Annotated in this window: 51 protein-coding genes and 3 pseudogenes (1 of these 54 running past the window's edge); 24 read left to right on the top strand and 30 right to left on the bottom strand. The window is 66.6% G+C overall.

The genetic code is table 11. The features are described 5' to 3' along the window. The 4 genes from BSE24067_RS22135 to BSE24067_RS22120 form a co-directional block, all read left to right on the top strand. Positions 1-370: the 3' end of a YeiH family protein gene (locus BSE24067_RS22135; protein ID WP_151064819.1), read on the top strand. Its footprint begins 707 nt before the window's first position; the window shows 370 of its 1077 coding nt (coding positions 708-1077); the start codon falls outside the window, past its left edge; it ends in the stop codon at positions 368-370. Between the two features lie 115 nt (positions 371-485). After that, positions 486-2219, top strand: coding sequence for a ClcB-like voltage-gated chloride channel protein (locus BSE24067_RS22130; protein WP_208455049.1), 1734 nt, complete (start codon positions 486-488; stop codon positions 2217-2219). 383 nt (positions 2220-2602) lie between these two features. Then, the gene (locus BSE24067_RS22125; protein WP_151064814.1) at positions 2603-3589 is read left to right on the top strand and encodes an ACP S-malonyltransferase; all 987 of its coding nucleotides are present in this window, start codon (positions 2603-2605) and stop codon (positions 3587-3589) included. Continuing rightward, positions 3586-5505 (top strand): acyl-CoA dehydrogenase family protein, encoded by a 1920-nt coding sequence (locus BSE24067_RS22120; RefSeq protein WP_151064812.1) that lies wholly within the window; start codon positions 3586-3588, stop codon positions 5503-5505. The genes BSE24067_RS22125 and BSE24067_RS22120 overlap by 4 nt, the downstream gene beginning before the upstream one ends. 48 nt (positions 5506-5553) lie before the next feature. Here BSE24067_RS22120 and BSE24067_RS22115 read toward each other — a convergent pair whose 3' ends face one another. Then, on the bottom strand, positions 5554-6174 hold the full coding sequence (locus BSE24067_RS22115; RefSeq protein ID WP_151064810.1) for a TetR/AcrR family transcriptional regulator: 621 nt from the start codon (positions 6172-6174) through the stop codon (positions 5554-5556). A gap of 187 nt (positions 6175-6361) precedes the next feature. Between BSE24067_RS22115 and BSE24067_RS22110 the strand changes: the two genes are divergently transcribed. The 4 genes from BSE24067_RS22110 to BSE24067_RS22095 all read left to right on the top strand — a co-directional run bounded on the left by BSE24067_RS22110 (position 6362) and on the right by BSE24067_RS22095 (position 13375). Further along, positions 6362-7471, top strand: coding sequence for an efflux RND transporter periplasmic adaptor subunit (locus BSE24067_RS22110; RefSeq protein WP_151064809.1), 1110 nt, complete (start codon positions 6362-6364; stop codon positions 7469-7471). Continuing rightward, positions 7468-10617 (top strand): efflux RND transporter permease subunit, encoded by a 3150-nt coding sequence (locus BSE24067_RS22105; RefSeq protein ID WP_151064807.1) that lies wholly within the window; start codon positions 7468-7470, stop codon positions 10615-10617. The genes BSE24067_RS22110 and BSE24067_RS22105 overlap by 4 nt, the downstream gene beginning before the upstream one ends. Positions 10618-10619: 2 nt before the next feature. Further along, the gene (locus tag BSE24067_RS22100) at positions 10620-12218 is read left to right on the top strand and encodes an efflux transporter outer membrane subunit (RefSeq protein WP_151064805.1); all 1599 of its coding nucleotides are present in this window, start codon (positions 10620-10622) and stop codon (positions 12216-12218) included. A 128-nt stretch (positions 12219-12346) separates the two neighbouring features. Beyond that, positions 12347-13375 (top strand): MerR family transcriptional regulator, encoded by a 1029-nt coding sequence (locus BSE24067_RS22095; protein WP_151064804.1) that lies wholly within the window; start codon positions 12347-12349, stop codon positions 13373-13375. Positions 13376-13492: 117 nt separating this feature from the next. On the opposite strand, the gene BSE24067_RS22090 is transcribed toward BSE24067_RS22095, so the two are convergent. Beyond that, positions 13493-14890: a sigma-54 interaction domain-containing protein gene (locus BSE24067_RS22090; protein ID WP_151064802.1), complete on the bottom strand. Its 1398-nt coding sequence runs from the start codon at positions 14888-14890 to the stop codon at positions 13493-13495. A gap of 248 nt (positions 14891-15138) precedes the next feature. On the opposite strand from BSE24067_RS22090, the gene BSE24067_RS22085 reads away from it, so the two are divergent. From BSE24067_RS22085 to BSE24067_RS22075, 3 genes and pseudogenes are all read left to right on the top strand, one after another. Then, positions 15139-16023 carry an MBL fold metallo-hydrolase gene (locus BSE24067_RS22085; RefSeq protein ID WP_151064801.1) on the top strand — a complete coding sequence of 295 codons (885 nt, stop codon included), beginning with the start codon at positions 15139-15141 and terminating at the stop codon, positions 16021-16023. A 90-nt stretch (positions 16024-16113) separates the two neighbouring features. Beyond that, positions 16114-17340, top strand: a pseudogene (locus tag BSE24067_RS22080) (NAD(P)/FAD-dependent oxidoreductase); the annotation flags it as partial. An 18-nt stretch (positions 17341-17358) separates the two neighbouring features. After that, complete coding sequence (locus BSE24067_RS22075; RefSeq protein ID WP_151064799.1) at positions 17359-18165, top strand: sulfite exporter TauE/SafE family protein; 807 nt, start codon at positions 17359-17361, stop codon at positions 18163-18165. Positions 18166-18274: 109 nt separating this feature from the next. Here BSE24067_RS22075 and BSE24067_RS22070 read toward each other — a convergent pair whose 3' ends face one another. The 4 genes from BSE24067_RS22070 to BSE24067_RS22055 form a co-directional block, all read right to left on the bottom strand. Beyond that, entirely contained in the window at positions 18275-19096 is an 822-nt protein-coding gene (locus BSE24067_RS22070) for an ABC transporter permease subunit (protein WP_151064797.1), read from the bottom strand. Beyond that, complete coding sequence (locus BSE24067_RS22065; protein WP_151064795.1) at positions 19093-20022, bottom strand: ABC transporter permease subunit; 930 nt, start codon at positions 20020-20022, stop codon at positions 19093-19095. Before BSE24067_RS22065 ends, BSE24067_RS22070 begins: the two co-directional genes overlap by 4 nt. Continuing rightward, a complete protein-coding gene (locus BSE24067_RS22060) occupies positions 20019-21179 on the bottom strand; it encodes an ABC transporter ATP-binding protein (protein ID WP_151064794.1) in 1161 nt (386 codons plus the stop codon). The genes BSE24067_RS22065 and BSE24067_RS22060 overlap by 4 nt, the downstream gene beginning before the upstream one ends. A gap of 86 nt (positions 21180-21265) precedes the next feature. Beyond that, positions 21266-22360: a polyamine ABC transporter substrate-binding protein gene (locus tag BSE24067_RS22055; protein ID WP_151064792.1), complete on the bottom strand. Its 1095-nt coding sequence runs from the start codon at positions 22358-22360 to the stop codon at positions 21266-21268. 339 nt (positions 22361-22699) lie between these two features. On the opposite strand from BSE24067_RS22055, the gene BSE24067_RS22050 reads away from it, so the two are divergent. From BSE24067_RS22050 to BSE24067_RS22035, 4 genes are all read left to right on the top strand, one after another. Then, positions 22700-22903, top strand: coding sequence for a DUF1289 domain-containing protein (locus BSE24067_RS22050; RefSeq protein ID WP_006493160.1), 204 nt, complete (start codon positions 22700-22702; stop codon positions 22901-22903). 639 nt (positions 22904-23542) lie between these two features. Further along, on the top strand, positions 23543-24184 hold the full coding sequence (locus tag BSE24067_RS22045) for a DUF1120 domain-containing protein (RefSeq protein ID WP_244122276.1): 642 nt from the start codon (positions 23543-23545) through the stop codon (positions 24182-24184). Between the two features lie 114 nt (positions 24185-24298). After that, positions 24299-25066: a fimbria/pilus chaperone family protein gene (locus BSE24067_RS22040; protein ID WP_151064789.1), complete on the top strand. Its 768-nt coding sequence runs from the start codon at positions 24299-24301 to the stop codon at positions 25064-25066. Between the two features lie 29 nt (positions 25067-25095). Then, on the top strand, positions 25096-27564 hold the full coding sequence (locus tag BSE24067_RS22035; protein ID WP_151064787.1) for a fimbria/pilus outer membrane usher protein: 2469 nt from the start codon (positions 25096-25098) through the stop codon (positions 27562-27564). Positions 27565-27634: 70 nt separating this feature from the next. Here BSE24067_RS22035 and BSE24067_RS22030 read toward each other — a convergent pair whose 3' ends face one another. The 3 genes from BSE24067_RS22030 to BSE24067_RS22020 form a co-directional block, all read right to left on the bottom strand. Beyond that, positions 27635-28276 (bottom strand): OmpW/AlkL family protein, encoded by a 642-nt coding sequence (locus tag BSE24067_RS22030; RefSeq protein ID WP_151064785.1) that lies wholly within the window; start codon positions 28274-28276, stop codon positions 27635-27637. A gap of 65 nt (positions 28277-28341) precedes the next feature. Continuing rightward, positions 28342-29532 carry an NAD(P)H-dependent flavin oxidoreductase gene (locus BSE24067_RS22025; protein ID WP_151064784.1) on the bottom strand — a complete coding sequence of 397 codons (1191 nt, stop codon included), beginning with the start codon at positions 29530-29532 and terminating at the stop codon, positions 28342-28344. 131 nt (positions 29533-29663) lie between these two features. Beyond that, positions 29664-31100, bottom strand: coding sequence for an aldehyde dehydrogenase family protein (locus BSE24067_RS22020; RefSeq protein ID WP_151064782.1), 1437 nt, complete (start codon positions 31098-31100; stop codon positions 29664-29666). Positions 31101-31358: 258 nt separating this feature from the next. Between BSE24067_RS22020 and BSE24067_RS22015 the strand changes: the two genes are divergently transcribed. Continuing rightward, positions 31359-31724, top strand: coding sequence for a hypothetical protein (locus tag BSE24067_RS22015; protein ID WP_151064781.1), 366 nt, complete (start codon positions 31359-31361; stop codon positions 31722-31724). A 28-nt stretch (positions 31725-31752) separates the two neighbouring features. Here the strand turns inward: BSE24067_RS22015 and BSE24067_RS22010 are convergent, their stop codons facing one another. Continuing rightward, positions 31753-32217: an Lrp/AsnC family transcriptional regulator gene (locus BSE24067_RS22010; protein ID WP_151064780.1), complete on the bottom strand. Its 465-nt coding sequence runs from the start codon at positions 32215-32217 to the stop codon at positions 31753-31755. Positions 32218-32350: 133 nt separating this feature from the next. On the opposite strand from BSE24067_RS22010, the gene BSE24067_RS22005 reads away from it, so the two are divergent. After that, on the top strand, positions 32351-33397 hold the full coding sequence (locus BSE24067_RS22005) for a zinc-dependent alcohol dehydrogenase family protein (RefSeq protein WP_151064778.1): 1047 nt from the start codon (positions 32351-32353) through the stop codon (positions 33395-33397). 211 nt (positions 33398-33608) lie between these two features. Here BSE24067_RS22005 and BSE24067_RS22000 read toward each other — a convergent pair. The 8 genes and pseudogenes from BSE24067_RS22000 to BSE24067_RS21965 form a co-directional block, all read right to left on the bottom strand. After that, a pseudogene (locus BSE24067_RS22000) lies at positions 33609-33734 on the bottom strand (hypothetical protein); the annotation flags it as partial. A 214-nt stretch (positions 33735-33948) separates the two neighbouring features. Further along, positions 33949-34320, bottom strand: a complete 372-nt coding sequence (locus BSE24067_RS32995; RefSeq protein WP_367647163.1) for a hypothetical protein — start codon at positions 34318-34320, stop codon at positions 33949-33951. Between the two features lie 347 nt (positions 34321-34667). Beyond that, positions 34668-35153: a UbiA family prenyltransferase gene (locus BSE24067_RS32630; protein ID WP_244130479.1), complete on the bottom strand. Its 486-nt coding sequence runs from the start codon at positions 35151-35153 to the stop codon at positions 34668-34670. A gap of 68 nt (positions 35154-35221) precedes the next feature. Continuing rightward, positions 35222-35521, bottom strand: a pseudogene (locus BSE24067_RS32625) (UbiA family prenyltransferase); the annotation flags it as partial. A gap of 127 nt (positions 35522-35648) precedes the next feature. Beyond that, positions 35649-36035, bottom strand: a complete 387-nt coding sequence (locus BSE24067_RS21985) for a hypothetical protein (RefSeq protein WP_151064775.1) — start codon at positions 36033-36035, stop codon at positions 35649-35651. Positions 36036-36040: 5 nt separating this feature from the next. Then, positions 36041-36436, bottom strand: a complete 396-nt coding sequence (locus BSE24067_RS21980) for an Imm41 family immunity protein (RefSeq protein WP_170297470.1) — start codon at positions 36434-36436, stop codon at positions 36041-36043. Between the two features lie 22 nt (positions 36437-36458). Further along, a complete protein-coding gene (locus BSE24067_RS32620) occupies positions 36459-37415 on the bottom strand; it encodes a VENN motif pre-toxin domain-containing protein (RefSeq protein ID WP_244122280.1) in 957 nt (318 codons plus the stop codon). 35 nt (positions 37416-37450) lie between these two features. Next, complete coding sequence (locus tag BSE24067_RS21965) at positions 37451-37675, bottom strand: hypothetical protein (protein WP_151064773.1); 225 nt, start codon at positions 37673-37675, stop codon at positions 37451-37453. A gap of 157 nt (positions 37676-37832) precedes the next feature. Between BSE24067_RS21965 and BSE24067_RS21960 the strand changes: the two genes are divergently transcribed. Then, complete coding sequence (locus tag BSE24067_RS21960) at positions 37833-38420, top strand: hypothetical protein (protein ID WP_151064771.1); 588 nt, start codon at positions 37833-37835, stop codon at positions 38418-38420. Between the two features lie 326 nt (positions 38421-38746). On the opposite strand, the gene BSE24067_RS21955 is transcribed toward BSE24067_RS21960, so the two are convergent. Then, positions 38747-40339: an ABC-F family ATPase gene (locus tag BSE24067_RS21955; RefSeq protein ID WP_151064770.1), complete on the bottom strand. Its 1593-nt coding sequence runs from the start codon at positions 40337-40339 to the stop codon at positions 38747-38749. A gap of 172 nt (positions 40340-40511) precedes the next feature. Between BSE24067_RS21955 and BSE24067_RS21950 the strand changes: the two genes are divergently transcribed. After that, the gene (locus BSE24067_RS21950; protein ID WP_151064842.1) at positions 40512-40964 is read left to right on the top strand and encodes a lipocalin-like domain-containing protein; all 453 of its coding nucleotides are present in this window, start codon (positions 40512-40514) and stop codon (positions 40962-40964) included. 138 nt (positions 40965-41102) lie between these two features. Here the strand turns inward: BSE24067_RS21950 and BSE24067_RS21945 are convergent, their stop codons facing one another. Then, on the bottom strand, positions 41103-43391 hold the full coding sequence (locus tag BSE24067_RS21945; protein WP_174904856.1) for an AsmA family protein: 2289 nt from the start codon (positions 43389-43391) through the stop codon (positions 41103-41105). A gap of 152 nt (positions 43392-43543) precedes the next feature. Between BSE24067_RS21945 and BSE24067_RS21940 the strand changes: the two genes are divergently transcribed. Both BSE24067_RS21940 and BSE24067_RS21935 read left to right on the top strand, forming a co-directional pair. Then, a complete protein-coding gene (locus tag BSE24067_RS21940) occupies positions 43544-44245 on the top strand; it encodes an ABC transporter ATP-binding protein (RefSeq protein ID WP_151068556.1) in 702 nt (233 codons plus the stop codon). Then, positions 44242-45045: an ABC transporter permease gene (locus tag BSE24067_RS21935; RefSeq protein ID WP_151068555.1), complete on the top strand. Its 804-nt coding sequence runs from the start codon at positions 44242-44244 to the stop codon at positions 45043-45045. Before BSE24067_RS21940 ends, BSE24067_RS21935 begins: the two co-directional genes overlap by 4 nt. A 42-nt stretch (positions 45046-45087) precedes the next feature. Here BSE24067_RS21935 and BSE24067_RS21930 read toward each other — a convergent pair whose 3' ends face one another. From BSE24067_RS21930 to BSE24067_RS21920, 3 genes are all read right to left on the bottom strand, one after another. Beyond that, positions 45088-45552 carry a PliI family lysozyme inhibitor of I-type lysozyme gene (locus tag BSE24067_RS21930; RefSeq protein ID WP_151068554.1) on the bottom strand — a complete coding sequence of 155 codons (465 nt, stop codon included), beginning with the start codon at positions 45550-45552 and terminating at the stop codon, positions 45088-45090. A gap of 214 nt (positions 45553-45766) precedes the next feature. Beyond that, a complete protein-coding gene (locus BSE24067_RS21925; RefSeq protein ID WP_151068553.1) occupies positions 45767-46318 on the bottom strand; it encodes a DUF6013 family protein in 552 nt (183 codons plus the stop codon). Between the two features lie 160 nt (positions 46319-46478). Continuing rightward, positions 46479-47495 (bottom strand): zinc-binding alcohol dehydrogenase family protein, encoded by a 1017-nt coding sequence (locus tag BSE24067_RS21920; RefSeq protein ID WP_151068552.1) that lies wholly within the window; start codon positions 47493-47495, stop codon positions 46479-46481. Between the two features lie 129 nt (positions 47496-47624). Between BSE24067_RS21920 and BSE24067_RS21915 the strand changes: the two genes are divergently transcribed. Together BSE24067_RS21915 and serB are read left to right on the top strand one after the other, a co-directional pair. After that, positions 47625-48557, top strand: a complete 933-nt coding sequence (locus BSE24067_RS21915; RefSeq protein ID WP_151068551.1) for a LysR family transcriptional regulator — start codon at positions 47625-47627, stop codon at positions 48555-48557. A gap of 173 nt (positions 48558-48730) precedes the next feature. After that, positions 48731-49576: a phosphoserine phosphatase SerB gene (serB, locus tag BSE24067_RS21910; RefSeq protein WP_151068550.1), complete on the top strand. Its 846-nt coding sequence runs from the start codon at positions 48731-48733 to the stop codon at positions 49574-49576. Positions 49577-49651: 75 nt separating this feature from the next. On the opposite strand, the gene BSE24067_RS21905 is transcribed toward serB, so the two are convergent. The 4 genes from BSE24067_RS21905 to rimO form a co-directional block, all read right to left on the bottom strand. Then, a complete protein-coding gene (locus tag BSE24067_RS21905) occupies positions 49652-50836 on the bottom strand; it encodes a cystathionine beta-lyase (RefSeq protein WP_151068549.1) in 1185 nt (394 codons plus the stop codon). Between the two features lie 112 nt (positions 50837-50948). Continuing rightward, on the bottom strand, positions 50949-51491 hold the full coding sequence (locus BSE24067_RS21900) for a hypothetical protein (protein WP_174904855.1): 543 nt from the start codon (positions 51489-51491) through the stop codon (positions 50949-50951). A 19-nt stretch (positions 51492-51510) separates the two neighbouring features. Continuing rightward, on the bottom strand, positions 51511-52446 hold the full coding sequence (locus tag BSE24067_RS21895; protein WP_151068697.1) for a sugar kinase: 936 nt from the start codon (positions 52444-52446) through the stop codon (positions 51511-51513). Positions 52447-52449: 3 nt separating this feature from the next. After that, positions 52450-53811: a 30S ribosomal protein S12 methylthiotransferase RimO gene (rimO, locus tag BSE24067_RS21890; RefSeq protein WP_151068698.1), complete on the bottom strand. Its 1362-nt coding sequence runs from the start codon at positions 53809-53811 to the stop codon at positions 52450-52452. Between the two features lie 267 nt (positions 53812-54078). Between rimO and BSE24067_RS21885 the strand changes: the two genes are divergently transcribed. Then, positions 54079-54333 (top strand): hypothetical protein, encoded by a 255-nt coding sequence (locus BSE24067_RS21885; protein WP_151068699.1) that lies wholly within the window; start codon positions 54079-54081, stop codon positions 54331-54333. 404 nt (positions 54334-54737) lie between these two features. On the opposite strand, the gene phaR is transcribed toward BSE24067_RS21885, so the two are convergent. The 3 genes from phaR to BSE24067_RS21870 all read right to left on the bottom strand — a co-directional run. Further along, positions 54738-55304 carry a polyhydroxyalkanoate synthesis repressor PhaR gene (gene phaR, locus BSE24067_RS21880; protein ID WP_011549704.1) on the bottom strand — a complete coding sequence of 189 codons (567 nt, stop codon included), beginning with the start codon at positions 55302-55304 and terminating at the stop codon, positions 54738-54740. 118 nt (positions 55305-55422) lie between these two features. After that, positions 55423-56163 carry a 3-ketoacyl-ACP reductase gene (locus BSE24067_RS21875; RefSeq protein ID WP_151068700.1) on the bottom strand — a complete coding sequence of 247 codons (741 nt, stop codon included), beginning with the start codon at positions 56161-56163 and terminating at the stop codon, positions 55423-55425. A gap of 116 nt (positions 56164-56279) precedes the next feature. Further along, the coding region (locus BSE24067_RS21870; RefSeq protein WP_477021219.1) for an acetyl-CoA C-acetyltransferase at positions 56280-56735 on the bottom strand (456 nt) is incomplete at its 5' end.

Here is a 56735-nt window from a genome sequence, read left to right as displayed (position 1 = left end):
CGTGATGCTGCTGGTGCCGGTGCTGCTGACGCTCGGCTGGTGGCTCGCCCGCTCGGCCCGCGCCGGCGCTGATGGTGCGGACGGCGCGCACGCCCGGCGCAAGGTCGCCGTGCCGTGGTTCGCACTCGGCTTCCTCGGCTTCGTGATCGTGAATTCGCTGAACGTGCTGCCCGCCGACGTCACGCATACGTTGAACGGGCTCGACACTTTCGCGCTGACGATGGCGATGACCGCGCTCGGCATCGAGACGCGCGTCGCGCAGATCCGCGAGGCCGGCCCGCGCGCACTGATCACCGGCCTGATCCTGTACGTATGGCTGATCGCCGGCGGTTACGCGATCACCTGGGCCGTGCAGCACTGGCTTGGCTGAGCCGCGCGTCCGCGCCGCGACACGCGCCGCGCCCGACGGGAAGGTCCCGCGGGCGCGGCGCAGTGCTATGCTTCGCGTCGTTTTCCTTCGTCCCCTTCACCATCCACTTTCAGCCGTGCTCTCGTTCCTGCTGAAGCTGCGCACTCGCGCCCAGACGCTGTTCCGCCTGTCGGATGCCCATACGATGCTGATCTGGTCGGCGATCGTCGGCGTCGGCGGCGCGTTCGCCACCATGACGTTCCGCGAAGGCATCGACCTGATGCAGCGGCTGATCTCGGGGCACAGCGGCAGCTTCGTGCAGATGGCGAGAAGCCTGCCGTGGTACGTGCGCTTCTGGATGCCGGCCGCGGGCGGCTTCCTCGCCGGCTGCGTGCTGCTGCTCGCGACGCGCGGCGACCGTAAATCCGGCAACATCGACTACATGGAGGCCGTCGCGCTCGGCGACGGCGTCGTGCCGGTCCGGCAAAGCCTGTGGCGCAGCGTGTCGTCGCTACTGACGATCGGCAGCGGCGGCTCGATCGGCCGCGAAGGCCCGATGGTGCAGCTCGCGGCGCTCACCGCGTCGCTGGTCGGCCGCTTCGTGCACTTCGACCCGCCGCGGCTGCGCCTGCTCGTCGCGTGCGGCGCGGCCGCCGGTATCACGTCTGCGTACAACGCGCCGATCGCCGGCGCGTTCTTCGTGTCCGAAATCGTGCTCGGCACGATCGCGATGGAGAGCTTCGGGCCGATGGTCGTCGCGTCCGTCGTCGCAAACATCGTGATGCGCGAATTCGCCGGCTACCGGCCGCCGTACGAAATGCCGGTGTTTCCGGCCGTGACGGGCGCCGAGGTGCTGCTGTTCGTCGTGCTGGGCGCGCTGTGCGGCGTGCTCGCGCCGCAGTTCCTGCACCTGCTCGATGCGTCGAAGAACCACTTCAAGCGGCTGCCCGTGCCGCTGCCGGCGCGGCTCGCGCTCGGCGGCCTCGTGGTCGGCGTGATCTCCGTGTGGATTCCGGACGTGTGGGGCAACGGGTACAGCGTCGTGAACGGGATCCTGCATGCGCCGTGGACCTGGCAGGCGCTCGTCGCGGTCCTGGTGTTCAAGGTCGTCGCGACCGCCGCGACGGCCGGCTCGGGCGCGGTCGGCGGCGTGTTCACGCCGACGCTGTTCGTCGGCGCGGTGTTCGGCTCGCTGTTCGGGCTTGCGATGAACGCGCTGTGGCCGGGCCACACGTCCGCGTACTTCGCGTATGCGATGGTCGGCATGGGCGCGTTCATGGCCGGCGCCACGCAGGCGCCGCTGATGGCGATCCTGATGATCTTCGAGATGACCCTCAGCTATCAGGTCGTGCTGCCGCTGCTGGTGTCGTGCGTGTTCGCGTATTTCACCGCGCGCGCGACCGGCACGACGTCGATGTACGAAATCACGCTGCGCCATCTGCAGGACGCGCAGGAGCGGCTGCGGCTGCGCACCACGCAGATGCGCGAGCTGATCCAGCCCGCGCAGACGGTCGTGCCGCTCACCGCGAGCGTCGCCGACATGACGCGCGTGTTCCTCGAATATCCGGTGAAGTATCTGTACGTGACCGACGACGCGGGGCGCTTCCGCGGCGCGGTGGCGTTGAAGGACATTACGTCCGATCTGCTCGACAAGCGCGACACGGCCGACAAGACGGCCGCGCACTACGCGCATACGCCGTTTCCGCTGCTCACGCCCGACATGCCGCTCGCGACCGCGCTCGAACGCTTCATGGCGTTCCAGGGCGAACGGCTGCCGGTGATCGAAAGCGAAGCGGAGCCGACGCTCGCGGGCGTCGTCTACAAGACGTCGCTGCTGGACGCGTACCGGCGGATGACCGGCGAGCGCTGACCGGCGGCCGCGCGGCCGGCCGCCGCTCCGCTCTCTTTCCGTTTCGCCCCTCCGCCACCGTCGTCAGCCGGCGCCGCATCGTTGCGGCGGCCGGCTGCGGATCCCTCTTCCGCGCGGATACGCACATCCACCAGCAGCACTCGCTTCCCGATATTCGAAGATTCATTTTTCCGCGTGCGTTCCGGCGGATGAAAAAACCTCGCCAGAAAAATCAAAACTCCACACTTTCATTTCATTAAAATCAATAGAGACGACTGCCTAGAAAATCAAAAATAAATCACCTATCGTTCACCTTCGCAGCTTTTAAAAAAATAAATTTGTGGACCGAAAATACAGTCCACATCAAAAAAAACGATCAAATCGAAACCGCTACGAGGGAAAAAATGGAAACCTGTTCCAGCCGTTCGACCCGGCTCGCGATCTATGTGATCCCGGGCCAGGGGGATAGTCCGTCCGGTGCGTTGAAATCGCTCCATGCGCGAAGTCGCGCGGCGCGCGAATGCATCGACGGGACGCTCGACGCGATCGAGGCGACATTGTGCGACGAGCCGTACGATTTCGATCCTCGACTGCTGCGCAACGTGCTGCTCGGCGACGCATCGGCTGCCGTCCCCGTCGGCATTCCGCAATTGGCGGCGTTCGCGACGGCGATCTGCGTGCACCGGTTTCTCGAGAGACAGAACGTGCGGCTCGCCGCGATCATCGGCCAGAGCCTCGGCGAAATCGCGTCGCTCGTGTGCGCGGGCGTATGGTCGGTATCCGACGGCGTGCGGGCCGTCCTCGCACTGAATGCAGCGTTCCAGCCCTTTGCCGGCCGCGGCGGCATGACGGTCGTCGCCGCGTCGCAAGCCGAAACGCTGGCGCTGCTGGACGAGGCCGCGCACGAGCAGCTCGTGCTCGCGTGCGTGAATGCCCCGCGGCAGACAGTCGTCAGCGGCCCGCACACCGCGCTCGACACCCTGGCCGCGTTCGCGAGCCGCCGTGGCCTCAAGTTGCACGCGCTGCCGATTCCGTATCCGGCCCATCATCCGGCGCTGTGGACGGCCGCGGACCGATTCCACGACGAGATCGCGCAACTGCCGCGCAGTCGTTTCCAGGTGCCGGTCTATTCGGCCGTCGCGTGCCGTCGCTATGCCGATACCGACGACCTGCCCCGAGCGTTGGCGGACTGTTTCACCAAGCCGTATCACATGCCGGCCGTACTCGAGCACAGCCGGCCCGCCCAGGATTCGATTTATATCGACCTGAGCATGACGGGCATCATGACGCGCAGTATTAAAGCCGCGCTGCCGGACGCGCTTACATATTCGCCGACTCGTGAAACCGATTCCTGGCCATTTGATTCGAATCACGCGGAGACTCTGCAATGAATGCATATCAAATCGAAAATGGCGGAATCTCGGGCGCATCAGTTTCCCGCCCCATTATCGCGCCCGAAATCGACGAAATACGCGATGCGCTTTCCGGCCTCACGAAACCGGACCATCGGCGGCTGCTGATCCAGCTGCTGTCGAGCGCCGATTTCGACAAACCGCTCGACCGGCACTCGGTCGACCTGCATCGCTCGACCTACGATCGCCTCGCCGCGCTGGCCCGCCGGTTGCCGGCCGCGGCCGGCGACCTGTCCGATCCATCGCTGATGTCCGCGATCGCCGAATGGACGGCCGTCAACGATCCGTCGTTGTGCATTGCCGCGCTGATCCACTACGGGCTCTGCATCGGCTCGCTCGTCGAACTGGGCAAAGGCAACGACCGCGCACAGGCATATGCGCGCGAGCTTGCAGCTGGCCGCAAGGTCGGCGCGTTCATGATCACCGAAATCGGCGGTGGCAACAGCCAGCTCGCAACCCGCACCGAAGCGCGCTTCGATGCGGCCACCCGGACCTTCGTCCTGCATACGCCGGATGACGGCGCACTGAAGTTCACCAACGTCGGCGTCAACGATCTCGACAAGCTCGGCATCGTCTGCGCGCGCGTGATCGTCGACGCGCGCGACTGCGGCGTTTTCGCATTCGCGCTCGACCTGTCGACTCGCGACGGCCCGCTGCCGGGCGTGCGGCTGTCGGCGCCCGCCGAAATCCCGCTGGTGCCGTTCGATTACGGCCTCGCTGGCTTCGATCGCGTGCGCGTTCCGTTCGACGCGTGGCTGTCCGACGGCGCGTCGATCGACGCCGACGGGCGATTCCACGATCCGCTCGGCGATCCCAACGGCCGGCTCGTGCGTACGCTGACTGCGCCGGAAAACGTCTGGGCCATGGGTGCGATCGGGCTGGCTGCCGTATCGCGCACCTGCGTCGCCCAGGCGTTGCGCTACTCGACACATCGCTCGAGCATGGCGCGCATCGCGCCCGAAACGTCGCTGATCCGCTACAGCACGCAGCAGCGCGCGTTGTTGCGCGCGCTCGCGACATCATACGTGATGACCTGTTTCGCCAACGAAGCATCGCGCGAATGGGCGCACGCGCTGCATCGCCGCGCGCAGCCGGACCGCACGGCCGGGACGTTCATGATGTGGGCCCCGTGGAGCTCGACCAACCGCAAGCTTGCGCTCGTCAAGGCGCTGACGGCCTGGGCCGCCGAGGAAGTGGCGGCCGAATGCCGGCTGCGTTGCGGGGTGGCCGGCGATCTTCTCGTGAACCGGTATCTCGACTATCAGGGGCTCGGCCATGTCTTCAACGACGCAGGCGGCAACAACTTCCTGATTTTGCTCGACACCGCCCGCACGCTGGTCGCGGCGCCGGCTGCATCTGCTGTGGCCGATGACGTGGGAAGCGGCTGGCCGGAGGCGGCGCGCGATGCCATCGCGGCACTGCGCGCGTACGAACGGCGGCTGATCCGCTCGCTCGCCGACCATGTCGACGCGCGCACGGCCAGCGGCGTCGATCCGCTCGATGTCTGGAACCCGCTGTTGCCGGACGCGCGCGATGCGGCGCAAGCGTACGGGCTGAATCTTGCGCTGAATGCCGCGCTGGCCGCGGCCGATGCGGTCGACGGCGAGCCGGCGCGCACGCTGCTGCGCGATCTCGTCGCGCTGTTCGCCATCGATCGTGCGCAGCGGCACGGCGGCTGGCTGATCAGCGAAGGCGTGTTGGAGGCGTCGCGTTATCGGCAGCTCGACGCCGCAACCGATGCGCTATGCGCGCGCCTCGTCCCGCACGTCGACACGTTCGTCGAAGCGTTCGGACATCCGCATCCGGTCGTCCGGTCGCCGATCTCGGATCCGGCACGCGACTATGCCACGTCGCTGGCCCGGACACTGCGCGTGCCGCCTGCGCACGCGCACTGAACGCCGGATGCCGCGCGCAGCGGCCCTGGCAACGCGCGCGCTGGCGGCTCACTCCGGCGCGCGCCCCAGCACGACTCGCGCGAAGAAACCCGCGAGCACCGCATCGGCCGCGTCGGCCGACACGTGCTGCGGATCGGCCGTGTAGTACGACTGCACGCCGTCGCACAGACACATCAGCCCGAACGCGAGCGTGTCGGCCGGCAGCAGCAGCGGCGTGCCTGCGCGCTCGGCAAAGCGCTGGATGAATTCGGCCATCTGCAGCCGCTTCGCGTGCAGGAACTGGTTGAAGCGCACACGGAACTTCGCGTCGCGTGCCGCCTGCAGCTTCGCCTCGCCCCACAGCAGCGAGTATTCGTCGTCGCGAAACAGCGTCCGGTAGTACGCGAGCGCCATCGACTCCATCTGCTCGCGCGGGCCGCCTTCCTCGAAGATCGCCTCGAAATCGGCGCGCACCGAATCATGGTCGCGCTCGAGCAGTTCGAGCAGCAGTTCCGACTTGCTGCGGAAATTCGAGTAGAACGCGCCACGCGTATAGCCGGCCGCCGCCGCGATGTCCTCGACGCTCGCCGCGACATAGCCTTTCTTCAGAAAAATCCGGTGCGCGGCATTCAGCAGACGTTCGCGCGTCTGGTCCCTGCTCTGCTCGCGAGTTAAGCGCTGTGGTTTCATGGCGCGCAGTCTAGCACCAACTTCCTTTCAGATTCATCTTTGCATTCAGATACAGGTGTGTATTAGAATCCAGCCCAGTTTCCGAATGACCTCGTTCGGCTGACCGTGCGCGCCCCGCGGGCGCCACTCGTGGCAAGCGCGCCGCGCTTGCCGGCTTCGTTCTGCTCTCACCTGCTCTGGGGGTTTCGTGAATCGCTCCGGTTCCCGCGCCGTGCTGCTGGTCGGCACCGCGCTCGTCCTCGCCGCCTGTCATCCGAAGGAAGCCGCGCCGCCCGCGCCGCGCCCGGTCGTCGCGCTGCCCGCGCACGCCGACGGTGCCGCTGCCGCGACCACGCTGCCCGGCGAGATCCAGCCGCGCTATGCAACGCCGCTGTCGTTCCGTATCGCGGGCAAGATCGTCGAGCGCAAGGTGCGGCTCGGCGATACGGTCAAGGCCGGCCAGGTCGTCGCGCTGCTCGATCCGTCCGACGCCGAGAAGAACGCCGCCAGCGCGCAGGCGCAGTTCGATGCCGCGTCGCACAGCCTCGCGTTCGCGAAGCAGCAGCTCGACCGCGATCGCGCGCAGGCGCGCGAAAACCTGATCGCGGCCGCGCAGCTCGAACAGACCGAAAACAGCTACACGTCGGCGCTCGCGCAGCGCAACCAGGCGCAGCAGCAGCTCGCGCTCGCGAAGAACCAGCTCCGCTACGCGACGCTCGTCGCCGATCACGCGGGCACCATCACCGCCGAACAGGCCGACACCGGCCAGAACGTGTCGGCCGGCCAGCCCGTCTATCAGCTCGCATGGTCCGGCGACGTCGACGTCGTCAGCGACGTGCCCGAAGCCGCGCTCGCGTCGCTCAAGCCCGGCCACGCGGCGAGCGTCACGCTGCCGTCGCTGCCGGGCCGCCAGTTCGCGGCGAAGGTGCGCGAGATCGCGCCGGCTGCCGATCCGCAGAGCCGCACCTGGCGCGTGCGGCTCACGCTCGCCGCGCCCGACCCGGCCGTGCGGCTCGGGATGACCGCGAACGTCGCGTTCGACGGCGCGCCGGCGGCTGGCGACGCGCCGGGCATCACGCTGCCCGCGACCGCGCTGTTCCACGACGGCCCGCATCCGGCCGTGTGGGTCGTGCGTACGAAGGACGACACGCTGGAACTGCGCCGCGTCGACGTCGCGCGCTTCAGCGAGCGCACCGTCATCGTGTCGCGCGGGCTGCAGCCCGGCGAGCGCGTCGTGCTGCAAGGCGTGCATACGGTCAGCGCGGGCGAGAAGGTGCGCGTGGTTGCACCGCTGCATCCGGAGGATTTCGCGTCATGACCGGCCCCCGCGAAGAAGGCCGGTTCAATCTGTCGGCATGGGCGCTGCGCCATCAGGCGCTGGTCGTCTACCTGATCGCGCTCGCGACGCTTGCGGGCATCCTCGCGTACACGCGGCTTGCGCAATCCGAAGACCCGCCGTTCACGTTCCGCGTGATGGTGATCCGCACGTTCTGGCCCGGCGCGACCGCGCGGCAGGTGCAGGAACAGGTGACGGACCGGATCGGCCGCAAGCTGCAGGAAACGCCGGCCATCGACTTCCTGCGCAGCTATTCACGCCCCGGCGAATCGCTGATCTTCTTCACGATGAAGGATTCGGCGCCCGTGAAGGACGTGCCGGAAACCTGGTACCAGATCCGCAAGAAGGTGGGCGACATCGGCTATACGCTGCCGCCCGGCGTGCAGGGCCCGTTCTTCAACGACGAATTCGGCGACGTCTACACCAACATCTGGACGCTCGAAGGCGACGGCTTCACACCCGCGCAGCTGCACGACTACGCGGACCAGCTGCGCACGGTGCTGCTGCGCGTGCCGGGCGTCGGCAAGGTCGACTATTTCGGCGACCCCGACCAGCGGATCTTCATCGAGGTGAACAACGCGCAGCTCACGCGGCTCGGCATCTCGCCGCAGCAGCTCGGGCGGGCGATCAACGCGCAGAACGACATCTCGTCGGCCGGCGTGCTGACGACCGCCGACGATCGCGTGTTCGTGCGGCCGAGCGGCCAGTTCGACAACGTCGCCGCGATCGCCGACACGCTGATCCGCATCAACGGCCGCACGTTCCGGCTCGGCGATCTCGCAACCGTGAAACGCGGCTACGACGATCCTCAAGTGACGCAGATGCGCGCGAACGGGCACGCGGTGCTCGGCATCGGCGTGACGATGCAGCCGGGCGGCGACGTGATCCGGCTCGGCAAGGCGCTCGATGCCGAATCGAAGACGTTGCAGGCGCAGCTGCCGGCCGGCCTGAAGCTGACCGAGGTGTCGAGCATGCCGCACGCGGTGTCGCATTCGGTCGACGACTTCCTCGAAGCCGTCGCCGAAGCGGTCGCGATCGTGCTCGTCGTGAGCCTCGTGTCGCTGGGCCTGCGCACCGGGATGGTCGTCGTGATCTCGATTCCGGTCGTGCTCGCCGTCACCGCGCTGTTCATGTACCTGTTCGACATCGGACTGCACAAGGTGTCGCTCGGCACGCTCGTGCTCGCGCTCGGGCTGCTCGTCGACGACGCGATCATCGCGGTCGAGATGATGGCCGTGAAGCTCGAACAGGGCTACAGCCGCGCGCGCGCCGCCGCGTTCGCGTACACGAGCACCGCGTTCCCGATGCTCACGGGCACGCTCGTCACGGTGTCGGGCTTCCTGCCGATCGCGCTCGCGAAATCGAGCACCGGCGAGTACACGCGCTCGATCTTCGAAGTGTCGGCGATCGCGCTGATCGCCTCGTGGTTCGCGGCCGTCGTGCTGATCCCGCTGCTCGGCTATCACCTGCTGCCCGAGCGCAAGAAGCATGCGCACGAAGCGCACCTGCCGGACGACCACGAGCACGACATCTACGACACGCGCTTCTACACGCGGCTGCGCGGCTGGATCGACTGGTGCATCGAGCGGCGCTTCGTCGTGCTGCTGATCACCGGCGCGCTCTTCGTCGTCGCGCTGCTGGGCTTCACGCTCGTGCCGCAGCAGTTCTTCCCGAGCTCCGATCGGCCCGAGCTGCTGGTCGACCTGCGGCTGCCGGAAGGCGCATCGTTCGCGGCGACGCTGCGCGAGACCGAACGCCTGGAGAAGGTGCTCGACAAGCGGCCGGAGATCGATCATTCGGTGAACTTCGTCGGCAGCGGCGCGCCGCGCTTCTACTTGCCGCTCGACCAGCAGCTGCAGCTGCCGAACTTCGCGCAGTTCGTCGTCACCGCGAAATCGGTCGAGGATCGCGAGAAGCTGGCGACCTGGCTCGAAACCACGCTGCGCGACCAGTTCCCGGCCGTGCGCTGGCGGCTGTCGCGGCTCGAAAACGGGCCGCCGGTCGGCTATCCGGTGCAGTTCCGCGTGAGCGGCGACGACATCGCGCAGGTGCGCTCGATCGCCGAGCAAGTCGCGGCGACGATGCGCGGCGACGCGCGCACGGTCAACGTGCAGTTCGACTGGGACGAACCGGCCGAGCGCTCGGTGCGCTTCGAGCTCGACCAGAAGAAGGCGCGCGAGCTGAACGTGACGTCGCAGGACGTGTCGAGCTTCCTCGCGATGACGCTGTCCGGCACGACCGTCACGCAATACCGCGAACGCGACAAGCTGATCGCGGTCGACCTGCGCGCGCCGCGCCCCGATCGCGTCGATCCGGCGAAGCTCGCGGGCCTCGCGCTGCCGACGCCGAACGGCCCGGTGCCGCTCGGCTCGCTCGGCCGCTTCACGCCGACGCTCGAATACGGCGTCGTGTGGGAGCGCGACCGCCAGCCGACGATCACCGTGCAGTCCGACGTGCGCGCCGGCGCGCAGGGCATCGACGTCACGCATGCGATCGACGGCAAGCTGAACACGTTGCGTGCGCAACTGCCGGTCGGCTATCAGGTCAACATCGGCGGGTCGGTCGAGGAAAGCGCGAAGGCGCAGAGCTCGATCAACGCGCAGATGCCACTGATGGCGATCGCCGTGTTCACGCTGCTGATGATCCAGCTGCAAAGCTTCTCGCGCGTGCTGATGGTCGTGCTGACCGCGCCGCTCGGGCTGATCGGCGTGGTCGGCGCGCTGCTGCTGTTCGGCCAGCCGTTCGGCTTCGTCGCGATGCTCGGCGTGATCGCGATGTTCGGGATCATCATGCGCAACTCGGTGATTCTCGTCGACCAGATCGAGCAGGACATCGCGGCCGGACACGGACGCTTCGATGCGATCGTCGGCGCGACCGTGCGGCGCTTCCGCCCGATCACGCTGACCGCCGCGGCCGCCGTGCTCGCGCTGATCCCGCTGTTGCGCTCGAACTTCTTCGGGCCGATGGCGACCGCGCTGATGGGTGGGATCACGAGCGCGACCGTGCTGACGCTGTTTTACCTGCCCGCGCTGTACGCCGCGTGGTTCCGCGTGAAGCGCGACGAACGCGACCCGCACGACGGCCCGCCGCCAGGCGGCAGCACGCCGGCCGCGCCGTCGGGAGCCTGACCATGAATCGATCGATGACTTTGAAAACGAAAACCGTGCGGGCGCTCGCAGTGGCGAGCCTCGCCGGCCCGCTCGCGGGCTGCGCATGGTTTGCGCCGAGCGGCGAGCCGCCCGCGATGCCGTCGCCCGCGCACTACGGCGCCGCGCCGCAAGTCGAGCGGACGGTGTCCGCGCAAGGCATCGCGCAGCAGTTCGAGGTCGGCGCGCAACCGGTGCCCGACTGGTGGACGCAGTACCGCTCCGACGCGCTCAACGCACTCGTCGACGAAGGGCTGCGCAACAGCCCGACGCTCGGCGCAGCGGCGCATTCGCTCGATGCCGCGCGCGAGCAACTGCGCGCGCAGATCGGCAGCTCGATGCTGCCGTCGATCGACGCCGGCGGCCAGGCCGCGCGCCAGCGCGCGCTCGGCGTGCCGATCCCCGCGCTCGGCGCGCCGACGCTGCTGTACGACACGTTCGTCGGGCAACTGCAGGCGAGCTATACGCTGGACCTGTTCGGCGCGGCGCGCTTCGCGAACCGCGCGCTCGAGAAACGCGTCGACGTCAGCGCGTTCCAGCTCGAATCGGCGCGGCGCGCGCTGGCCGCGAACATCGTGACCGCATCGATCACCGTGTCGGTGCTCAATGCGCAGATCGAGACGACCGAGCGGCTCGTCGCGCTCGCGAACGATCAGGCGCACGATGCCGAGCGCCGCTACGCGCTCGGTTCCGCCTCGCGCAGCGATGCGCTGAACGCCCGGCAAAGCGCCGACACCTTCGCCGCAAGCCTGCCCGCACTGCGCCAGCAGCGCGACGCCGCCCGCCACGCACTGGCCGTGCTGGTCGGCCGCACGCCGGACCGGCCTCCCGCCGATCTCGCGCTCGCCGACTTGCACCTGCCCGAGCAGGTGCCAGTGGTCGTGCCGTCGGACCTGCTGCAAAGCCGCCCCGACATCCAGGCGGCCGACGCGGGGCTGAAGGCGGCCGCCGCCGAAGTCGGCGTCGCGACCGCGCAGCTGTTCCCGCAGCTGTCGCTGTCGGCGGCGATGGGCAAAGGCGGCTTCAGCTGGCCGGCGATGCTGTCGGGCGCCGGCACGATCTGGAACGTCGGCGCGTCGCTGAGCCAGCCGCTGTTCCATGGCGGCGCGCTGCTTGCGCAGCGTCGTGCGGCGAAGGCGACGTACGAGGCCGCGGTCGACCAGTACAAGCAGACCGTGCTCGCCGCATTCCAGAACGTCGCCGATTCGCTCGCCGCGCTCGAGCACGACGCGGAGGCGCTCGATGCGTCGTCGCGCGCCGCGCTGTCCGCGCGTGGCGCTTACGACGACGCGGCGGCCCGCGTGCGGCTCGGCGCGTTGCCGCCGTCGGCCGCGCGCGCGAGCGAACTGCAGTATCGCAATGCGCGGCTCGACGAGATCCGCGCGACCGGCGCGCGCTTCGCGGATACCGCGCGGCTTTATCAGGCGATGGGCACGCCGCCGGCCGACGCGGCCGGCAACACGGCCAAAGCCGCGAATGCCGCGAATGTCGATACAGCCGGCATCACGGGCAACGCGGATCACGACGTCCCCGGCGCCCAGGCCCGCGCGGCCACGCCCGACGCACGGCCGTCGGCGCAATAACGCGCGTTCGCGGCACGACCGGCGACACGGCGCGCGGAACCTCCCGCGCGCCGCTCTGCAATCTTCCGCTTGACCCTCACGTAGCGTAACGTTCGAGACTCCAGTGTGCGCACCGAACGGAGGACAACATGCGGCTGAAAGTGGGAGAACTGGCGAAACGCAGCGGGCTGACCGTCCGCACGCTTCATCACTATCACGCGATCGGCCTGCTGACGCCTTCGGCGCGCGCCGACAACGGCTACCGGCTGTACGACCGCGACGACATCGCCCGGCTCCACCAGATCCAGGCATTGCGCCGCTTCGGACTGTCGCTCGCCGAAATCGGCGATTACCTGAACCAGCCCGGCACCCCGCTCGTCGAGCTCGTCGCGAAGCAGATCGCGTCGCTCGACCGCCAGCTCGCGCAAGCCGCGCAGTTGCGCGAGCGGCTCGTGCACCTGCACGCGCAGCTCGCCGCGGGCACGCAGCCGGAGCTGGCCGACTGGCTCACCACACTGGAGTTGATGACCGTGTACGACAAATACTTTTCCGAGGAAGAACTCGCGCGCATGCCGATGTACCGCAAGAGCCAGACCGGCGACGCCGAGTGGATCGCGCTCGTCGCCGACGTGCGTGCGCTGCACGACGCCGGCGTGCCGCCCGAGGACGAGCGCGTGCGCGCGCTCGCCGATCGCTGGATGACGCTGCTCGTGCGCGACACGAACAACGACCCGCGGCTGCTCGCGAAGCTGAACCTGATGCACGAGCGCGAGCCGTCGATGCAGTCGCAGATCGGCATCTCGACCGCGCTGCGCGACTACGTGCTGAAGGCGGTGGCCGAAACGAAGATGCGGATCTTCGAGAAGTACCTGAGCCCGGACGAGATTCGCTTCATGCGCGCGCACTACGGCGAACGCGCGATGGAATGGCCGCAGCTGATGGCGGACGTGCGCGATGCGATCGACGCCGGCAAGCGCCCCGATTCGCCGGAGGGTCGTGCGCTCGCGCAGCGCTGGATGGAACTGTTCCGCAGCTATGCGGGCGACGATCCGGTCACGCATGCGAAATTCCGCAAGGCAATGATGACCGAGCCGGCGCTGACGCAGGGCTCGTGGGCCGACGACACGCTGCTCGGCTTCATGCGCGACGCGGTGTCGCAGCTGGCGCCGGCGCGTTGATCCGGTGACGATGCGGGCGGCAAGCGCGCATCGTGCAGTGCGCGCCGCCCGCGCCGTGGGTCGCCCGACGGGGCGGCGCACGGCCGGCCAGCCGGCGCGGCCGCCGCTGCTTACCGCTCACCGCCCGCGCATACCGAGCCCGAGCGCCTTCATCCGCCGGTACAGCGTGCGCTCGCTCATCCCGACGTGCCCGGCCAACTGCTTGCGCGTACCGTCGAACGTGCTCGCGATCCGCACGAGTTCGGCATCCGACACGCCGCGCGCGTGCGACGCATGCGTCGGCGGCGCGGCCGCTGCCGCGACCAGCTCGGCCGGCAGATGCTCGACGCGAATCGTGCCGTCGTCCGCGAACAGGCACGCGCGCTCGAGCACGTTGCGCAGCTCGCGGATGTTGCCGGGCCATGCGTACGCATCGAGGCACGCGCGAGCGCGCTGGGTCAGTACATACGGCCGGGCCGCGAACGGCCGCGCATTCGCATCGCCCGCGCTGGCGCGCGCGTTCGCGATGCGCCGCAGGATCGATTCGGCCAGCAGCGCGACGTCGCCGCGCCGTTCGCGCAGCGCGGGCAGCGGAATCGGGAACGCGTTGATCCGGTAGTACAGGTCCTGGCGGAAGCGGCCATCGTCGATCATCTCGCGCAACGGCTTGTGCGTGGCCGCGACGAGCCGGAAATCCGCGCGCAACGCCTCGACGCCGCCGACGCGCCGGAACGTGCCCGACTCGATCAGCCGCAGCAGCTTCACCTGCATCGGCAGCGGCACGTCGCCGATTTCGTCGAGAAACAGCGTGCCGCCCTGCGCGGTCTCGACGAGGCCCGGCTTGCGCTGGTTCGCGCCCGTGAACGCGCCCTTCTCGTAGCCGAACAACTCGCTCTCGAACAGCGTCTCGGCGATGCCCGAACAATCGACGACGACGAACGGCCCCAGCGCACGCTCGCTCGCCTCGTGCAGCGCGCGGGCGAACAGCTCCTTGCCGGTGCCCGATTCGCCGAGCAACAGCACGGGCAGCATCGACGGCGCTACGCGCTGCAGCGCGCCGAGCGCCGCATTGAACGCATCGGAGCCGCCGACGAGCCCTTCCGCGCTCGGCTGCGCGGATGCGCTGCGCACCGTCGTCAGTCGCTCGACGTACGCGATCACGTCGCCTCGCGCATCGAAGATCGGCCGCAGCTCGACGTCGACATGCTCGGGGCCGCGCGGCGTGTGATGGATGTGCAGCACACGGTTCAGCCCGCGCGACTCGAGCGCCTGCTTCATCGGGCAATGCTCGCCGGCCTGGTCGCACGGCACGTCGTAGTGATGCGAGACCTGGAAGCAGCGCCGGCCCACGTGCTCGACACCGGCCACGCCGAACTGGCGCCGGTACGCATCGTTCGCCGCGAGAATCCGGTAGTCGGGATCGACGACGATCATCGGCTGCGGATCCTGTTCGAGATATGCGACGAGCGCGCGCACGTCGGGCGTCACGTCGCGCGACGGCGCGGGAACGATCGGAATGGTGTCGTGCGGATTCATGGGGAAAGCCCGATGCGAATGGCCCGACGAACTGCCAGACCGGCTGCCAATTCTGCCACGACACTGCCAGACATGGCAGTCCACGTTGACGACGACCCGCCGGCCGTGTCCGCCACACCCCGAGAACGCACCAGAAAACCGCGCAGAATCAATGACCTGCGATACCGGCCCGCGGCCGGGCGCGGATTGGCACGCTTCTTGATCGATGAAGTGCGATTGCAGTTGCAGAACCCGATCGAGGACACCCCGTGAGCCATGCCCCCCAGTTGTCGGTCGAAGGCTTTTTCGACCCGGCGACCCACACCGTCAGCTATCTGCTGCTCGACACCGAAAGCCGCGCGTGCGCGCTGATCGACAGCGTGCTCGACTACGATCCGAAATCCGGCCGCACGCACACGGCCAGCGCCGACCGGCTGATCGCGCGCGTCGCGGAACTGGGCGCGGCCGTCCACTGGCTGCTGGAGACACACGTGCATGCCGATCACCTGTCGGCCGCGCCGTACCTGAAGGCGCACGTCGGCGGACAGATCGCGATCGGCTCGCACGTGCGCCGCGTGCAGCACGTGTTCGCCGCGCTGTTCAACGCCGGCCCCGGCTTCGTGCACGACGGCAGCCAATTCGACCGCCTGCTCGACGACGGCGACACGCTCGCGCTCGGCGCGCTGACGATCCGCGCGATGCATACGCCGGGCCATACGCCCGCATGCGTGACCTACTGCGTCGACGACGCGACGCAGCGTGCGGCGTTCGTCGGCGACACGCTGTTCATGCCCGACTACGGCACCGCGCGCTGCGACTTCCCGGGCGGCGACGCGCGCACGCTGTACCGCTCGATCGCGCGCGTGCTCGCGCTGCCGCCCGACACGCGTCTGTATCTGTGCCACGACTACCAGCCGGGCGGCCGCGACGTGCAGTTCGTGACGACGGTCGCCGAGCAGCGCCGCGCGAACGTGCACGTGAAGGACGGCGTGACCGAGGACGCGTTCGTCGACATGCGCACCGCGCGCGACGCGACGCTCGACATGCCGGTGCTGATGCTGCCGTCCGTGCAGGTCAACATGCGCGCCGGCCACCTGCCCGAGCCCGAGAGCAACGGCGTGCGCTATCTGAAGATCCCGCTCGACGCGATCTGAGCCGCCCCGACAGGAGACCCCGACATGACCCTCCGCACGCTGACCGACGCGCCGTCGGTCTCGCCCCAGCTCGCCGCATCGGCCATCGACGCGCGGCACGACATTGTGATCGTCGGCGCGGGCGCGGCCGGCGTCGCGGTTGCAGCGAGCCTGCTCGCACGCGATGCGTCGCTCGACATCGCGATGATCGACCCGGCCGACACGCACTACTACCAGCCAGGCTGGACGATGGTCGGCGCGGGCGTGTTCCAGCCGGGCACGACCGCACGGCCGATGGCCGACGTACTGCCGCGCGGCGTGAAATGGATCCAGGCGGCCGTCGGCGGTTTCGAGCCCGACGCCCATGCGGTCGTACTGGACGACGGCCGGCGCCTCGGCTACCGCAAGCTCGTCGTATGCCCGGGGCTCGAGCTGGACTGGCACGCGATCGACGGTCTCGCTCACACGCTGGGCCGCAACGGCGTCACGTCGAACTACCGCTACGATCTCGCGCCGTACACATGGGAACTCGCGCAGGCGTTCCGCGGCGGCAATGCGCTGTTCACGCAGCCGCCGATGCCGATCAAGTGCGCGGGCGCGCCGCAGAAGGCGATGTACCTGTCGTGCGATCACTGGCGGCGCACGGGGCGCCTCGGCGCCGCGAACGTCGAATTCCTGAATGCGGGCGGCGCACTGTTCGGCGTCGCCGACTACGTGCCCGCGCTGATGGAGTACGTGAAACGCTACGGCATCGCGCTGTCGTTCGGCCACAACCTCGTCGCGATCGACGGGCCCGCGCGCCGCGCAATCTTCACGCGCGCGCTGCCGGACGGCGGCAACGAAACCGTCGAGCGTTCGTTCGACATGATCCACGTCGTGCCGCCGCAGAAGGCGCCCGACTTCGTTCGCACCAGCCCGCTCGCCGACGCGGCCGGCTGGGTGGACGTCGATCCGGCGACGCTGCGGCACAAGCGGCACGCCGACATCTATGCGCTCGGCGACGTCACCAACACGACCAACGCGAAAACCGCAGCGGCCGCGCGCAAGCAGGCGCCCGTCGTCGCGCACAACCTGCTCGTGTCGCTCGGCCGTGCGCACGGCGACGCCGCATACGACGGCTACGGGTCGTGCCCGCTCACCGTCGAGCGCGGCAGGATCGTGCTCGCGGAGTTCCTGTACGGCGGCAAGGTCGCGCCGACCTTCCCCACGTGGCTGATCGACGGCAAGCGGCCGTCGCGGCTCGCATGGCTGCTCAAGGAGCGCGTGCTGCCGCCGCTCTACTGGAACGCGATGCTCAGGGGCCGCGAATGGCTCGCGAAGCCGGCGATCGCACGTTGACCGGAGCGCGATGACACCATGCTGATTTCCCTGGTACTCGGCGGCTTCGTTGGCGCCGTACTCGGTCTGACCGGCGCGGGCGGCGGCATTCTCGCGGTGCCCGCGCTCGTCGTCGGGATGAGCTGGCCGATGCAGCAGGCCACGCCCGTCGCGCTCGTCGCGGTCGCGGGCAGCGCGGCGCTCGGCGCGCTCGAGGGGTTTCGCCGCGGGCTCGTGCGCTATCGCGCGGCGCTGCTGATGGCCGTGGCCGGCGTGCCGCTCACGACGCTCGGCGTGAAGCTCGCGCACGTGCTGCCGCAACGTGTGCTGCTGGCGCTGTTCGCGCTGACGATGCTCGTCGTGGCCGCGCGCCTGCTGCGCCAGGCGCTGCGCGACGCGCACGGCAACACGGACGAATCACCGCTGTGCGTCGGCCGCGTGAACCCCGACACGGGCCGGCTCGTATGGTCGTGGCCGGTCGGGCTCGCGCTCGCGTCGACCGGCGCGGTCACGGGCTTGATGACGGGATTGCTCGGCGTCGGCGGCGGCTTCGTGATCGTGCCGATGCTGCGCAAGCTCACGAACGTGTCGATGCACGGCGTGGTCGCGACGTCGCTGATGGTGATCGCGCTGGTCGGCGCCGGCGGCGTGCTCGCGACGCTCGTGTCCGGCACGCGCGCGCCGCTCGACGTGACGCTGTGGTTCACCGTCGCGACCGCGCTCGGCATGGCTGCCGGCCGCGGCGCGTCGCGCCGCCTCGCCGCGCGGCACGTACAAGCGGGCTTCGCGGCCGTGCTCGTGTGCGTCGCGCTCGGGCTACTGGCAAAGGCGGCGTTCGGCGCATAACGCGCAAGCGGCGCACCATCCTGCCAAACGAAACGCCCGGCCCGACTCGTCGTCGGCACCGGGCGTTTTTCGTTGCGTCGGCAACCTGCGCGCGCGAACGCGCCCGCCGTCACGCGGCGAACGCGGCCATCCGCTTGCGCTCCTGACGCAGCATCACGAAGTTCGCGATCACGACGCCGGCCGTCACCGCGACGATGAACAGCGTCGCGAGCGCGTTCATCTCCGGATTCAGGCCGAGGCGCACGCGCGAGAACACGACGAGCGGCAGCGTCGTCGAGCCGGGGCCGGACAGAAACGCCGACAGCACGAGGTCGTCGATCGACAGCGTGAACGACAGCAGCCAGCCCGCGATCAACGCCTGCGAGATCAGCGGCAGCGTGATCGTGAAGAACACCTTCAGCGGCGTCGCGCCGAGATCGAGCGCCGCTTCCTCGAGCGACGGGTTCAGCTCGCGCACGCGCGACTGCACGATGATCGCGACGTACGAGATGCACAGCATCACGTGGCCGAGCCAGATCGTGAACATACCGCGCTCGGCCGGCCAGCCGATCCACTTCGCGAGCTCGATGAACAGCAGCAGCAGCGAGATTCCCTGGATCACCTCGGGAATCACGAGCGGCGCGTTGATCATTCCGCTGAACAGCGCGAAGCCGCGAAAGCGGCCCATCCGTGCGAGCACGAAGCCGGCCCAGGTGCCGATGAACACCGACGCGAACGCGGTCAGCACGCCGATCTTCAGCGACAGCCACGCGGCCGTCAGCAGCTCGTCGTCCTCCGCGAGCGCCGAATACCAGCGAAACGAGAAGCCCGACCACACGGTGACGAGCTTCGATTCGTTGAACGAATAGACGATCAGGCTGATGATCGGGATGTACAGGAACGCGAAGCCGGCGAACAGCGCCGCGAACTGCAGGTAACGATTCGGCTTCATCGACGGCGGCCCTCCTGTTCCTTCGCCTGGAAGTGCTGGAACATCGCCATCGGCACGAGCAGCAGCAGCACCATCGCGCAGGTCACCGCCGACGCCATCGGCCAGTCTGCGTTGTTGAAGAATTCATTCCACATCACGCGGCCGATCATCAGCGTGTTCGCGCCGCCGAGCAGTTCCGGGATCACGTACTCGCCGACCGCCGGAATGAACACCAGCAGGCAGCCCGCGATGATCCCGTTCTTCGACAGCGGCAGCGTGATCTGCACGAACGCCTTCCACGGCTTCGCGCCGAGGTCGTACGCGGCCTCCAGCAGGCGCAGGTCCATCTTCACGAGGTGCGCGTACAGCGGCATCACGAGGAACGGCAGGTACGAATACACCATCCCGATGTATACCGCGTAGTTCGTGCGGTACAGCTCGATCGGCGTGTGGGTCAGGCCGATCCACATCAGGAAGTTGTTCAGCAGCCCGTTGTTCTTGAGGATCCCGATCCACGCGTACACGCGGATCAGGAACGACGTCCAGAACGGCAGCATCACGCCCATCATCAGCAGGTTGCGGGTCGCCGGATTCGAGCGCGCGATGTAGTACGCCATCGGGTAGCCGATCAGCAGACACAGCAGCGTCGTGATCGCGGCCACCACCACCGAGTTCACGTAGGTCGCGAAATACAGGCTGTCGGTGAGCAGGAACGCGTAGTGCGACAGGTTCAGCGCGATGTGCACCACGCCGTCCGCGTATGACGCGAGCTCCGTGTACGGCGGGATGCCGAGCTGCAGCTCCGCGAAGCTGATCTTCACGACCAGCACGAACGGCACGAGGAAGAACAGCACGAGCCACGTGTACGGCCCCGCGACGACCGCCGTCGCGCCCGTCAGGTTGAAGCGCCGCACCGGCCACGCGAGCAGGGACTTGAGCGCGTTCATGACGTCAGCACCACGCCCGCGGTCGCGCTCCAGCGCACGTAGATCTCGTCGCCGAGCGCCGGCGTCTCGAGCTCCGTGATCGCGAGGCTCGACACGTTCGCGATCACCGTCTTGCCCGCGTCGAGCTTCACGTGATACAGCGAATAGCCGCCCATGTACGCGACGTTCGTGATCCTGCCGCGCGCCCAGTTGAACGCGCCTTCGGGCGGCTTGCGCGTGAGCGCGATCCGCTCGGGGCGCACCGACACCGTGACCGGCATCCCGAGCGGGCCTGTGATCCCGTGGCTCACGTACAGCCGGCTCGGCAGCTCCGGCGATTCGATGTACACGTGGTCGGGTTCGTCCTCGACGGTGACGCCGTCGAACAGGTTCGTCGAGCCGATGAACTCGGCCGAGAAGCGGCTGTTCGGATATTCGTAGACTTCGTTCGGCGAGCCGACCTGCACGATCTGCCCTTCGCTCATCACCGCGAGCCGGTTCGCCATCGTCATCGCCTCTTCCTGGTCGTGCGTGACCATGATGCAGGTCACGCCCACCTTCTTCAGGATGTTGACGAGCTCGATCTGCGTGCGCTGGCGGATCTGCTTGTCGAGCGCCGACATCGGCTCGTCGAGCAGCAGCACCTTCGGGCGCTTGACGAGCGAACGCGCGAGCGCGACGCGCTGCTGCTGGCCGCCCGACAGCTGATGCGGCTTGCGCTTCGCATACTTGCTCATCTGCACGAGTTCGAGCGCGGCGGCCACGCGCTCCTTCAGCTCGGCCTTCGGCGTGCCTTCCTGCTTCAGGCCGTATGCGACGTTCGCTTCGACCGACATGTGCGGGAACAGCGCATACGACTGGAACATCATGTTCACGGGCCGCTTGTACGGCGGCAGCTGCGCGAGGTCCTCGCCGTCGATCAGGATCTTTCCGGACGTGACCGTCTCGAGGCCCGCGAGCATGCGCAACAGCGTCGATTTGCCGGAACCGGAGCTGCCGAGCAGTGCGAACAGCTCGCCCTGGCGCACCGTCAGGTTCACGTTGCGCACCACTTCGGTGTCGCCGAATTTCTTGACGACGTCGACGATCTGGACAAAGTTCTCGGCGCGCGCGGCGGCGCCGGCCGAAGAAACGAAGGACGGCGCGCCCGCGACCGGCGCGCCCGACTGGCTATTCATGATGTGCTGCTTCTCTCCTGCGTTTGACGAACAAAGCCCCCGGGGGCACCAGGGGCTTCATGACTGCTGGCTCACTGCGGCTCGCGTCAGCGGCCCGATTTCAGCTCGGTCCACAGACGCGTCTGCAGACGCTGGATTTCAGGCGGCAGCGGCTTGAGCAGGAACAGCGTCTTCACGACGTCGGCCGGCGGATAGACGGCCGGGTCGTTCGCGACGTCCGGGCGCACGTACTTGCGCGCTTCGGCGTTCGCGCTCGGGTAGTACACGGCGTTCGTGATCGCCGCGTGCACCTTCGGATCCTCGATGTAGTTGATCCACTGCAGCGCGGCTTCCTTGTTCTTCGCATCCTTCGGGATCGCCATCACGTCGAACCAGACCGGCGCGCCGCCCTTCGGGATGTAGTATTCGATCTTGTACGGCTTCTTCGCCTCGATCGCGCGATGCTTCGCGATCACGACGTCGCCCGACCAGCCGTACGCGAAGCAGATGTCGCCGCCGACCAGGTCGTTGATGTAGCCCGACGAGTTGAACTGCGTGATGTACGGGCGGATCTTCTTCAGCACGTCCATCGCGGCCTTGTAGTCGGCCGGGTTCGTGCTCATCGGATCCTTGCCGATGTAGTGCAGCGCCGCCGCGAACATCTGGTCCGGTGCGTCGAGCACGGACACGCCGCAGGCCTTCAGCTTCGACAGGTTTTCCGGCTTGAACAGGATGTCCCAGTTGTCGAGCGGCACCTTGCCGAGCGCCTGCTGCGCCTTCGTCAGGTTGTACGCGAGACCGGTCGTGCCGTACGCCCAGGGCACCGTGTACTTGTTGCCCGGGTCGGCGCCGGCGACGAGCGCCATCAGTTGCGGATCGAGGTACTTGAGGTTCGGCAGCTTCGACTTGTCGAGCGGCGTGAAGATGCCGGCGGCGATCTGCTTGCCCGCGTAGTTGCTGGTCGGCACGACGATGTCGTAGCCCGAGCTGCCCGTCAGCAGCTTCGCCTGCAACGTGTCGTCGCTGTCGTAGTTGTCGTAGCGGACCTTGACGCCCGCCTGCTTCTCGAAGTTCGGGATCGTGTCCTTCGCAATGTAGTCCGACCAGTTATAGATATTGAGCTGCGTATCCTTCGCCGCCGCCGCCGATGCACCCACGCACAGCGCGAGCGCTGCGAACCGGCCCACTACCTTTGCCTTCATCCCGTTCTCCCTCCGGCCGGACCGTGCGTCCGGCTGCCGTCTGCCTCGTCATGGCGGCACATCGTGACGCGCCGCCCCTCGAAAACCCCGAACGCTACCATCATTCGCGCTCTGTCACAAAAAAATCATGGCCGTGTCGCGCAAACGGAACAGATTGCCGCCGCCGGCCGCTCGGGCGGCCCGCGCAGCGGGGCGTTCCGGGGGAATTCTATCGGGTAATCGGCGGCTGTCCATCAGGAAAACAAAGCGGTCGCGAAAGCGGCTGCGCCAGCGCGACCGGGCCGCGTCGCCCCATGCATTAAAATGACGCCCTGACGATTTCACGGCGCGACCCCTCCGATGGCCTCCAATCTCCACGACCTGCCCGACAGCCCCTGCATCGGCGTGTGCTCGACTCTCTTCGACGAAGTCTGCAAGGGCTGCGGCCGCACGGCCGCCGAAGTGTCGAACTGGGTGTTCCTGAGCGACGACGAGAAGCGCGCGGTGTGGGAGCGCATCACCCGCGAAGGCACCGCGATGCGTTTCCAGTACGACAAGCTGTAAGCCGCCCCGCGCCGGCGCATGCCGGCGCGATGCGCCCACCGGCGCCACCGTCCCGGCCCGCCGCTCGGGTCGTCAGTCGACGGGCCGAACCCCGCCCCGGCCCCACCTGCCTCCTGCATCGCCCTTCCTGCATCTCGCGCCGCCTTGCGCGCGTCGTCGCCATCGCCGCGACATCTTCCATTTCCGCTCCTGCCTCCCGCTGTCGGCAACCACCATGGACGCGGCGCCGCCGCGCGCCTGCCGTCGCAATCGTCCGGCGCCGAGCGGCATGCGGAATCGCCGTCATTTTCGACATCGTCCGCTCAGTGCGAATCCATGCCGCTCCGTCTGAATCGAAGCTGAAAAATATCGCATCTGACATTCGTGACGATCAAAACACCATCATGACGCGATAAATCGGATTATTTTGTCGATTAAACGGCGCCAATTTCTCAAAAACAGCCACGAAAATATGTACGAGTACGATTTCAATTCACCAACCGAATTGATAAATTCCACTCGCTCACTTCGAATTACGGCGAGCATTTCATTTTCTTTAATCCAAACGCCGGATAACCGGATCGACATCGGAAATCCGGTCGTTACCAGGAACCCCTTCAGATGAAATTCGTTAAGATGACGAACAAAACCTCGCACCTCGTGATCGCGGGCCTGCTGGCGCTGGGCAGCGCATCGGCGTTCGCCGACTCGTTCGACGTCAAGGTCACCGGCAAGATCAAGCCGGGCGCGTGCACGCCGACGCTTGCCGGCGGCGGCACGTTCGATTACGGATTGATCGGCGTGGCGGAACTCAGCCCGGTCGCGCCCACACTGCTGCCGGTCCTTTCGGATTCGATCGCGATCACGTGCGATGCCGCCGCCCGCGTCGCGCTGACCGCGCAGGATAATCGTGCCGGCACCGGTGCATTTACCGGCAATATCAATTTCTTCGGCTCGTCCAATTCGCCCAGCTCGCAATTCGGCCTCGGCACGGCGAGCGGCAAGAATATCGGCGCCTTTGCCTTCCGCTTTAGAGCGAATACGTTCCAGGCGGACGGCGTTGCGGTCGATTCGATTTATTCGAGTACCAGCGGCGCCACGTGGACGACGTCCAACGGCATCGCCAACAACACCGGCGGCTACGAGTCGTGGGCCAAGAAAGGCCTGACCGTGCCGGTCGCGGCGAAGGTCTTCACCGGCACGCTCGACGTGCAGGCGGCAATCGACAAGACGTCGAACCTCGATCTGAGCAAGGAGATCAACCTCGACGGTCTCGCCACCGTCTCGCTCGTGTACCTGTAATTCCGTTACGCGTCGCTCCATTGACCTGATCGCCTGACAGGCGTCGATCGCGCCGCCGCTTCGACGAAGCGGCGGCGCACCGCACGCCTGCGCCACGCCTAGCCATCCGCCTCCATGAAACTTCCTGCGCGCCACTGCCGGCGGGCGTTACTGCTCGCCCCGCTTCTCGGTTGCCTCATCGGTACCAATACCGCATACGCAATGGGCGTCGTGCCCGAAACGTCGGTCGTGATCGTCGACGAAGCCGACGGCGAAGGAACCGTCTCGGTCAAGAACACGGACAACCATCCGACGCTCCTTCATACGACGATCGAACCGATTCCCGAAGACAACGCCGAATTCGTCATCGCGACGCCCCCGATCGCGCGTGTCGAAGGCGGCGCGACGCAGCTCGTTCGGTTCGTGCTCGCCGGAAACGAACCGCCCAACACGCAGCGCCTCGCGCGCGTGTCGTTCTCCGGCATTCCGCCGAAACGTCCGGGCAAGAACGAGATCCAGACGATCATCCGCCAGAATCTTCCGGTGCTGATCCACCCGCAAGATCTCGCACGCAACGACAAGCCGTGGGAACTGCTGAAGTGGTCGGTCGAAAATGGCGAACTGGTCGTGCGCAACGACAGCCGCTACGTCGTGCGTCTCGAACAGAAGGTGCAGTTGCTGCCGACGCAGCAGATCGTGTCGCTACCGGCCCCGTACGTGCTGGCCGGACAGACGCGCCGCATCGCGCTGGGCGCCGCGGCCGCGACACCCGAGCGCGTGCGCCTCTTCCCCGCCACCGTCTATGGCTTCTCGGTCGAGCACTACGACGCGGTGCTCGCCGCGGGCGCGGCCGATCCGGGCCCGCGCCCAGGCCAAGGTCCAGGCCAAGGCCCAGGTCGATAAGCCGCACGTCCTCGTTTCCCCGATTTGCGATGTCGGACGTCATCCACGTCCGCGACGGTGTGCTCGCGCTCGGGCTGTCCATCGTCGTCGGCGGCATGCCGGGCGCAGCGGCTGCCAGCGCCGGCGGCACGCCGCCCGACTCGCTCGAGTTCGATGCCGGCGCCCTGCGCGAGCTTGGCATCGACGCCGCGGCCGGCCGCTATTTCGCGCGTGCGCCCCGCTTCATGCCAGGCACGGTTGCGGTCCAGCTGACGGTCAACGGCAAGCGCGCCGGCCGGGCCGACGCACGGTTCGGCCACGACGGCAATCTGTGCGCGACGCCCGGCCTGCTGCGGGCAGCCGGTCTCGTCGTGCCCGCCGCGCTGCGCGATGCGTCCGCGGCGGACGCCGGCACCGGATCTCCACCGTGCCACGACTACCGGCACGCCTATCCGCAGGCGATCGTGACGCTGCGGCCCGCCGACGGCGCCATCGACTTCGTCGTGCCGGCCGATGCCCTCGATACGGCTCCACGCAACGGCGACACGTTCGCACGCGGCGGCTTCGCCGCGCTCGTCAACTACGACCTGCTCGCGACGGCCACACGCAATCCGGCCGGCACGTCGCAATACTGGCAAGCGGCGACCGAAGCCGGCTTCAACGCAGCCGACTGGATCGTGCGCAGCAGCCAGATCGCCACGGTCGCTAACGGCCGGGCCGGCGTCGATCATCAGGCCGCGTACGCGCAGCGCACGTTCGCGTCGCTCGGCACGACGCTGCAGGCCGGGCAGATCATCCCGCGCTCGACGCTGTTCGCGGTCGGCCGCATGTTCGGCGTGCAGACGTTTCCCGACGAAGCGCTGTCCGCCGCGCCCGGCCCGGCCGCGCGTGTGACGGGCATCGCGCGCACGCAGGCGCGCGTCGAGGTGCGCCAGCTCGGCGTACTGATCCATTCGTCGCAATTGCCGCCCGGCCCGTTTGCGCTGGGCGCGCTGCCGCTCGTCAGCGGCACCGCGGATCTCGACGTCACCGTCGTCGAGGCGACGGGCGACGTGCAGCGTTTCACCGTGCCGGGTTCATCGCTGCCCGGCGCCGGCCTGGCCGCCGCGCATGGGCTGTCGATCGCGGTCGGCCGCCTGCAGGACGACGGAGACGCGCAAGCCCCGTGGCTCGCGACCGCCACGCGCGGCTGGCAGATCGGGCAGCGTGCACGGGTCAATGGCGGCCTCCTCGTGTCGTCGCCGCTGCAGTCGGGCGCCGCGAGCATCGAGTTCGCGCCGCTTGCCGGCGTCTCGGCCGCCGCGGGTCTCGACGTCAGCCGCAGCGCCGGCCGCCACGGGATGCAGACCCGAGTCGCACTGGCGAGCAGCGGCAACGCGGCATGGAGCGCCAGTGCATCGTTCGTGCGGCGCACGTCCGGATATCGGCAGCTGATCGACGCGGTGAGTTCGACGGATGGATTCACACCGCCGTCGCGCACGCAGTTCGCGGCAACGCTCGGCTGGCGCGATCGGACGCTGGGCATGCTGTCGCTCGACTATTCGCGGATCGCGGTGTTCGGCGGGCCCGCGATCCAGCGCGTCGCCGGCATGTGGACCCGCTCGCTCGGGCGCGGCTCGGTCACGTTGAACGTGAACCGCGCGTTCGGCGCCCGCGGCGGCGCCGGCACGCAGGTCTACGTGACCGCCACCGTCCCGATCGGCACGCGCAGCGTCAGCACGTTCGCCAACGTCTCCGGCGATGCGGTGCGCGCCGGCGCGCGCTATGCCGACACGTTCGGCCGGACCGGAAGCTACAGCATCGCCGCCGACTACGACACCGCATCGCGGTCGCCGTCGCTACGCGCGACGCTCAGCGCGACGCCCGGCCCCGCGCGCACGATCCTGAACGCCGCGCTGTACGGCGCCGAGCGTGCGACGATCGGCATGAACGTGCGCGGCGCGGTCGCGCTGCTCGGCGGCGTCGGCGTGCTGTCTCCGTACGAGATCCGCGAAACCTTCGCACTCGCGCGCGTCGGCGATCGCGCCGGCATCGAGCTCGCCACTCCGTCCGGCCCCGTGTGGACCGATGGGCGCGGCCGCGCCGTCATCGCGTCGCTGCCTGCCTACGCGCAAACACCCATCCGGATCAACACGAAAAGCCTGCCGCGCAACGTCGACGTGAAGAACGGGATGCAAACCCTCGCGGCCGGCCGCGGCGCCGTCGGCCGCGTCGAATTCGCCGTCGAGCAAACGCGGCGCGTGCTGCTGACGGTGACGCAGGCGGACGGCACCGCGCTGCCGGTGCTGTCGACCGTCGTCGACGACCACGACCGCTTCGTCACCGTCACCGGCAACGCAGGCCGGCTGCTGCTCGCGGGCGCGCAGTTGCACACGCCACTGCGGGCCGCGCTGCCCGATGGAACCGTCTGCCGCGTGACGTTCACGCTGCCGGACACGCCGCCTGCGACGGCGCGCTATTACGAGCGCGCCGACGCGCGCTGCGAGCCGCTGTCCACACCCGCCGCGGACGCCGCATAAAAAAAGAGCGGCATGCCGACTGCCATGCCGCCAACCCCAACTCTGTTCGTTTCGCGCGGGCGTATCGTTTCTAGAACTTCATCCCGACGCCCACGCCGACGATCAGCGGATCGATGTGCAGCGTGCCGATGCCCTTGTCGCCGAGCGTCGCGTCGGTGCTCATCCAGATCTTCTTCACGTCGACGTTCAGAAACACCTTCTTCGTGACCTGCACGTCGACGCCGAACTGCAGTGCCGGACCGAAGCTGCTCTTGTTGATCGACACGCCCTCGCCGCCGACGTTGAGTCCGTTGTTGTAGAAGTACGTGTAGTTCAGGCCCGCGCCGACGTACGGACGCACCTTGCCCGCATGATTGAAGTGGTACTGCAACAGCAGCGTCGGCGGCAGCACGCCGACGCCGCCGAGATTGCCGAGGCTCGACGTCATCTGGTGCCGCGACGTGCCGAGGATCAGCTCCACGCCCAGGTAGTCGCGGATCATGTACGTGAAGTCGAGCTCCGGCACGATCGCGTTGTTCACGCCGGTGTTGATCGCACCGAGCGTGCCGCTCGCGCGCTCGTTCGGCTGGATGCTGATCGCGCGCAGCCGGACCAGCACGTCGCCCTGATTGATCCCGTCACCCGGCGACGCCGCGTGCGACAGCGACGGCATCGCGACGAAGCTCGCCGCGACGGCGGCTGCGGTGACACATGTTCGAATCGTTTTATGCATGGTGCAGACCCCTGAAGAATGGATTCCATTCTCCGCGTAGGGTCTTCGTTCCATCTTGATGTTCATCAAGCCAGCGTAAACATCGGACGGTTTGTCGCAGGCTCCGCCGCACGGCCGGTCAGCAGCAGGTCGAGCAGATCGCGCACGCTGCGGATCGCGTTGCCGAACGGCAGCGCTTCGCGGCCGCGGAAGAACAGGCCGTTCGCGACGTCGCCGCGCAACGCGGCCGCGAGCCGCGTGTCGATGCAGAAATGGCCGAACTTCTCGATGCCGTCACGCAGCCCGCAGACGCTCAGGCATTCCAGCGCCGTCGGGCAGCGCTGTCTGAACGCGCCGAGCTTGTCGCGGATGCGCGTCTCGTTGCGCAGGTAGCGATCGAGCCACGGCGTCTTCACCGCGCGCGCGGGCAGTCCGGTGACGCTGACGAATTCGACGATGTCGCCGGGCAGCGCATCGGCCAGCACGCGCTTGAAGTTCGGGTGCGCGTCGCCTTCTTCCGTCACCGCGAACGGCGTGCCGACCTGAACGCCGTTCGCGCCGGCCGCGAGCGCCGCGCGCACCGTGTCGTGACTGTTGATCCCGCCCGCGACGATCAGCGGGATCGTGTCGCGCGCGATGCCGAGCGACGCCATCACCTGCGCGGTCTCGTCGAGCACGCGCGCGAAATCAAAGCGCGGATCGTGCATGTCGTCGATCTGCGTGACGCCGAGGTGCCCGCCCGCGCGTGCCGGATGTTCGATCACGATTGCATCGGGCAGCCGCCGCTTCTTCATCCACTTCTTCAGCACCAGCGCGATCCCGCGGCTGTCCGACAGGATCGGGATCAGCGCGACGTCGCGGCCCTGCGTGAGATCGGGCAGATCGAGCGGCAGGCCGGCGCCCATCACGATCGCGTCCGCGCCCTCGTCGCACGCGACGCGCACGTAGTCCGCGTGCGCGCTCACCGCCTTCATCACGTTGACCGCAATCATCCCGCGGCCGTCACTGTAGGTCTTCGCGAGGCGGATTTCGCGCGCGAGCGCGTCGAGATTCGCGGCCTCGAGCGTCGCGCGGGCCGGATTCGCGCGGCAGCGCGCGAGCAGGTCGGCGTGGTGATGCCGCAGGTCGATGCTCGCGATCGTGCCGAGCGCGCCTTCGCGCGCGACGCTGCCCGCGAGACGGTGCGCGGAGATACCGACGCCCATGCCGCCCTGCACCACGGGTAGCAGCGTGCGGCCGCGAATCACGAGCGGCGGGAAGGAAGTGCGGACGGTCATCTGGAGCCTCGTCGAAACGTCGGAAATCGGAATCGCGATCATCGGCGATCCACCGGCGCGCACCTTGACGGCCGTCAATAAAAAACGGCACGCGAGCGTGCCGTTGCGGGTCATGCGGAATCCGAAGACGTTCAGGCCGGGTGCGCGCGTTTCAACTGCATCGACTTGTACTCCAGATACTCTTCGAGCCCGTACACGCCGTTCTCGCGGCCATGCCCGGACTGCTTGTAGCCGCCGAACGGCGCGGCGGCGTTCCACGTGCCGCCGTTGATGTCGACCTGCCCGGTGCGGATACGCCGCGCGACACGGATCGCGCGTTCGTCGCTGCCCGCCCACACCGCGCCGCCGAGCCCGTACGGCGAATCGTTCGCGATCCGCACCGCTTCTTCTTCGTCGCGGTACGTGATGATCGACAGCACCGGCCCGAAGATTTCTTCCTGCGCGATCGCCGATTTCGGATCGACGCGGCCGAACACCGTCGGCTTCACGAAGAAGCCCTTGTCGAGCCCTTCCGGCAGGCCCGTGCCGCCCGTCACGAGTTCCGCGCCGTCGTCGATTCCGCGCTGGATATACGCGTGCACGCGCTGCTGCTGCGCGGCCGACGCAAGCGCACCGAGGCGCGTCGCTTCGTGCCGCGGATCGCCCGCGACGTACGCTTCGGCCGCCGCCTTCGCGATCGCGCGCGCCTCGTCGTAGCGCGCCTCCGGCACCAGCATCCGCGTATGCGCGGAGCAGGTCTGGCCCGCGTTCAGGTAGCACGCGTTGACCGTGCCCTTCACTGCCGCCGCGAAATCGGCATCGTCGAGAATCACCGACGCCGACTTGCCGCCCAGCTCCAGCGCGACGCGCTTCACGCTCGCTGCCGCGAGCTCGGCCACGCGCTTGCCCGCGCGCGTCGAACCCGTGAACGACACCATGTCGACGTCCGGATCGGTTGCCAGCACCTCGCCGACGACCGGGCCGTACCCGCACACGAGGTTGAACACGCCCGGCGGCAGGCCGGCTTCGTGAATCGCGTCGGCGAGCATGAACGCGTTGAGCGGCGCGACTTCGGACGGCTTGAGCACGACCGTGCAGCCGGCCGCGAGCGCCGGCGCGACCTTCAGCGTGATCTGGTTCAGCGGGTAGTTCCACGGCGTGATCGCCGCGACGACGCCGACCGGCTCGCGCACCACCAGCGAGTTGCCGACCTTCGCGTCGAATTCGAACGATTCGGCGAGCTTCGCATATGCGTTCCAGTTGTAGATCGGGCCGCCGACCTGGATCGCGCGCGACAGCTTGATCGGCATCCCGACTTCGCCGGTGATCGACTGCGCGAGTTCCTCGCTGCGCGTCTGCAGCCGCTCGACGATCTTGCGCAGGTAGCCCGCGCGCGTCGCGGCCGGCGTCGCGGCCCATGCGTCGAAGGCGGCGCGCGCCGCGCGGATCGCGTCTCGTGCGTCCGATGCGACGCCTTCGGGAATCCGGCCGATCACGGCCTCGGTGGCCGAGTCGATCACGTCGATCGTGCCCGTTCCGGCCGGTTTGCGCCATGCGCCGTCGATGTAGAACGCGTCGTAGATTTTCATCGCTTCCTGTCTCCCGGAAAACGGCCATTCTAGCGAGTGTCGTGCGGCCCGGCGATCGCACCGGGTCGCACCGCGAGCGAATGCGCGCCGCCGCACGGCGGCGACGCGGCGACGGCCGCCGGCGGCCGGTTTCAGCGCGCTTGCGGCATCCGCGCCACGCCGGCGCGCCACGTGGCGCGCATCGTGCTATGTTTTTAATATCGGCGCCGGCCGCTGCACGCCGCGCCACCCGGAATCGATGCTTTCGTAAGCGCTGCCATGACCGATGCACCCCACAACCTCGGCTCGCAAGATCGGCTGGAACTGCTGTGCTGGCTCACCTGCGGCAATCTCGGCTCGTTTTACCTGAACGAATCCTGGCCCGACGCAGCGTTCCAGGTGCAGGCCGCGCACCGTTGGCTGGACCGCCATCACCGGCAGGCCGACTGGCTCGCGATCGCGAAGCTGGCCGCGCTCGCGCAGGACATCGCGAAGCGGCACGCGGACTTCGTCGACGCGTCGTGGGCGCGCGACGCGGTCGAGGAAATCGTCGATACCGACGACCTCGACTACCGCGCGAAACTCGTGCAATGGGTGTACGAAGACTGCTGCAAGGCGCTCGCCGACAAACGGCTGGCCGACTGAGCGGATCCGCAAGCGCCGCGGCGCGCCGTCACGCGATCGGCAGCCGCTGCGTCGACTTCAGCTGCCGCAGCGACAGGTTCGAACGGATGCTCAGCACGCCCGGCAGCTTGCGCAGCACCCTTTCGACGAAGTGGCTGTAATCGTCGAGATCGGCGGCCACCACCTGCAGCAGAAAATCCGCCTCGCCGGTCGTGTTGTCGCACGCGAGCACGTTCGGGCTCGCGTCGATCAGGCGCTCGAACTCGGCCGTCACTTCCTCACTGTGCTGCGTGCAGACGATCTGCACGAACGCCATCACGCCGAACCCCAGCTTTCTGCGGTCGAGCCGCGCGTGATAGCCGGCGATCAACCCCGCTTCCTCGAGCCGCCGAAGTCGGCGCCAGCAGGAGGTCTCGCTGAGCGAAAACGCTTCGGCGAGCCGCGCGTTCGATACGCGCCCGTCCTGCTGGAGCATGTCCAGCATCCCGCGATCGATCCTGTCCAGTTGTTCCATGAAAGCTCCTTGCGGCAAGCGCGCGATAGTCGCAAGGCTATCGCGGAAATACCCGATTTTCAATCGAATAACGAAAGAACAATCCAGTCTTTCCGGACTATATTGAAACAGTCATTCGACTCAGGAGGAGATAGTGAAAGCTGTTGTCTATGAAGCCTTCGGCGCCGCGCCGCGGCTGATGAACGTCGACGATCCGGCGCCGGCGCCTGACGGCGTCGTGATCGAGGTCAAGGCGACCGGCGTGTGCCGCAGCGATTGGCACGGCTGGATGGGGCACGACCCGGACATCGTGCTGCCGCATGTGCCCGGCCACGAACTGGCCGGCATCGTCGTCGCGGCCGGTGCGTCGGTCACGCGCTGGAAGGCCGGCGATCGCGTCACCGTGCCGTTCGTCGCGGGGTGCGGCCACTGCCCGGAATGCCACTCCGGCAATCAGCAGGTATGCGAGCAGCAGTTTCAGCCCGGCTTCACGCACTGGGGCTCGTTCGCCGAATACGTCGGCATCCAACACGCGGACCTGAATCTCGTGCGGCTGCCCGACGCGCTCGATTTTCCGACCGCCGCGAGCCTTGGATGCCGGTTCGTGACGTCGTTTCGCGCGGTGGTCGACCAGGGCCGCACGTCGGCCGGTCAATGGGTCGCCGTGCACGGCTGCGGCGGCGTGGGGCTGTCGGCGATCATGATCGCGAATGCGATCGGCGCGAACGTCGTCGCGATCGACATCTCCGAGCGCGCGCTCGCGCTTGCGCGGTCGGTCGGCGCAGTGGCGACCGTCAATGCGGCGGAAGTCGCCGACGTCGTCGACGCGGTGAAGGAGCTCACACGCGGCGGCGCGCACGTGTCGCTCGACGCGCTTGGCCATCCGACCACCTGCTTCAACTCGATCAGCAATCTGCGCCGCCGCGGCAAGCACGTGCAGGTCGGGTTGATGCTCGGCGAGCATGCGACGCCGGCCGTGCCGATGAGCAAGGTCATCGCGCACGAGCTGGAGATTCTCGGCAGCCACGGGATGCAGGCGCATCGGTACGACGCGATGCTCGACATGGTGCACGCCAGCAAGCTCGCGCCGAGCCGGTTGATCGGCAAGGAAATCCGCCTCGGCGAGTCGATCGACGCGCTGATGAACATGAACCGGTTCGAAGGCGCGGGCGTGACGGTCGTGACGGATTTCTCGGGGTGACGGCGTCCGCGCCGCCGGTGCCGGTGTTCGTGGCTCGCGGTCCCGCATGCCGAATCGCCCCCGGCGCACGACGCGTCGGCTTCGCGCTTTCGGCGCGCGCGGATTCTGTCGCCGCGTGACGGCGAACGCTGGGCCCGAATGCGACAAAGCCCGCCAGACTTGCACCTGACGGGCTTTCGTTACACCGGCGCGGGCATGACCGCCCGCGCGCTTATTCCTGCCCCTGGCTCGCGAGGAACTCCTCGTAATTCCCGTCGAAGTCGAAGAGCGTGCCGTCGGTGCGCACTTCGATGATCCGGTTCGCGAGGCCGCTGACGAACTCACGGTCGTGCGACACGAGACCCCTTTCATGTTCTTAATCAACCACTTGGAGAGCATGAATGGCCACAATCACCCTGCGTGGGACAAAATGGCAAGTCAAAATTCGCCGTAAGGGGCAGCCTAGCCTGTCCGCAACCTTCGTCAGCGAGGAAGCCGCTGAGCGTTGGGCTGAAGAGCACGAGCACGGCGATACGATCAAACCTGTCGAGACTGGTCCAACTGTCGGGGACCTATTTCGGAAGTACATAGCGCACCCAATGCCCGACAAGCGGTCGAGCGAATGGGGCCGGCGAACTTTGCAACGCCTGCTCAAAAGGGAAATCGCCCCAAATCCCCGTGGTTCGAACCTGCATGCTGCCGCACGCCGGACATGGGGTCGGCACGTGCATCGGCGCATGGATTTTGTCAAAATCGGACAGCAACATTTTGCTAAGTTGCCGATCTTCCTCGACCGAATCGGCAGCGTCTGCACCGCTTGTCAGCGCACTCACCGTTGCGAAGCGACCGCCGAGGACGATGTGTCGCGCCTCCGTCGCGTCGATCGACAACCATCGTTTGAAATCCTTGACGGCGGTGCTAATTGCTGGCGCATCCATTCCCAACTGCCGAGCCGCTTCCGCCCAGCTCAACGGTTGAAAAAGCAGCGATATGAACGCATCGATGTGTTCGACCGCCCGATGTGCAAGCGGCGTGAAACCGAGGCGGTTGAAATACTGGCCGCAGCCTCTGCAAATGTAGGTTGGCAGCCGTCCAGCGTACCGATGCGTATATCCCTTTTTGTCGATCGCCGTTCATTTACAGCGCGGGCACGACGGAACAGGGTCTGCGTCGGGCGACAGCAAAGCCATCGGCTCACCATGATTTCCGCTGCAACCGCCCCCGCGACGATTCGGTACGTGTATAGCAGTGACAAGACGAGCACATCGAGTAGCACCACCGAATTCAAGCGCTAGCTGTACGCGGTCGTAAGGAGCAGATAGAGCGCGAACATGCCCGTAAATTCAGCGGACACTGCCAACGCCAAGGCAAACGCCAATGTCAGCAGTAGCGCTGCGCACGCGATACCTTGATTGATCGACAACACCCTGCTCGCAAAGGGACGATTTCGCTTTCTTGGATGTCGGCGATCGTTGTCCAAATCCCAAAGATCGTTGCCGATGTAGGTTGCTGACGCGCCAAGCGACATTGACAAGAACGCGAGCGCAAGCAAACCGACCTTACCGATATCGAGGAATGCAAAGGCTGTCAGCAGCGGGACGAACAGCAGCAGATTCTTTAGCCACTGGTGAACACGCAGGGCCTTGCACCATGTGGAGAACGTTGCACGTACATTCGTGAACTCGTGTTCGATGGGAACGTGGCTGCGGACATCTGCGGCGACATCAGGTGAAACGCCAGCAAGGACGGCACCTCTCGCACCAGCCCAAACCGGCAAGTCGGCTTGCTATCACCCGCATACACGAAGTGGTTGCCGATCTGCTGGCGAATGCAGGCCAGTTTGGCCTCTCCCTTGAGATTCGTTTCGTCACTGGTAGCAATGACACAATCGAGCAGGCCAAGATGCGTGCTCACACGCTCAGCGATCGAACGATGTGCTGCAGTCGCGAGTACGATTTTTCGCCCGCTCTCACGTTCTCGGGTGAGATAGTCGACAAGCGAATCGCGATACGGAAGCGTTTCCGCTCGAAAATCGGCATGCTCTGCGACCTTGGCTTTAAACGCGGCGCGACCACCAGCGAGCCAGAGAGGCAGTCGCAGTAGGTTCGTAGGTTGTCGCTTGGCGACACGTATCACGGATTCCATCAAGGTATCCGAAACCGTCAACGTGCCATCCAGATCAACGACGAGCGGAAATTTTTTGTCTCTCGCATTTTTTATGACCTGACATTAACAGACCGGACCATCGACTTCACCTCTTTTATTTGATCAGTCATTCCTTGAACCCATATTCAGGCGGAATTTTCCAATCATCACTTGGGAATTTTGGCCAACTGAAGCGGGGATCGGCATAAGCCTTTTTTACGTCGTGCATTAAGCCGTCGAAGAAACCCGACAGGCCCTGAAGAGCAATTCCGGCATGGATTAATCCTGCTTTCGCCGTCAACTTGTCCCCCTGATTCATGGCCGATTCATACAGATCGAGGGCATCCCGAACGCGGCGCATTTCTTTCGCGAACAATTCCTCTTGATCCCTCTTCCAATTGATATACCACTCTAGGTCGTCCGCTTCTTCGTTGTACGCACGCAGATCAGCATCCGTCAAGCCATGTGACAGCGCCAAGTCCCGCAACAAGGTTTTGATTCGATTCAGTTCCATAGCTATCAATTTCCCGCCCCACTCCCGAGCAACGGATTTCTCTCTTCGAAGCAAGCTTCTTGATCTGGCATTTTTCTGACAAAAAATCCCTCAAAAACCATGCGGACTCGCTCACGCAAATCATAAACCCTCTCACGATCAAGATTTTCGATTTCATACAAATCGCTCTGGTCGAGATGGGAGCAAATTGCATTCATCACGAAATTGAAAATCATAAATACTTCGGCATACAGATTGGCTTCGATCGTCTTTTCGTGGGCAAGTGCATACAACGCCGCTTCCAGCAGCCAATATTGTTCCTCTTGCCAGATTCCTTGCTCATGTAAGACGCCAGCAAAGGATTTCTCGTCGTAGGCGGGCGATGAGAAGATATTTTTTTTAAAAATAGATTTCGGGTCCATTTTTTCACTCTCCTTTTCGACTTCACTTAACCTTAATCCTACGCCCCTGCCCCGCATCTGTCTTATCCGAATTTTCAGAGCCGTCAAGATTGACAACTTTCTTGAAGTTGCCGTTTCCGTCGAAGACTTCAAGGTGATTCATATGTGATCCATCAAGATAGAAAAGATCGCCCTTACTAATTGAACCGGTGTTGGATGTTGCCTTATAAACTGCCTGCCCTTGATATCGATAATTCGTCTTCTGTGAAGCGCCGCTCAAATCGGAACCAAACCCTGGCATATCAAAAAACGCGCCCATGTTACCGACGCCACCCTGATTCGGCTTGTAACCCGCCATCGTGAGCGGGTCGTTCATCATCTGCTGAAGCCAGCCAGGCGTGAGCGCCGTGATGATCGCCTCAACCGCTCTTTGCGCACCAAGCGGACTGATCAGCGGTCCGGCCTTCGCACTCGAATCAAGCTCGGTCGAATTGTCGATAATGGCATTGTCACCCTTGTCCCGGCTTTGTCCTGTGAATCCCGGCAGCTTGAATCCTGACAGCCAAGTAGGCGGCGGCGCCATCTGTGGCGGCGCTATCTGATTATTCTCGACTTCGATCTTAGCTGCACCTGCTGCCGTCGCGATATCCTGACCCGATATCGCTGCAACGCCGGCAACCAAGCTCGACACCAGGTTGTCGCGAGCTTCGCGCTCCTCTGAAGACATGTTGGTCGTCGGAGCCATCAAGCTTCCGATTACCGAGCTTGCGGCGGCTCCCATTGCGCCAACGCCACACGCTTGACCGCCTGCCGCCGCGCCGGAACACCCTACGATCGCATGAAGTGCTGCGCGCGCCTCTTCACTGCCCACGCTGTCGGCGATTTGCTCGACCTGATTCGCACCAAGCTGTTGCACGTATGCGATCGTCGCATTTTGCGCGAGTTGCCCCATGCCGCCCGTTACGTTGCTACCGGCCGCAACCGTGAGCGCGGTCAACACCTGACGATACGTGCCGCTCGGCCCCCACTCTGCGGTCAACTGATCGGCACGTTGTTGGGCCGCTGCTCGTTGTTCCGGCGTAAGGTTGGGATCGTTTGCAGCCGCTTTTGCCGCATCCGCTTCTTTCGCGCGATGGCATCGTAGTACCGATCAGAGGGAAAGGCGGTTACGATTCTCTGTTCAATGAATATCAGCAGGCGTTCGAGGATGCCGAAGAAGACGGTTCGCGCAAGAAAGCCCTTCCTTTCAGGTAATGACAAGTGGAAATTTTGGCGACGATCATCCTCTGTTGAAATAATTTAACATCACACAAAATACTCCAAACACAATCCGATTCAATACCTTGCGCTCGGGTGCGCAAAGCTGTACAAACCATGGAATCAACAGAAAATCAACCCCTCGGTTGAACCATTGTTGATGACGATGAATGTCAGATTGGTCGATGTGTATCGGAGTGTATGGGACGCCAATGATTTGGATGAGTTGATTGGCGATCGCGTAACGCACATTAGTCCGATGTGCCAAGGCCTGAACTCGTACCAAAACTATGTAGCTGCTGCATTTTTGGCCTCATTGAAACTGATACCTCAACAGTCGGCTGCGTACGATGAAATAATACCGGCCTACAACTTAGATGTCGATCGGACTGTCGATCAGTGTATTCAATTCTTGCTTCGATGCAATGCGCGCGATGCCAATTCCGATAGGCCATGCCTTTTCTTAGTGACCGGTAAGGAAATTGCGCTAGAACTGCAAATGCAACTTGAAGATACAGTGAGCCTTGTCAGTCCGGAGGAACTTGACAAGACTTTCCGGCCTCGTCACTTAATTGAGTTCCGTCAAAAAGGAACCGAAGAGCAGCGAAAACAGCGCGTTGCAGCATACAACAACAGCAGCAAGGGAAAGGCATGTGTAGCGCAGTTCGCAGCGAAGCTCGGGGATCGTAAGGCAAAATACGGTCGCATCGGTTCGGCGATTTCGCCGAAGGACGATCTTGAAAGCTGATCCCGGAATGATCGGGCTAAGCAGGAAGTCGCGGAACTGGAGCAGCGTCGCGCAGCCTTGAAAAAGGGAGCGCGACGCCGTACTTGATCAAAGTGACATTGCGGCGCACGAATCGACCTATCCAGCGCCCTTGTGACGTTCCCCACAACAGAAGAGCCCATACCGGCAGCCCGCCAGTATGGGCTTCGGGGTCCACAAGACTTCCCTTCCAAGCATTGCCGCGCACTCACTAACGCAAGCTCGCCGGAAACCCGACTGTCCCATCGGGACAATTCCGCGGGACAATTGGACACATGAACGGTGGTCTTGGGACAAACGGGAGATTTTTACTCCTGCCCCTGACTCGTCAGGAACTCCTCATAATTCCCACCAAAGTCGAACAACGTCCCATCCGTCCGCACTTCGATGATCCGGTTCGCGAGGCCGCTGACGAACTCACGGTCGTGCGACACGAAGATCAGCGTGCCTTCGAACTGCTCGAGCGCGATCTGCAGCGACTCGATCGACTCCATGTCCATGTGGTTGGTCGGCTCGTCCATCAGCAGCACGTTGTGGCGGCCGAGCATCAGCTTGCCCCAGATCATGCGGCCCTTCTCGCCGCCCGACAGCACCTTCACCGACTTCTTGATGTCGTCCGACGAGAACAGCAGACGGCCCAGCGTGCCGCGCACCATCGTTTCGTCGTCGCCTTCCTTGCGGTACTGGTCGATCCAGTCCATCAGCGTGATGTCGTCCGGGAATTCCTCGTACGTGTCCTGCGGCATGTAGCCGACGTTCGCGTTCTCCGCCCACTTCACCGTGCCGTGATCGAGCGGCAGGTTGCCGAGCAGCGCGCGCAGCAGCGTCGTCTTGCCCGCGCCGTTCTCGCCGATGATCGCGATGCGCTCGCCCGGCTGCACCGACAGGTTGAAGTTCTGGAAGATCGTGCGCTCGTACTTCTTCGTGATCTCTTCGGCGATCACCGCGACGTTGTGCAGCTTCTTGTCGAACTCGAAGCGGATGAACGGGTTCTGGCGCGACGACGGCTTGAATTCCTCGATCTTGATCTTGTCGATCTGCTTCGCGCGGCTCGTTGCCTGACGCGCCTTCGACTTGTTCGCCGAGAAGCGGCGCACGAAGTCCTGCAACTCGGCCACGCGCTCCTTTGCGCGCGCGTTCGCCGCGGCCTGGCGCTCGCGCGCCTGTGCCGACGCGAGCATGTAGTCGTCGTAGTTGCCCGGCCAGACCTTCAGCGTGCCGTAGTCCATGTCGGCCATGTGCGTGCACACCGAGTTCAGGAAGTGACGATCGTGCGAGATGATGATCATCGTCGAGTTGTACTCGTTGAGCGTGTGCTCGAGCCAACGGATCGAGTTGATGTCCAGGTTGTTGGTCGGCTCGTCGAGCAGCAGCACGTCCGGCTTCGAGAACAGCGCCTGCGCGAGCAGCACGCGCAGCTTCCAGCCCGGCGCGACGTCGGCCATCGTGCCGTTGTGGAACTTCTCCTCGATGCCGATGCCGAGCAGCAGCGCGCCCGCGCGCGCCTCGGCGTCGTAGCCGCCGTATTCGGCGAACTTGCCTTCGAGCTCGGCCGCGTGCATGTAGTCGTCGTCGGTGGCGTCCGGATTCGCGTAGATCGCGTCGCGCTCGGTCATCGCGGCCCACATTTCGGTGTGGCCCATCATCACGACGTCGAGCACGCGCACGTCTTCATACGCGAACTGGTCCTGGCGCAGCTTGCCCAGGCGCACGTTCGGCTCCAGCGCGACGTTGCCGGCGCTCGGCTCGAGATCGCCGCCGAGGATCTTCATGAAGGTCGACTTGCCACAGCCGTTCGCGCCGATCAGACCATAGCGGTTGCCCTCGCCGAATTTGACCGAGATATTCTCGAACAAGGGCTTCGGCCCGAATTGCATCGTGATGTTGGCAGTAGAAAGCACGGCAGGTCCCGTAAGAGAGAAATCGACGGAAAACCGTGTATTTTAGCAGGTGTCGGAGAAACTGCCGACCGCACCGCTGCAGCGGCGTCGCGCACGTCCCGCCCGGCGCCGCTCAGCCCCGTCGACACGACGGCACGCGCGTCATTGCCGTCATACCGGAACCCGCATGCCTATGCCTTCCAGCCAGCTTCGCGACCAACTCGTCGGCGCATGGCGCCTCGAGTCCTACGAAATCCGCCCGCGCGACGGCAGCACCGTCACCTACCCGCTCGGCCGCGACGCGCGCGGCTGGATTCTCTATACGCCGGACGGCTACATGTCCGCGCAGTTGATGGCAGCCGGCCGGCCGCCCTATGCGGACGGCGACCTGCACGGCGGCAGCCGCGAGGAACGCGCCGCCGCCGCGCGCGGCTATGTCGCGTACTCGGGCCCTTTTTACGTCGACGACAACGGCACGCTGACGCATCAAATGGACGTGAGCCTGTTTCCGAACTGGATCGGCAACGTGCAGCAGCGAGTCGTCAGCGTCGACGGCGATCGCCTGCAGCTCGGCACAGCCGAGCCCATGGTCATCGACGGCCGGCAGGTCGACGCGGTGCTCGTCTGGGTGCGCGCCCGCCGCTGACGCCGCCGCCCCTGTGGCGGCCGGACGCCCGGCGCAGGAGCATGCCGGCCGGCCGCTGCGCTTGCTGCGGCCGCGCCGGCATCGCGACGAACGCGGCCGGCGCGTGTGCCGGGCCGGATCCCGCCGCGCCGCCGCGCGTCACTTGCTCGCCTTCGCCGCCCCCTTCTGCGCGGCCTTCGCATTCATCTGCCCGAACAACTGCGCGCACGGCACGTCGCGGTTGTTGCTCGGCGCGATCAGCGGGATCAGCGCCGCGAACGGATTGATCAGCCCGAGCCCGACCATCGCGCCGGCGCGCAACGCGAGCGCGCCCGCCTCGACACCGACCTTCGGGTTCTTGAACGTGCCCTTCGCGTATAGCGGCGAGCGCAGCGAGAAGATCCGGAAGCCCTTCGTGTGCGGATGGATCTTCAGGTCGAGCGATTCGTCGCGCAGGTTGATCGGCCCGTCCACGTTGATCAGTGCATCGTCCGTATCGAGTGCGAAAACCTTCGGCTCGAGCATCCCGTCGTTCGCGACGAAATCGATCGCCGCGCAATTGATGTTGACGTCGCGGGTGCCGAACAGCTTCTCGTAGACGACGTTCGCGACGTTCAGCCCCGCCGCCTCCATCAGCAGGAGGCTGATGCGGCCGTCCGTCACGAGCGCCTTCACTTCGCCGGTCGACGTCGCCGCGAGCGCGGCCGGCGAATTGCCGGTCGCCGACAGCGACGCGTCGCCGTTGATCTCGCCGAGCGCGGTCTGCATCACCTTCTGCGTCGGGAACAGCTGCTTGAGCTTCAGGTGGCGCGCGCTCAGCGTGAAACGCCCCTTGAGCGGCGTGCGGCTGCCGTCGAGATGCGCATTCGTGGCGAGCGTGCCGCCCGCGACGCCGAACTGCAGCGGTTCGAGCGTCAGCACGCCGTCCTGCAGCAGGATGTGCGTGTACAGGTTCGTGATCGGCAGTTGCGGGCTCTTGATCAGCTTGCGGCCGGTGAACTTCACGTCCGCGTCGATCGCGCTCCAGCGCTCGGTCCGGAATGCCGCGACCGGCAGCACGCGGTCCGGCGGCTGGCGCGTCGTGTCGCCGCGCTTCTTCTTGCTCGCGGCCGAATCGGCGCCGATCACCGGCGCGAGGTCGGAGAACTGCAGCAGGTTCGACACGAGCTCGCCCGACAGCTTCGGCCGCGGCTCGCGCTGCGCCCACGTCAGCGTGCCGTGGAGATCGCTGCCGCCGACGCGGCCGTTGAAGTTCTCGTAACGGAACACGCTCGCGTTCTGCCTGATCTGGCCGATCAGGCGCCCTTCCGTCGCGTACGGCGGCGTGTCGGGCAGCGTGATGCCGGTGAGCTGGTACAGATGCGACATCGACGTGCCCTGCAGCCACAGCCGCAGGTCGAGCGCCGCCAGATGCATCGGATCGGTCAGCGTGCCGACGATCGCGAGCCGCGTGTCGTCGGCCTTCACGTCGGCCTGCAGCGGGAACGGCTGCGTCGCGTTCTCGATCGCCAGCACGCCGCCCACCTTGCCGGTGCCGGCGATCGGCACGTTCTTGTAGCGGCCGTCGAACTTGAGGCCAAACGCATAGGTCGGGCCAGACGGCTTCGCGGGCGCTGCGGCGCCCGATGCACCGCTCGCGCCGGCTGCCGGCGCGCTCGCCGATGCGGAAGAGACCGCGGCACCGGGCGCCGCGGCGGACGCCCCCGACGCCGCAACGGCCGATGCGCCGCTCGCGCCCTGCGCCGCCGATGCGCCGGACGCGGGCGCCGCGTTCGCCTTCGCCGCCAGTTGCGCGGCGCCGTGCTTGCCGACACGCTGCGCCGACGCCGCGCGCGACTTCTGTTCCTGCTCCTTCAGCACGTCGCCGAGCGGAATCGGCTGGCCGAGCGTATCGATCCCGATCGTCAGATCAGCCTTGGTAAGCGCGTCGCGATAGACGACGGTTCCCTTCGCGAACGCGAAGCTGTCGAGCCGCACGTTCCACGTCGTCGGTTGCCCCGATCGCTTGAACTGGAACGTCCACGTGTTGCGGCCGTCGGCGAGCCGTTCGAGGTCGACCGCGGGATTGACGACGTCGATCGACGGAATGACGATCTGGTGAGCGAGAAGCGGAAGAATCGCGAGATCGAAGTGCGCGGCGTCGAGCGTGACGAACTTGGGGCCTTTCGCCCAGTCGGGGTTGCCGATCTCCAGTTGCGTGGCCGAGATGCGAGGCCACGGCACCCATGCGCGCCAGCCGGTTTCGCCCTGCGGGCGCCGCCAGTCGACCCTGAGATCGCCGTTGATCGCAAACGAACGGCCAAGCGCGGTACTCACATGTTCGTTGACCCACGGTTTCGCGCGGTTCCAGTCGAACGTGACAATGAAGACGCCGGCAGCCACGATGATCAGTGCGACGATACCGACGATCCATGCAGCCGTTTTGCCGATGGCTCGGGTTAGCGTCATGGCGGTTCCGTTGTTGTTCTGCAGAATTCGCGCGCCATGCCGGGCTCGTTGCGAAAGCGAACGGAACACGACGTCGGCGGCTTTTCAATGAGTATTATGACGCACGGCGCTGCAACGCCTCGGCGCCATTAACGCTTTTTTTCATTTGTGACATGACAACCCCCACCGGTCTCATCGATGCACAGCGCATCACGCGCCGCGACGCAACCACAGGCAAGACGTTGCTGACGCCGACCGACTTCAGCCTCGCCGCGGGATCGCGAATTGCTATCACGGGACCGTCGGGCTCCGGCAAGAGCGTGCTGCTGCGCGCGCTCGCGCTGCTCGATCCGCTCGATGGCGGCCACGTGCTGTGGCGCGGCAAGCGCATCCGGCGCGGCGCGATTCCACGCTACCGGCGCAGCGTCGCATACGTGCGCCAGCGGCCCGCGCAGATGGACGGCACCGTCGAAGCGCAATTGCGCTATCCGTATTCGCTCGCGGTCTATCGCGGCGCGACGTTCGACCGCGCGCGCGTGCAAGCGCTCGCGGCACGCGCTGGCCGCGGCGCCGATTTTCTCGACAAGCGCGCAAGCGAACTGTCGGGCGGCGAAGCGCAAATCGCCGCGCTGCTGCGCGTGCTGCAGCTCGACCCCGACGTGCTGTTGCTCGACGAGCCGACGTCGGCGCTCGATCCCGACTCGACGCGTGCGATCGAAGCGCTCGTCGGCGCATGGTTCGACGCGGCATCGGACACGCGTGCATACGTGTGGATTTCGCACGACCCGGCGCAGGCCGCACGGATCGCCACGATGCAGCTCGTGATGCAGGCCGGCGTGCTGGATGGCGCGAATCCGCCGGAGGCCGCCCAATGAGCCCGGCGCTGCAGGACCTCAGCCTCGTCGACGTCGGCATCGCGGCCGCGCTCGTCGCGGTGAACGGCGCGATCTCGGCCGCGCTGTCGCTCGGCCTCGGACGCCAGCTCGCGCTCGCGGCCGTGCGCACCGTCGTGCAGTTGCTCGCGATCGGCTACGTGCTCGGCTGGGTGTTCGGCCATCCGCACTGGACCGTCGTGCTGCCGCTCACCGCGCTGATGACGCTGATCGCGGGTTTCGCCGGCGCCGCGCGCGGCAAGCATGCGTATCGCGGACAGCGCATCGACAGCATCGCGTCGATCTGGCTCAGCAGCTGGCTCGTCGCGGCGATCGGCCTGTTCGTCGTGATCCGCATCCATCCGTGGTACGAGCCGCAATACGCGATCCCGATCCTCGGCATGATCCTCGGCAATACGCTCACCGGCGTGGCGCTCGGCGTCGAGCGGATGATGGACGAGCTCACCGCGCGGCGCGACCGCGTCGAGACCGCGCTCGCGCTCGGCGCGACGCGCTGGGAAGCCGCGCAGGACGCCGCGCGCCAGGCCGTGCGCGCGGGCATGCTGCCGACGCTGAACCAGATGGCCGTCGTCGGCGTCGTAAGCCTGCCGGGGATGATGACCGGCCAGGTGCTGGCCGGCCAGTCGCCGCTGCAGGCCGTGCGCTATCAGATCGTGATCATGTTCCTGATCGCCGCGGCGTCCGCGCTCGGTACCGTCGGTGCAGTGCTGATGACGTATCGCCGCCTGTTCTCGGCCGATCACCGGTTTCTTGCTGCGCGGCTCCAGGAACGCGCGCGTTGACGCGCGACGCCGCGACGCATGCGGCATTCGTACGATAGGCGGTCAGCGCGCGGCGCGGCGCTTGTCGAGGGCCGCGCGCAACGCGGCTTTCACGTCGGCATCGGGCGCGAGCCCGTCGGCCGACGCGACGAGCCGCACCGCACGCGGCGTCGTCACATAGGCGTGCGCGCCGACATAGCCGCCGCTGCCGGCCGAGCGTGTCGTGACGACCAGCGCCTCGCGCGCACGCGCGCCGAGGTCGGCCGTGAAAGCGTCGACGACGGTGCCGTCGCGCGCATGCAGCACACCGGTCACGTAGTCGTCCGTATCGAAGCCGTGCGCGGTCGAATACACGCGTACCGCATAGCTGCCGGTCGAACACGGTTCGAGCGCGCCGCTCGACACGACCGCGGTCTGCTGCCGCGACGGCAGATCGACTTTTTTCACGAAGCTGCACTCGTCGGCCGCGTGCGCACGAAGGGCAACGAATGCGGCTGCCGACAGCAGCACGCGCATGCAATGTTTCATCGGATTGTCGTTCGAGGAAATGGCGGATGCCGACGAGGATAGCGTGACCTCGGCGGGGCGTCACGCAACGCGCCGCGCGGCCACCGGCGCGCGCCGCGGCCGGACAGCAGCCGCGCGCCGCGGCATCGTCACGCGCGGCGATCCACGGATCGCCCGGACACGGCGGAGACTGGTTGCGCGCGCACCGGACACATTTCCGGCGCACGCACGCCACTCAGTGCTTGATCGACACGGTCACTTTCGTGCCGTCGCTCATCGTGACCGACTTCGACCCGCCGTTGGTCGGAATCGACACCCACTTGACCTGGCTCACCGACACGACGTCCGGGCACTGCAGCGACTTGCCGCCCGCGCTCACGTTGCGCGTGCCTTTCGGCGCGGCCGCCTGGAAGCTCAGCTGCACGTTCGCGTTCCCCTTCGCATCGACCGACGGCGCGAGCCGCACCTGGGTCTGGCGCACCATCGCGCCGTTCGCGTCGCGCGGCAGGTTGTCGGCGTTCGGGCAACCGTCCTGCATCGCGACCGCGCCGCCCGGCGGCACCGACTTCCAGTTGAAGTCGTCCGTTTCGCCCGAGCGGATCTTGCGGGTTTCCTGCGTATTGCCGAAGGTCTTCGAATCGACCTTGACCGTGTATTCGAGCTGCCCCGTCCCGCCGCCCTTCAGGCTGCCCTTGACCGGCGGCGCCGCGAATACGCTCGCGCTGACGCACGCCGCCGCGAACACGGCCGACCACGATGCGGCGACTGACAAGCTGCGTTGGCTCATGCTGACCTCCTTGTAATGCGGCGGCACGCGCGTGCCGCGCGGTTTTCGATGCATGATGCGTTGCCAGTCTACCGCCAAGCGGCATGCAATGCGCCGCGAACGCATCGGGTGTTACCCCGCTTGCGTTCGCGGCCGCGCATCCCGTACGCGCGATGCCGGATCAGAAGCCGCTCAGCACCAGCTTGCCGATCGCGCGCCCGCCTTCGAGCAACTGGTGCGCGCGCCGCACGTTCGCCGCGTTGATCGTGCCGAGCTGTTCGCCGAGCGTCGTGCGCAGCGTGCCGTCGTCCACGAGCCGCGCGACCTCGGTGAGGATCTTGTGCTGCTCGATCATGTCCGGCGTCTCGAACATCGCACGCGTGAACATGAATTCCCAGTGGAACGCGGCGCTCTTCGCCTTCAGCAGCTCGACCGGAACCGGCTTCGCGTTCTCGACGATCGTGCAGATGCCGCCCTGCGGCCGGATGACCTCCGCCGCGGCGGGGAAATGATGGTCCGTGTCGTTGAAGATCAGCACGTAGTCGACGTTCGGATAACCGATGTCCCGCAGTTGCGCGGGCAGGTCGCCGAAATGGTCGACCACGTCGTCCGCGCCGAGCGAGCGCACCCATTCGGCCGATGCGGGCCGCGACGCGGTCGCGATCACGCGCAGCTTGCCGAGCGTCTTCGCGAGCTGGATCGCGATCGAGCCGACGCCGCCCGCGCCGCCGATGATCAGCACCGACTTGCCCGCATCGGCGCCCTGCGGCGACACGCGCAACCGGTCGAACAGCGCCTCCCACGCGGTCAGCGCGGTCAGCGGCAACGCGGCCGACGCCGCGAAATCGAGCGTGCGCGGCTTGTGCGCAGCGATGCGTTCGTCGACCGCGTGGAATTCGCTGTTCGCGCCGGGGCGCGTGATGCTGCCCGCGTAGAACACCGCGTCGCCGGGCCGGAACAGCGTGACCTCCGCGCCGACCGCGACGACCGTGCCGGCCGCATCCCAGCCGAGCACGCGCGGGCTGTCCTCGACCTGCGGCTTCGGCGCGCGGACCTTGGTGTCGACCGGGTTCACGGAAATCGCCTCGACCTTCACGAGCAGGTCGCGCGGGCCCGGCTCGGGTTGCGGCACTTCGACGTCGAGCAGCGCCTGCGGGTCGTCGATCGGCAGGTAACGGGTCAGTCCAACGGCTTTCATCACGGAGGCTCCTATCAGGTTCGGGGAATCGGACAGGCCGCGGCGCGGCCCATGAATGCCATCGTAGGACGCCCGATCATTCGAGAAAACCGCTATATTTCCTGAAACATTTTCAGGAATATCAGAATAATGACCGCCGATCCGATTCCGTCCCCCGACAAGCCGCTCGATCTGCTCGACGTCGGCCTGTTCGTGCGCGCCGCGCTGCTCGCGAACGTCAGCGCGGCCGGGCGCGAGTTCGGCGTGTCGGCCGCGGTCGCGAGCGCCCGCATCGCGCAGCTCGAGCGCCAGCTCGGCGCGCGATTGCTGCATCGCACCACCCGCCGCATCAGCCTCACGCAGGACGGCGAAGTATTCATGGCCCGCGCCGAGGCGCTGCTGTCGGCCGCCGACGCCGCGCGCGCGTCGGTCGGCCACGGCCGCAGCGAGCCGTACGGCCGGCTCAAGGTGTCGATGTCGTCGTCGTTCGGGCGCCAGCACGTCGCGCCCGTGATTCCGGCGTTCCTGCGCCGCTATCCGTCGGTATCGCTCGACCTGCGTCTGTCCGACGAGATCGTCGATCTCGTCGACGACGGCTACGACGTCGCGATCCGCCTCGGCGCGCTGAAGGATTCGACGCTCGTCGCGCGCAAGCTGGCCGCGAACCGGCGCGTGCTGTGCTGCTCGCCCGCGTATCTGGCGGAGCGCGGCACGCCGCGCCACCCGGCCGATCTCGCGCAGCACGAATGCGTGATCCTCGGCGACCAGCGCGACTGGTCGTTCGTCACGCCGCAAGGCCGGCTCACCGTGCGTGTCGGCGGCCGGCTCGTCGCGAGCAACGGCGAGGCGATTCGCGAGGCGCTCGTCGACGGCTTCGGCATCGCGATCAAGTCGACGTGGGACGTCGGCCCGCTGCTCGCGAGCGGCGCGCTCGTGACCGTGCTCGACGACTACCCGTTCGCGGACGACGTCGCGATCTGGGCCGTCTACCCGAGCCGCGCGCACGTGCCGCTGAAGACGCTCGCGTTCATCACATTCCTGGCCGAACACTTCGGCGATCCGCCGTACTGGGATCGCGCCTGAGTGGCGTCCGGTAGGCGGCGCCGGCGCCGCCGCGGATGATCCGATCGCGCCCGGACATCAACCGGCTACAATGGCGCGTTCGCGACGCAGCGGCCCCGCCGGGTGCGGCCCGCGCTCGCACGCGGCCGCCTGGCGGCCGCGCACGCGTTTCATTCGCTTCCAATCATTCCGTCATGACCCACAACCTCGTCATCCAGAGTCTCGCGCCGCTGTCGGACGCGCATCACAAACCGCTGCTCGCGCTGTCGCGCGGCACCCGCATCGTGCAGACCGACGAGCATGCGCTGCGCATCGAAAACGCGAACCCGGCGCAGCGCCTCGACATCGACGCATACTGCGGCACGCATGCGCTCGACTTCGGCTTCGTCGAAGCCGGCCGGACGCTCGCCGATTTCGGCCTCGTCGTGATGGACATGGACTCGACGCTGATCACGATCGAATGTATCGACGAGATCGCCGATTTCTGCGGGCTGAAGACACAGGTTGCCGAGATCACCGAAGCGTCGATGCGCGGCGAGATCCGCGACTTCAACGAAAGCCTCACGCGCCGCGTCGCGCTGCTCGCGGGGCTCGATGCGCAAGCGCTCGAGCGCGTGTACGACGAGCGGCTGCAGTTGTCGCCGGGCGCGGAAACGATGCTGGCCGGCGTCAAGGCCGCGGGCCTGAAGACGCTGCTCGTGTCGGGCGGTTTCACGTTCTTCACCGAGCGCCTGAAGGCACGCGTCGGCCTCGACTACGCGCATGCGAACACGCTGGAAATCGTCGACGGCAAGCTGACGGGCAAGGTGCTCGGCGAGATCGTCAACGCGGACGTGAAGGCGCGCCTGCTGCGCGACACGTGCGCATCGCTCGGCATCGCGCCGAGCCGCGCGATCGCGATGGGCGACGGGTCGAATGACCTGAAGATGATGGCCGAAGCCGGATTGTCGGTCGCGTTCCACGCGAAGCCGGTCGTGCGCGATGCGGCGACCGTCGCGTTCGACCACGTCGGTCTCGACGGCTTGCTGCGGCTGTTCTGATTCCCACACACCGCCAATGAAAACGCCGGCGCGATTCAACATCGCGCCGGCGTTTCGTTTTCCGTTTCGATCCGGTTATCGGCCGAGCGTGGCCTGCATCGCGCGTTCGATGTCCGCGCGCAGGTCGCCTTCATCCTCGAGACCGACGTAGAAGCGCACCAGCGTGCCGCGATGCGGCCAGTCCGTGCGCATCGACGCCACGTCGTACGGCATTGCGAGGCTGCACGCGCCGCCCCAGCTCCAGCCGATTGCGAACAGCTCGAGCGCCTCGACGAATCGATCGATCTGCTCGCTGCTGTAGCGTTCGTCGAACACCACGGAGAACAGCCCGCCCGCGCCGGTGAAGTCGCGCACGAACGATTCATGGCCCGGGCAGTCCGGCAGTTGCGGATGCAGCACCGCCGCGATCTCCGGACGCCCCTTCAGCCATTGCGCGAGCGCGAGCGCGCTCTTGCTGTGCGCGTCGAAGCGCACCTGCATGCTCGGCAGGCTGCGAATCACCAGCGAGCAATCGTCGACCGACACGCCGATCCCGCAGCGCATCCGCGCGAGCTTCAGTTGCGCATGCAATTCCGCGTTCGCGGTGATCGTCGCGCCCATCAGCACGTCGCTGCCGCCCGACTGGTATTTGGTCAACGCCTGCACCGAGATGTCGACGCCGTGCTCGAACGGCTTGAACGCGAGCCCGGCCGAATACGTGTTGTCGATCGCGGTGACGATCCCGCGCGCGCGCGCGGCCGTCGTGATCGCGCGCACGTCGGGCACTTCCATCGTCACCGAGCCCGGCGCCTCGATCCAGATCAGCCGCGTGTTCGGCCGAATCAACTCGGCAATCCCGGCGCCGACGAGCGGATCGTAGAAACGCGCGGTGATGCCGAAATCCTTCGCGAGCCAGTTGCCGAAATCGGCGTTCGGCCCATAGACGTTGTTCGGAATCAGCACGTCGTCGCCCGCCTTCACGATCCCGAAGTAGACGTTCGTGATCGCGGCGAGGCCCGACGGCTGCAGCAGCGCGTGCGTGCCGCCCTCGATCTCGGCGAGCCGCTGTGCGAGCGCGAGCGACGTCGGCGTCGCATGCAGCCCGTAGCGCCACTGGTTGTCGTTGTGCCACACGAGCGCGCGCATCGTCGCGAGATCGGGGAACACGACCGTCGACGCGCGCGCGACCGGCGGCACGAACGAGCGGAAGCCATCCGGAATGACGTCGTCGGGTTGAACGATGCGGGTTTGCAGCGCGCGCTTCGGGTTGGATGCAGTCATGGCAGGAGGCCGTAGCAAGGCCGTTCGGTTGCGGAAGATGCCGCTAGATTAGCCAAAATCGGCACGGTTGGCCCGGTACAATGCGCGCCGCATGCGCCAAGCCAGCACGCGTTCAGTCGCCGGTTCGCAGGTTCACCACGCCGGCGACCGTCTCGATCTCCTGCACGCGGCCGTCGCGCACCTGCAGCGCCGCGCGCTTGTCCGGCGCCGGGCGCAGCACGACCGGTTGCGGGTCCGATTCATCCGAATTCATCCGGTCGGCCTTCAGCGCGCCCGTCGCGTCGAAGCGGCCGATCCACACGCCCGTGATGTTCGTACCGTCGTTCGATTCCTCGATCTCCAGCGTGTCGCCGTCGCGATCGCCGGCGAGCAGGATCACCTCACCCGTGTCGGCGAACTGGTATTCGCCGTGCACGCCCTCTTCATCCGCCTTCGGCCCGAGATGGACGACGATCGGACGGTCGCCGAGCGTGCCTTCGTAGCGCGGCAGGCGCGCGAATTCCGGGCTCGGCCGCAGCGGCCGCGCCGGCGCCGCTTCATCCTGCTGCGCGCCCGGCGCCGTGGCCTGCGCCGCGGCCGCCCCCGGCATCGCAAGCGCCGCGGCCAGCGCGCCGGCGATCACCAGCGCCCGTTGCCATTCCGAATATCGACCCACTTCGTGTTGCTCCCTTGCTTCAGATTCGCCCGCCCTGCATCAGGCGTTCCACTGCCGCGCGATGCGGAATCGGCGCGACCGCGCCGTAGCCCGTCGTCGACAGTGCCGCCGCCGCGTTAGCGTAACGCGCGGCCGTGAACGGATCGTCGCCCGCGACGAGCCGCGCGACGAACGCGCCGCCGAAGCAGTCGCCCGCGCCCGTCGCGTCGACGGCCTCGACCGCGAAACCCGGCACCACGCGCCGTTCCGCCGGCGTCGCAACGTACGCGCCTTCCTTGCCGAGCTTCAGCGCGACGACCTGCGGCCCGTGCTCGAGCATCGCATCGACGATCGCGTCGCGATCGTTCGCGCCCGTGAGCGCCGTGACGTCGTCCCAGCTCGGCAGGCAGATGTCGGTCTGCCGCAGCGCTTCGCGCATTACCGCCCGCGCGCGCGGCAGCGGCCACAGCTTCAGGCGCAGGTTCGTGTCGAAGCTCACCTGCGCACCGTTGCTGCGCGCATGCGCGATCGCCGCGAATGCGGCGTCGCACGCGGCCGTGCTGATTGCGAGGCTGATGCCCGACAGATGCATGGCCTTCGCCGCGGCCAGCGCATCCAACGGCAGGTCGGCCGCCGAATACCGGCTCGCGGCGGAACCCGCGCGCAGATAATCGAACTGATGACCGTCCGCGCCGTGCGTGACGAAATACACGCCGGTCGGTGCGGTGCGGTCAATCCGCACGTACGTCGTGTCGACCTGCTCGGCCGCCCACATGTCGGTCAGCAAGCGGCCGAACGGATCGTCGCCGATCGCCGACACGAAGCCCGTCGACGCGCCTTGGCGCGCCGCGGCGATGCAGAAGTTCGACGTGTCCCCGCCGAAGCCTTGCAGGAACTCGGGACGGCCCGGCTGCGCCTGGTTGAATTCGATCATCGCCTCGCCGAGCGCGAGGATCTGCGGGAACGCTGCGGGCATCGCCTAGACCTCGCCCCACAGGTCGTGGCCGTCCGCGCCGGTGATCTTCACCGACACGAAATCGCCGACCTTGTAGCGCTTCGACGCCTTCGCGGCCGGCTCGACATAGACGACGCCGTCGATCTCCGGCGCATCCGCGGCCGTGCGGCCGATGCCGCCTTCCGCGCTGACTTCGTCGATCAGCACCTTCACGGTCTTGCCGACCTTGCGCTGCATGCGCCGCGCCGACACTTCCTCCGCGACTTCCATGAAGCGCGCGCGGCGCTCTTCGCGAACCTCGTCGGGCAATGCGCCGTCGAGCTCGTTCGCCGTCGCGCCTTCGACCGGCGAATACGCGAAGCAGCCGACGCGATCGAGTTCCGCGTCGCGGACGAAGTCGAGCAGCGTTTCGAACTGCGCTTCCGTCTCGCCGGGGAAACCGGCGATGAACGTGCTGCGGATCGTCAGGTCCGGGCAGATCTCGCGCCACTTCTGCACGCGCTCGAGCACCTTCTCCGCGTTCGCCGGACGCTTCATGCGCTTCAGCACTTCCGGATGCGCGTGCTGGAACGGCACGTCGAGATACGGCAGCACGTGGCCCTTGAACGGGCCTTCGGCCATCAGCGGAATGACTTCGTCGACGCTCGGATACGGATACACGTAGTGCAGGCGCACCCACGCGCCGTACTGCGCGGCGAGCTCGCCGAGCGCGGCGACGAGGTCGGTCATGCGCGTCTTGATCGGCTTGCCGTTCCAGAAACCCGTGCGGTACTTCACGTCGACGCCGTATGCGCTCGTGTCCTGCGAGATCACGAGCAGTTCCTTCACGCCCGACTTGAACAGGTTCTCGGCTTCGAGCATCACTTCGGCGACCGGACGCGACACCAGATCGCCGCGCATCGACGGGATGATGCAGAACGTGCAGCGGTGGTTGCAACCTTCGGAGATCTTCAGGTACGCGTAGTGGCGCGGCGTGAGCTTGATGCCGGCGGCCGGCACGAGATCGACGAACGGATCGTGCGGCTTCGGCAGGTGCGAATGCACGGCCTGCATCACTTCGCCGACCGCGTGCGGGCCGGTGACGGCGAGCACCTTCGGGTGAACTTCCTCGATCAGGTTCGAGCCGCTGGCGCTGGACTTCGCACCGAGGCAGCCGGTGACGATCACCTTGCCGTTCTCGGTCAGCGCTTCGCCGATCGCGTCGAGGCTTTCCTGCACGGCTTCGTCGATGAAGCCGCAGGTGTTGACGACGACGAGGTCGGCGCCGTCGTACGTGCCGGAGATTTCATAGCCTTCGGCGCGCAGCTGCGTGATGATTTGTTCGGAGTCGACGAGGGCCTTCGGGCACCCGAGCGATACGAACCCTACTTTGGGGGACTGGGACATCTGGAATGTGGGGGCGTGGCGGCAAAAGCGTGAGTTTACAGCTATTTATGGGTCAGCGAGGCAAAACCGGCGGACGAAACGCCGGGGTCGCGGCCCCAATATGCGGCGAGCACGAGCGAACCCGCTCGCCGCGAGGCATCGGAAATCCAGCCCTTTCACGACGGCGGTGAGCGCCCTGCACCACCGCTCGACGATCGCCGCGGCGCGGCCGCGCCGCTATGCGAGAATCCCGACATCCGCTCTCTTCACCTACTAGACGGGGTTCGCATGACCACCCACATCACGATCGAATTCACCGAGCACGCTGCCGAAACCATCACCGAGCAGACCAACACCAGCTTTTCGTATGACCAGGGCGCGCATGTGCCGCAGCCGGGCGACTTCGTCGAGCTCGAGAATTTGCGCCAGACGTTTCTCGTGATCGGCCGCGTGTTTTCGCTGAAGGCGAACTACTGTGCGGTGAAGCTCGTCCTCGACCTGCCGCCGGCGGACGAACACGAGGATTTCGGCCAGGCCCACTGAACGGGTCGACGGACCGCTGCGAGCGTGCGTGTCGACGCGCTTCGGATCCGTCGCATGCTTTGTGTCGGTCGGGCGGCGCTTGTGCCACGCCGGCGCGACGCGGCACCGAACATCTGATCGTGCCCGTGACCGGGACGAACGCGCACCGTCCGGCGCGACATGTTCCGGTGGTGCTTCGCTGCTGATGCGGAATTCGAACGACCGACGACGGTCATGCCTGCGCTGCGCGACAGCGCGCGTAGCAGGTGCCGACGATCAGGAACGACCGTCGGCGACCCCTTGCGGCGGCGAGCCGCCGACCATCGCGGCGCCGAAGCACGCGCGCGGCGCAACCGCACCGCTGCGCGTCACGGCGCCGGCCATCCGCCAGCTCGCGCCGCCGCGGCCGGCGTGCCGCGCAAGCGTTACTTCTTTTCGGGTTCCGGCGCACCCGGTTGCTTGAACGGGAACGTGCTGAACATCGACTTCGCCTGGTTCTGCATCTGCTCCTGCATCTGCACGAACATGTTCTTCGACTGCTCGATGTAGCTCGTCATCATCCCTTGCATCATCGGCGCCTGCATGTTCATGAACTGCGACCAGACTTCCGGATTCATCGCGTTGCCTTCGTAAAGGTTCTTCGACTGATCGGCAAGCTTGTTCTGGATGTCGATGAATGCCTGGATGTTCTTTTCGAGGTACGTGCCCATCATCCCCTGCATCGCATGACCGTAGAAACGGATGATCTGCGACAGCATCGACGACGAGAACATCGGCACGCCGCCGCTCTCCTCCTCGAGAATGATCTGCAGCAGGATGCTGCGCGTCAGGTCTTCGTTGGATTTCGCATCGACGACCTTGAAGTCCTCCTGCTCCAGCACGAGCTGCTTGACGTCGGTCAGCGTGATGTACGTGCTTGTCTCGGTATCGTAGAGCCGGCGGTTCGGATACTTCTTGATGAGCCGCTCGGCCGTTTTCTTTGTAGTAGTCATGTAACGCCTTTCGGTGCAGCGTAGCGCAAGTGACAAATCCCCGCCTCCCGGAGCGGGAGGCGGGGGCCTTCGGAAACGCCAGGCTGCACGGCCGAGCCGGCCTGCGCAGCCCGGACGTTCAGCCCATGTGCAGGCCGCCGTTCAGCGAGAAGTCGGCGCCCGTCGCGAAGCCGGAATCGTTCGACGCGAGCCACGCGACGATCGAGCCGATTTCCTCCGGCGCGCCGAGACGCCGCACCGGAATCGTCGCGACGATCTTCTCGAGCACGTCCGGACGGATCGCCTTCACCATGTCGGTGCCGATGTAGCCGGGCGATACCGTATTGACCGTCACGCCCTTCGTTGCGACTTCCTGCGCCAGCGCCATCGTAAAGCCGTGGATCCCGGCCTTCGCGGTCGAGTAGTTCGTCTGGCCGAATTGCCCTTTCTGGCCGTTCACCGACGAAATGTTGATGATCCGGCCCCAGCCGCGTTCGACCATCCCGTCGATCACCTGCTTCGTCACGTTGAACAGGCTCGTCAGGTTGGTGTCGATCACGGCCGTCCAGTCTTCGTGCGTCATCTTGCGGAACACGACGTCGCGCGTGATGCCCGCGTTGTTGACCAGCACGTCGACCTCGCCCACTTCGGCCTTGACCTTGTCGAACGCTGCCTTGGTCGAGTCCCAGTCGCCGACGTTGCCTTCCGACGCGATGAAATCGTAGCCGAGCGCCTTCTGTTCCTCGAGCCACTTCACGCGGCGCGGCGAGTTCGGGCCGCAGCCTGCGACCACCTTGAAGCCGTCTTTCGACAGACGCTGGCAGATGCTGGTGCCGATGCCGCCCATCCCGCCCGTTACGTACGCAATTCGCTGAGACATAAATCTCACTCCATTTTTAGATTCGAGAGCTGCCGGAGGCCCCCTCTGACTTCACGTAACGCCGGCCGAAGCCGCAATCGGCCGGCGCCCGGATTGCTGTGGCGACGAACGTCCGGTTACGGACGCTCGACCGCGAGCGCGACGCCCATCCCGCCGCCGATGCACAGCGACGCCAGCCCGCGCTTCGCGTCGCGCTTGGCCATCTCGTGCAGCAGCGTCACCAGAATCCGGCAGCCCGACGCGCCGATCGGGTGCCCGATCGCGATCGCCCCGCCGTTCACGTTCACCTTCGACGTGTCCCAGCCCATCTGCTTGTGCACCGCCAGCGCCTGCGCCGCGAACGCCTCGTTGATTTCCATCAGGTCCAGGTCGCCCGGCGTCCAGCCCGCGCGCTCCAGCGCACGGCGCGACGCCGGCACCGGACCCATCCCCATCACGCTCGGATCCACGCCCGCGTTCGCGTACGCCTTGATCCGCGCAAGCGGCGTCAGGCCGAGCGCCGCCGCCTTCTGCGCCGACATCACCAGCACCGCCGCCGCGCCGTCGTTCAGCCCCGACGCGTTCGCCGCCGT

Source organism: Burkholderia latens, from assembly GCF_902499045.1.
GTDB lineage: Bacteria > Pseudomonadota > Gammaproteobacteria > Burkholderiales > Burkholderiaceae > Burkholderia > Burkholderia latens.
This window is presented reverse-complemented; position numbering and strand designations above follow the sequence as displayed.

Excerpts from the sequence above, each read along its gene's own strand:
- BSE24067_RS21940 (WP_151068556.1), top strand. The coding sequence starts at position 43,544 with ATGACAACCCCCACCGGTCTCATCGATGCACAGCGCATCACGCGCCGC.
- BSE24067_RS21960 (WP_151064771.1), top strand. The coding sequence starts at position 37,833 with ATGACGATGAATGTCAGATTGGTCGATGTGTATCGGAGTGTATGGGAC.
- serB (WP_151068550.1), top strand. The coding sequence starts at position 48,731 with ATGACCCACAACCTCGTCATCCAGAGTCTCGCGCCGCTGTCGGACGCG.
- BSE24067_RS22060 (WP_151064794.1), bottom strand. The coding sequence starts at position 21,179 with ATGAATAGCCAGTCGGGCGCGCCGGTCGCGGGCGCGCCGTCCTTCGTT.
- BSE24067_RS22100 (WP_151064805.1), top strand. The coding sequence starts at position 10,620 with ATGAATCGATCGATGACTTTGAAAACGAAAACCGTGCGGGCGCTCGCA.
- BSE24067_RS21935 (WP_151068555.1), top strand. The coding sequence starts at position 44,242 with ATGAGCCCGGCGCTGCAGGACCTCAGCCTCGTCGACGTCGGCATCGCG.
- BSE24067_RS21930 (WP_151068554.1), bottom strand. The coding sequence starts at position 45,552 with ATGAAACATTGCATGCGCGTGCTGCTGTCGGCAGCCGCATTCGTTGCC.
- BSE24067_RS21905 (WP_151068549.1), bottom strand. The coding sequence starts at position 50,836 with ATGACTGCATCCAACCCGAAGCGCGCGCTGCAAACCCGCATCGTTCAA.
- BSE24067_RS22015 (WP_151064781.1), top strand. The coding sequence starts at position 31,359 with ATGACCGATGCACCCCACAACCTCGGCTCGCAAGATCGGCTGGAACTG.
- BSE24067_RS21875 (WP_151068700.1), bottom strand. The coding sequence starts at position 56,163 with ATGTCTCAGCGAATTGCGTACGTAACGGGCGGGATGGGCGGCATCGGC.
- BSE24067_RS22105 (WP_151064807.1), top strand. The coding sequence starts at position 7,468 with ATGACCGGCCCCCGCGAAGAAGGCCGGTTCAATCTGTCGGCATGGGCG.
- BSE24067_RS21925 (WP_151068553.1), bottom strand. The coding sequence starts at position 46,318 with ATGAGCCAACGCAGCTTGTCAGTCGCCGCATCGTGGTCGGCCGTGTTC.
- BSE24067_RS22125 (WP_151064814.1), top strand. The coding sequence starts at position 2,603 with ATGGAAACCTGTTCCAGCCGTTCGACCCGGCTCGCGATCTATGTGATC.
- BSE24067_RS21915 (WP_151068551.1), top strand. The coding sequence starts at position 47,625 with ATGACCGCCGATCCGATTCCGTCCCCCGACAAGCCGCTCGATCTGCTC.
- BSE24067_RS22055 (WP_151064792.1), bottom strand. The coding sequence starts at position 22,360 with ATGAAGGCAAAGGTAGTGGGCCGGTTCGCAGCGCTCGCGCTGTGCGTG.
- BSE24067_RS22050 (WP_006493160.1), top strand. The coding sequence starts at position 22,700 with ATGGCCTCCAATCTCCACGACCTGCCCGACAGCCCCTGCATCGGCGTG.
- BSE24067_RS22025 (WP_151064784.1), bottom strand. The coding sequence starts at position 29,532 with ATGACCGTCCGCACTTCCTTCCCGCCGCTCGTGATTCGCGGCCGCACG.
- BSE24067_RS22020 (WP_151064782.1), bottom strand. The coding sequence starts at position 31,100 with ATGAAAATCTACGACGCGTTCTACATCGACGGCGCATGGCGCAAACCG.
- BSE24067_RS22065 (WP_151064795.1), bottom strand. The coding sequence starts at position 20,022 with ATGAACGCGCTCAAGTCCCTGCTCGCGTGGCCGGTGCGGCGCTTCAAC.
- BSE24067_RS21985 (WP_151064775.1), bottom strand. The coding sequence starts at position 36,035 with ATGGAACTGAATCGAATCAAAACCTTGTTGCGGGACTTGGCGCTGTCA.
- BSE24067_RS21920 (WP_151068552.1), bottom strand. The coding sequence starts at position 47,495 with ATGAAAGCCGTTGGACTGACCCGTTACCTGCCGATCGACGACCCGCAG.
- BSE24067_RS22010 (WP_151064780.1), bottom strand. The coding sequence starts at position 32,217 with ATGGAACAACTGGACAGGATCGATCGCGGGATGCTGGACATGCTCCAG.
- BSE24067_RS21945 (WP_174904856.1), bottom strand. The coding sequence starts at position 43,391 with ATGACGCTAACCCGAGCCATCGGCAAAACGGCTGCATGGATCGTCGGT.
- BSE24067_RS22040 (WP_151064789.1), top strand. The coding sequence starts at position 24,299 with ATGAAACTTCCTGCGCGCCACTGCCGGCGGGCGTTACTGCTCGCCCCG.
- BSE24067_RS22075 (WP_151064799.1), top strand. The coding sequence starts at position 17,359 with ATGCTGATTTCCCTGGTACTCGGCGGCTTCGTTGGCGCCGTACTCGGT.
- BSE24067_RS22115 (WP_151064810.1), bottom strand. The coding sequence starts at position 6,174 with ATGAAACCACAGCGCTTAACTCGCGAGCAGAGCAGGGACCAGACGCGC.
- BSE24067_RS22070 (WP_151064797.1), bottom strand. The coding sequence starts at position 19,096 with ATGAAGCCGAATCGTTACCTGCAGTTCGCGGCGCTGTTCGCCGGCTTC.
- rimO (WP_151068698.1), bottom strand. The coding sequence starts at position 53,811 with ATGTCCCAGTCCCCCAAAGTAGGGTTCGTATCGCTCGGGTGCCCGAAG.
- BSE24067_RS22120 (WP_151064812.1), top strand. The coding sequence starts at position 3,586 with ATGAATGCATATCAAATCGAAAATGGCGGAATCTCGGGCGCATCAGTT.
- BSE24067_RS21895 (WP_151068697.1), bottom strand. The coding sequence starts at position 52,446 with ATGCCCGCAGCGTTCCCGCAGATCCTCGCGCTCGGCGAGGCGATGATC.
- BSE24067_RS22030 (WP_151064785.1), bottom strand. The coding sequence starts at position 28,276 with ATGCATAAAACGATTCGAACATGTGTCACCGCAGCCGCCGTCGCGGCG.
- BSE24067_RS22035 (WP_151064787.1), top strand. The coding sequence starts at position 25,096 with ATGTCGGACGTCATCCACGTCCGCGACGGTGTGCTCGCGCTCGGGCTG.
- BSE24067_RS22095 (WP_151064804.1), top strand. The coding sequence starts at position 12,347 with ATGCGGCTGAAAGTGGGAGAACTGGCGAAACGCAGCGGGCTGACCGTC.
- phaR (WP_011549704.1), bottom strand. The coding sequence starts at position 55,304 with ATGACTACTACAAAGAAAACGGCCGAGCGGCTCATCAAGAAGTATCCG.
- BSE24067_RS21885 (WP_151068699.1), top strand. The coding sequence starts at position 54,079 with ATGACCACCCACATCACGATCGAATTCACCGAGCACGCTGCCGAAACC.
- BSE24067_RS21950 (WP_151064842.1), top strand. The coding sequence starts at position 40,512 with ATGCCTTCCAGCCAGCTTCGCGACCAACTCGTCGGCGCATGGCGCCTC.
- BSE24067_RS22090 (WP_151064802.1), bottom strand. The coding sequence starts at position 14,890 with ATGAATCCGCACGACACCATTCCGATCGTTCCCGCGCCGTCGCGCGAC.
- BSE24067_RS21980 (WP_170297470.1), bottom strand. The coding sequence starts at position 36,436 with ATGGACCCGAAATCTATTTTTAAAAAAAATATCTTCTCATCGCCCGCC.